The 57,671-nt window shown below is 45.6% G+C and carries 51 protein-coding genes and 1 other annotated feature (2 of these 52 running past the window's edge); of the genes, 6 read left to right on the top strand and 45 right to left on the bottom strand.

The window, feature by feature from the left end:
* A protein-coding gene (dapA, locus tag QFZ81_RS12060) for a 4-hydroxy-tetrahydrodipicolinate synthase (protein WP_307444200.1) crosses the window boundary here: on the bottom strand, positions 1-177 show its 5' portion. Its footprint begins 705 nt before the window's first position; only the first 177 of its 882 coding nucleotides appear in the window; the start codon lies at positions 175-177; the stop codon falls past the left edge of the window.
* A gap of 123 nt (positions 178-300) precedes the next feature.
* On the opposite strand from dapA, the gene QFZ81_RS12055 reads away from it, so the two are divergent.
* Positions 301-1,173 (top strand): LysR family transcriptional regulator, encoded by an 873-nt coding sequence (locus QFZ81_RS12055; RefSeq protein ID WP_307602878.1) that lies wholly within the window; start codon positions 301-303, stop codon positions 1,171-1,173.
* A gap of 123 nt (positions 1,174-1,296) precedes the next feature.
* Here the strand turns inward: QFZ81_RS12055 and pyrE are convergent, their stop codons facing one another.
* The 8 genes from pyrE to QFZ81_RS12015 form a co-directional block, all read right to left on the bottom strand.
* Positions 1,297-1,938 carry an orotate phosphoribosyltransferase gene (pyrE, locus tag QFZ81_RS12050; RefSeq protein ID WP_307444202.1) on the bottom strand — a complete coding sequence of 214 codons (642 nt, stop codon included), beginning with the start codon at positions 1,936-1,938 and terminating at the stop codon, positions 1,297-1,299.
* Positions 1,939-1,977: 39 nt separating this feature from the next.
* Positions 1,978-2,667 carry an orotidine-5'-phosphate decarboxylase gene (gene pyrF, locus QFZ81_RS12045; RefSeq protein ID WP_307449879.1) on the bottom strand — a complete coding sequence of 230 codons (690 nt, stop codon included), beginning with the start codon at positions 2,665-2,667 and terminating at the stop codon, positions 1,978-1,980.
* 54 nt (positions 2,668-2,721) lie between these two features.
* On the bottom strand, positions 2,722-5,931 hold the full coding sequence (gene carB, locus QFZ81_RS12040; protein WP_307444204.1) for a carbamoyl-phosphate synthase large subunit: 3,210 nt from the start codon (positions 5,929-5,931) through the stop codon (positions 2,722-2,724).
* Complete coding sequence (gene carA, locus QFZ81_RS12035) at positions 5,918-7,090, bottom strand: glutamine-hydrolyzing carbamoyl-phosphate synthase small subunit (RefSeq protein WP_307444205.1); 1,173 nt, start codon at positions 7,088-7,090, stop codon at positions 5,918-5,920. Before carA ends, carB begins: the two co-directional genes overlap by 14 nt.
* 190 nt (positions 7,091-7,280) lie before the next feature.
* Entirely contained in the window at positions 7,281-8,564 is a 1,284-nt protein-coding gene (locus tag QFZ81_RS12030; RefSeq protein WP_307444206.1) for a dihydroorotase, read from the bottom strand.
* A 20-nt stretch (positions 8,565-8,584) separates the two neighbouring features.
* Positions 8,585-9,490: an aspartate carbamoyltransferase catalytic subunit gene (locus QFZ81_RS12025; RefSeq protein ID WP_307444208.1), complete on the bottom strand. Its 906-nt coding sequence runs from the start codon at positions 9,488-9,490 to the stop codon at positions 8,585-8,587.
* Complete coding sequence (pyrR, locus tag QFZ81_RS12020; RefSeq protein WP_307444209.1) at positions 9,487-10,041, bottom strand: bifunctional pyr operon transcriptional regulator/uracil phosphoribosyltransferase PyrR; 555 nt, start codon at positions 10,039-10,041, stop codon at positions 9,487-9,489. Before pyrR ends, QFZ81_RS12025 begins: the two co-directional genes overlap by 4 nt.
* Positions 10,034-10,231, bottom strand: coding sequence for a hypothetical protein (locus QFZ81_RS12015; protein WP_307602876.1), 198 nt, complete (start codon positions 10,229-10,231; stop codon positions 10,034-10,036). Before QFZ81_RS12015 ends, pyrR begins: the two co-directional genes overlap by 8 nt.
* Positions 10,232-10,602: 371 nt before the next feature.
* On the opposite strand from QFZ81_RS12015, the gene QFZ81_RS12010 reads away from it, so the two are divergent.
* The 4 genes from QFZ81_RS12010 to QFZ81_RS11995 all read left to right on the top strand — a co-directional run bounded on the left by QFZ81_RS12010 (position 10,603) and on the right by QFZ81_RS11995 (position 16,130).
* Complete coding sequence (locus QFZ81_RS12010) at positions 10,603-12,327, top strand: ABC transporter ATP-binding protein (RefSeq protein WP_307602874.1); 1,725 nt, start codon at positions 10,603-10,605, stop codon at positions 12,325-12,327.
* Complete coding sequence (locus QFZ81_RS12005) at positions 12,324-14,204, top strand: ABC transporter ATP-binding protein (RefSeq protein ID WP_307602872.1); 1,881 nt, start codon at positions 12,324-12,326, stop codon at positions 14,202-14,204. Before QFZ81_RS12010 ends, QFZ81_RS12005 begins: the two co-directional genes overlap by 4 nt.
* Positions 14,205-14,276: 72 nt before the next feature.
* Complete coding sequence (gene dapD / locus QFZ81_RS12000; RefSeq protein ID WP_307602871.1) at positions 14,277-14,987, top strand: 2,3,4,5-tetrahydropyridine-2,6-dicarboxylate N-acetyltransferase; 711 nt, start codon at positions 14,277-14,279, stop codon at positions 14,985-14,987.
* A gap of 21 nt (positions 14,988-15,008) precedes the next feature.
* Entirely contained in the window at positions 15,009-16,130 is a 1,122-nt protein-coding gene (locus QFZ81_RS11995) for an N-acetyldiaminopimelate deacetylase (RefSeq protein WP_307444216.1), read from the top strand.
* A 104-nt stretch (positions 16,131-16,234) separates the two neighbouring features.
* On the opposite strand, the gene QFZ81_RS11990 is transcribed toward QFZ81_RS11995, so the two are convergent.
* From QFZ81_RS11990 to lspA, 3 genes are read right to left on the bottom strand one after another with little or no spacing between them, the layout of a single operon-like run.
* Positions 16,235-17,392 (bottom strand): aminotransferase A, encoded by a 1,158-nt coding sequence (locus QFZ81_RS11990; protein ID WP_307602869.1) that lies wholly within the window; start codon positions 17,390-17,392, stop codon positions 16,235-16,237.
* 31 nt (positions 17,393-17,423) lie between these two features.
* A complete protein-coding gene (locus QFZ81_RS11985; RefSeq protein WP_307444220.1) occupies positions 17,424-18,374 on the bottom strand; it encodes an RluA family pseudouridine synthase in 951 nt (316 codons plus the stop codon).
* Positions 18,349-18,867 carry a signal peptidase II gene (lspA, locus tag QFZ81_RS11980; RefSeq protein WP_307444222.1) on the bottom strand — a complete coding sequence of 173 codons (519 nt, stop codon included), beginning with the start codon at positions 18,865-18,867 and terminating at the stop codon, positions 18,349-18,351. Before lspA ends, QFZ81_RS11985 begins: the two co-directional genes overlap by 26 nt.
* A gap of 162 nt (positions 18,868-19,029) precedes the next feature.
* Between lspA and QFZ81_RS11975 the strand changes: the two genes are divergently transcribed.
* The gene (locus tag QFZ81_RS11975; protein ID WP_307444224.1) at positions 19,030-19,773 is read left to right on the top strand and encodes a TraR/DksA C4-type zinc finger protein; all 744 of its coding nucleotides are present in this window, start codon (positions 19,030-19,032) and stop codon (positions 19,771-19,773) included.
* A gap of 51 nt (positions 19,774-19,824) precedes the next feature.
* On the opposite strand, the gene ileS is transcribed toward QFZ81_RS11975, so the two are convergent.
* From ileS to QFZ81_RS11810, 33 genes are all read right to left on the bottom strand, one after another.
* The gene (ileS, locus tag QFZ81_RS11970) at positions 19,825-22,593 is read right to left on the bottom strand and encodes an isoleucine--tRNA ligase (RefSeq protein WP_307444226.1); all 2,769 of its coding nucleotides are present in this window, start codon (positions 22,591-22,593) and stop codon (positions 19,825-19,827) included.
* A 66-nt stretch (positions 22,594-22,659) separates the two neighbouring features.
* Positions 22,660-22,908: a binding site (T-box leader), on the bottom strand.
* A 72-nt stretch (positions 22,909-22,980) separates the two neighbouring features.
* Positions 22,981-23,457 carry a DivIVA domain-containing protein gene (locus tag QFZ81_RS11965; RefSeq protein ID WP_029196502.1) on the bottom strand — a complete coding sequence of 159 codons (477 nt, stop codon included), beginning with the start codon at positions 23,455-23,457 and terminating at the stop codon, positions 22,981-22,983.
* A gap of 156 nt (positions 23,458-23,613) precedes the next feature.
* Positions 23,614-24,396, bottom strand: coding sequence for a YlmH family RNA-binding protein (locus QFZ81_RS11960; RefSeq protein WP_307444227.1), 783 nt, complete (start codon positions 24,394-24,396; stop codon positions 23,614-23,616).
* Between the two features lie 2 nt (positions 24,397-24,398).
* Positions 24,399-24,638, bottom strand: coding sequence for a YggT family protein (locus QFZ81_RS11955; protein WP_373462771.1), 240 nt, complete (start codon positions 24,636-24,638; stop codon positions 24,399-24,401).
* A 65-nt stretch (positions 24,639-24,703) separates the two neighbouring features.
* On the bottom strand, positions 24,704-25,126 hold the full coding sequence (locus QFZ81_RS11950) for a cell division protein SepF (RefSeq protein WP_171648417.1): 423 nt from the start codon (positions 25,124-25,126) through the stop codon (positions 24,704-24,706).
* A gap of 38 nt (positions 25,127-25,164) precedes the next feature.
* Entirely contained in the window at positions 25,165-25,851 is a 687-nt protein-coding gene (locus QFZ81_RS11945) for a YggS family pyridoxal phosphate-dependent enzyme (protein WP_307444231.1), read from the bottom strand.
* A 44-nt stretch (positions 25,852-25,895) separates the two neighbouring features.
* Complete coding sequence (gene pgeF / locus QFZ81_RS11940) at positions 25,896-26,741, bottom strand: peptidoglycan editing factor PgeF (protein WP_307602867.1); 846 nt, start codon at positions 26,739-26,741, stop codon at positions 25,896-25,898.
* A 119-nt stretch (positions 26,742-26,860) separates the two neighbouring features.
* The gene (locus tag QFZ81_RS11935; RefSeq protein WP_047672367.1) at positions 26,861-27,160 is read right to left on the bottom strand and encodes a YlmC/YmxH family sporulation protein; all 300 of its coding nucleotides are present in this window, start codon (positions 27,158-27,160) and stop codon (positions 26,861-26,863) included.
* A gap of 135 nt (positions 27,161-27,295) precedes the next feature.
* A complete protein-coding gene (gene sigG / locus QFZ81_RS11930) occupies positions 27,296-28,078 on the bottom strand; it encodes an RNA polymerase sporulation sigma factor SigG (RefSeq protein ID WP_057303043.1) in 783 nt (260 codons plus the stop codon).
* A gap of 161 nt (positions 28,079-28,239) precedes the next feature.
* The gene (gene sigE / locus QFZ81_RS11925; protein ID WP_047672364.1) at positions 28,240-28,962 is read right to left on the bottom strand and encodes an RNA polymerase sporulation sigma factor SigE; all 723 of its coding nucleotides are present in this window, start codon (positions 28,960-28,962) and stop codon (positions 28,240-28,242) included.
* A 212-nt stretch (positions 28,963-29,174) separates the two neighbouring features.
* Positions 29,175-30,098, bottom strand: coding sequence for a sigma-E processing peptidase SpoIIGA (gene spoIIGA, locus QFZ81_RS11920; RefSeq protein ID WP_307602865.1), 924 nt, complete (start codon positions 30,096-30,098; stop codon positions 29,175-29,177).
* 234 nt (positions 30,099-30,332) lie between these two features.
* Positions 30,333-31,454 (bottom strand): cell division protein FtsZ, encoded by a 1,122-nt coding sequence (gene ftsZ / locus QFZ81_RS11915; protein WP_029196512.1) that lies wholly within the window; start codon positions 31,452-31,454, stop codon positions 30,333-30,335.
* Positions 31,455-31,484: 30 nt separating this feature from the next.
* Positions 31,485-32,732 (bottom strand): cell division protein FtsA, encoded by a 1,248-nt coding sequence (gene ftsA / locus QFZ81_RS11910; RefSeq protein ID WP_307602863.1) that lies wholly within the window; start codon positions 32,730-32,732, stop codon positions 31,485-31,487.
* 277 nt (positions 32,733-33,009) lie between these two features.
* Positions 33,010-33,918 carry a cell division protein FtsQ/DivIB gene (locus tag QFZ81_RS11905; protein ID WP_307602861.1) on the bottom strand — a complete coding sequence of 303 codons (909 nt, stop codon included), beginning with the start codon at positions 33,916-33,918 and terminating at the stop codon, positions 33,010-33,012.
* Positions 33,919-34,015: 97 nt separating this feature from the next.
* On the bottom strand, positions 34,016-35,284 hold the full coding sequence (gene murA, locus QFZ81_RS11900) for a UDP-N-acetylglucosamine 1-carboxyvinyltransferase (RefSeq protein WP_307444242.1): 1,269 nt from the start codon (positions 35,282-35,284) through the stop codon (positions 34,016-34,018).
* 15 nt (positions 35,285-35,299) lie between these two features.
* On the bottom strand, positions 35,300-36,205 hold the full coding sequence (murB, locus tag QFZ81_RS11895; RefSeq protein ID WP_307444244.1) for a UDP-N-acetylmuramate dehydrogenase: 906 nt from the start codon (positions 36,203-36,205) through the stop codon (positions 35,300-35,302).
* 204 nt (positions 36,206-36,409) lie between these two features.
* Positions 36,410-37,480, bottom strand: coding sequence for an undecaprenyldiphospho-muramoylpentapeptide beta-N-acetylglucosaminyltransferase (locus QFZ81_RS11890; RefSeq protein ID WP_307444245.1), 1,071 nt, complete (start codon positions 37,478-37,480; stop codon positions 36,410-36,412).
* Between the two features lie 7 nt (positions 37,481-37,487).
* Positions 37,488-38,585: a stage V sporulation protein E gene (spoVE, locus tag QFZ81_RS11885; RefSeq protein WP_307444247.1), complete on the bottom strand. Its 1,098-nt coding sequence runs from the start codon at positions 38,583-38,585 to the stop codon at positions 37,488-37,490.
* Positions 38,586-38,684: 99 nt separating this feature from the next.
* Positions 38,685-40,079: a UDP-N-acetylmuramoyl-L-alanine--D-glutamate ligase gene (gene murD / locus QFZ81_RS11880; RefSeq protein WP_307444248.1), complete on the bottom strand. Its 1,395-nt coding sequence runs from the start codon at positions 40,077-40,079 to the stop codon at positions 38,685-38,687.
* 3 nt (positions 40,080-40,082) lie between these two features.
* Positions 40,083-41,018, bottom strand: coding sequence for a phospho-N-acetylmuramoyl-pentapeptide-transferase (mraY, locus tag QFZ81_RS11875; protein WP_307449882.1), 936 nt, complete (start codon positions 41,016-41,018; stop codon positions 40,083-40,085).
* Between the two features lie 100 nt (positions 41,019-41,118).
* Positions 41,119-42,516 carry a UDP-N-acetylmuramoyl-tripeptide--D-alanyl-D-alanine ligase gene (locus QFZ81_RS11870; protein WP_307602859.1) on the bottom strand — a complete coding sequence of 466 codons (1,398 nt, stop codon included), beginning with the start codon at positions 42,514-42,516 and terminating at the stop codon, positions 41,119-41,121.
* Positions 42,513-44,000: a UDP-N-acetylmuramoyl-L-alanyl-D-glutamate--2,6-diaminopimelate ligase gene (locus tag QFZ81_RS11865; RefSeq protein WP_307602857.1), complete on the bottom strand. Its 1,488-nt coding sequence runs from the start codon at positions 43,998-44,000 to the stop codon at positions 42,513-42,515. Before QFZ81_RS11865 ends, QFZ81_RS11870 begins: the two co-directional genes overlap by 4 nt.
* Positions 44,001-44,111: 111 nt before the next feature.
* Positions 44,112-46,040: a stage V sporulation protein D gene (locus QFZ81_RS11860; RefSeq protein WP_307444253.1), complete on the bottom strand. Its 1,929-nt coding sequence runs from the start codon at positions 46,038-46,040 to the stop codon at positions 44,112-44,114.
* A gap of 85 nt (positions 46,041-46,125) precedes the next feature.
* A complete protein-coding gene (locus QFZ81_RS11855; protein WP_307444254.1) occupies positions 46,126-48,408 on the bottom strand; it encodes a penicillin-binding transpeptidase domain-containing protein in 2,283 nt (760 codons plus the stop codon).
* 16 nt (positions 48,409-48,424) lie between these two features.
* Positions 48,425-48,859: a septum formation initiator family protein gene (locus QFZ81_RS11850; protein WP_307444256.1), complete on the bottom strand. Its 435-nt coding sequence runs from the start codon at positions 48,857-48,859 to the stop codon at positions 48,425-48,427.
* 20 nt (positions 48,860-48,879) lie between these two features.
* A complete protein-coding gene (gene rsmH / locus QFZ81_RS11845; RefSeq protein ID WP_307602855.1) occupies positions 48,880-49,830 on the bottom strand; it encodes a 16S rRNA (cytosine(1402)-N(4))-methyltransferase RsmH in 951 nt (316 codons plus the stop codon).
* Between the two features lie 89 nt (positions 49,831-49,919).
* The gene (gene mraZ, locus QFZ81_RS11840; protein ID WP_029196525.1) at positions 49,920-50,357 is read right to left on the bottom strand and encodes a division/cell wall cluster transcriptional repressor MraZ; all 438 of its coding nucleotides are present in this window, start codon (positions 50,355-50,357) and stop codon (positions 49,920-49,922) included.
* Positions 50,358-50,481: 124 nt separating this feature from the next.
* Positions 50,482-51,651 carry a DUF4349 domain-containing protein gene (locus tag QFZ81_RS11835; protein ID WP_307444258.1) on the bottom strand — a complete coding sequence of 390 codons (1,170 nt, stop codon included), beginning with the start codon at positions 51,649-51,651 and terminating at the stop codon, positions 50,482-50,484.
* Positions 51,652-52,217: 566 nt separating this feature from the next.
* Positions 52,218-53,480: an adenosylhomocysteinase gene (locus QFZ81_RS11830; RefSeq protein ID WP_047672343.1), complete on the bottom strand. Its 1,263-nt coding sequence runs from the start codon at positions 53,478-53,480 to the stop codon at positions 52,218-52,220.
* Positions 53,481-53,492: 12 nt separating this feature from the next.
* The gene (bshC, locus tag QFZ81_RS11825; protein ID WP_307444261.1) at positions 53,493-55,127 is read right to left on the bottom strand and encodes a bacillithiol biosynthesis cysteine-adding enzyme BshC; all 1,635 of its coding nucleotides are present in this window, start codon (positions 55,125-55,127) and stop codon (positions 53,493-53,495) included.
* A gap of 143 nt (positions 55,128-55,270) precedes the next feature.
* Positions 55,271-56,233: an ABC transporter ATP-binding protein gene (locus QFZ81_RS11820; protein WP_307444263.1), complete on the bottom strand. Its 963-nt coding sequence runs from the start codon at positions 56,231-56,233 to the stop codon at positions 55,271-55,273.
* A complete protein-coding gene (locus QFZ81_RS11815) occupies positions 56,226-57,263 on the bottom strand; it encodes an ABC transporter ATP-binding protein (protein ID WP_047672340.1) in 1,038 nt (345 codons plus the stop codon). The genes QFZ81_RS11820 and QFZ81_RS11815 overlap by 8 nt, the downstream gene beginning before the upstream one ends.
* Positions 57,264-57,276: 13 nt before the next feature.
* Positions 57,277-57,671, bottom strand: partial view of an ABC transporter permease gene (locus QFZ81_RS11810; protein ID WP_307444264.1) — the final stretch only. Its footprint extends 538 nt past the window's final position; 395 of the gene's 933 nt are visible here — the last part of the coding sequence; its start codon lies beyond the right edge, outside the window; its stop codon occupies positions 57,277-57,279.

Here is a 57,671-nt window from a genome sequence, read left to right as displayed (position 1 = left end):
TTCATTTGTAATCGTCGGCGATTCCCCTGTCGTTCCATTGACGACTAGTCCGTCTACCTCATCTTGAAATAAATTGTAAGCTAGATTATAAAAAGAGGCAGCATCCACCTCATATTCCTCATCAAATGGTGTAATTATGGGTACATAGATCCCCTGTAAGTCTTTCTCTCTTAACATCCCAATCATCTCCCAGTCCTATTTCATTTGTACATTCACTTTAGCATGGATCATTGGATCACAGTTAGCTATAATAAATGATAAGACTCATCAAAATTTTTGATATTAAAGCGAGGGGTTCCCATGGATTTAACCTATTTCCGAACCTTTCGGGAGGTTGCACGGAGAAAGAGCTTTACACGAGCTGCTGAAGAATTGGGCTATGCGCAATCGAGTATTACGATGCAAATTCAGAAGTTGGAACGAGAGTATGGCGTACCCCTTTTCGAAAGATACGGACGTCAGCTTCGATTAACAGCACCCGGAGAAAGTTTGCTAAAGCTAGTCTTGCAGATGCTTGACCTCTACGATCAATCCAAAGAAATGATAACAAGCGAAGTCAGCGGAACACTGACGATCGGTACGATTAACTCACTTGCTGCTTACTATTTACCACCCTATTTACATGTGCTGAAACAACAATTTCCTGGACTGAATATCCAGCTCTTTCCTGACAGTGAAGCTTCCCTCATTACTAAAGTAAGAGATGGGGACTATGACATTGGACTCCTACTAGATCGTTATCCAGCAGATACCACACTTACTTGTACAAAGGTCAGAGAAGAACCTTTAGTTTTGGTGGCACCGCTTGAGCATCCTTTAACGAAACAAACACAAATACAACTAACCGATTTTCAGCAAGCCGAATTTATCGTAACTGAAGAGGGCTGCATCTATCGAGGTATGTTTGAAAAGTTACTAAAAGATCATGCTGTCCCGCTTCAAATTGGATTTGAGCTCGGTAATTTAGAAACAATTAAACACTGTGTCATGAATGGGCTTGGTATCGCCCTGCTGCCCCAAATTGCTGTACAGAACGAACTGGAACTAGGGAAACTAGCACATCTTCCTTTTTCACATTCGGACTTAAAATTAGACCTTCAACTGCTGCTTCACCCCAAAAAATGGATGTCTCAGCCCTTACAAACATTCATTCAACTACTGACTCAAGGATAACCTCAGCAAATAAAAAAAGAAGCTCTCCTTTTCGTAAAGGTAGAGCTTCTTCCGTTATGAACTTATATGCGGATGTTGGCTTGCTTCAAAGCGTCTCCGCCGCAAATCGCAGTCAGAACTGACCTACATACCAAACGCAGCAGGATTCGATCTCCAAGAACGAAGGAGCTCCATGTCCTCTTGTTTGATTTTCCCCTTCTCTAGAGCCACTTCAAGCAGTGTAGAGTAGTTGGAAAGTGTATATAGTGGCATATCAGCAGCTTGGAATGCTTCTGTAGCTTTATCTAACTGATAGGAGAAAATCGCCAGCACGCCCAGTGCTACAGCACCAGCTTCTTTGACAGCAATAGCTGCTTTCAAAGAACTGCCACCCGTAGAGATAAGATCCTCAATCACGATCACCTTTTGTCCCGGTTTCACAGTGCCTTCAATCAAGTTCTCTTTGCCATGTCCTTTGGCTTTATCACGAATGTAGATCATCGGGAGACCTAGCTTCTGAGCAACCCAAGCGGCATGAGGAATGCCCGCTGTTGCCGTACCAGCTACAACCTCAGCATCCGGGAATTTCTCTTGGATCAAAGCTGCGAAGCCGTCAGCGATCGATTCGCGAATAGCTGGGTGTGACATCGTCAGACGATTGTCACAATAGATTGGCGATTTGAGGCCAGAAGTCCATGTAAAAGGCTGTTGCGGTCGAAGTGCTACCGCTTCGATATCTAATAATGACGCTGCAATATGCTGCGCGATTGTTTCGAGTTGACTCATGTTACTTCCACCGTTCCTTCCGTTGTTAGACAAAGCATGCTACACGATTGAATCGATAATCGCTTCAATTGCTGCTCTTGGATCCGCTGCTCCTGTGATCGGTCGACCGATCACGACGTAATCCGTTCCCTGCGCGAATGCCTCAGCCGGCGTCATAATGCGCGACTGGTCGCCCACGTCGGCTCCCGCAGGGCGAATGCCTGGTGTCACGGTGACGAAACCGTCACCGCACACCGCCTTAATCGCGGTCACCTCAAGCGGTGACGCGACGACCCCCTGCAGCCCCGCAGCATGCGCCAAGCGGGCATAGCGAATGACGGCCTGCTCAACCGTACCGGTCAGGCCGATCTCGTCATTCAGCACCTGTACACTGGTGCTGGTTAATTGCGTCACGCCGATGACAATCGGACGCGAAGCACCTACAGCTAGCCCCTTGTCGACACCCTCCAAGGCGGCTTCCATCATTTGCTTGCCTCCGGCAGCATGGACATTGAACACGTCAACCCCAAGGCGCGTCACGCTTTCCGCGCCACCTTTGACCGTGTTCGGAATGTCATGCATCTTCACATCGAGGAACACCTTGTAGCCGCGATCCTTCAGACTCGCGACGAAGCCGGGACCCGCAGCATAGAACAGCTGCATGCCCACCTTCACGTAGCAAGGGATGCCTTCGAGCTGCTTAAGCAGCCCTTCAGCACCTTCTGCGTTCGCATAATCCAAAGCGACCATAATGCGTCCAGTAACATCTGTGCGAGTTAGCGTACTCAAGTTCGTCACTCTCCTTTAGACATGAATTGGCATTGCACGTGAGGAGAAGTTGATCGCTTCAAGCATATTAACAAGCGCTCTTACTGTATCAAGTGATGTCATACAAACCACACCGTTCTCAACCGCTTCACGACGAATGCGGAAGCCGTCACGCTCTGGCTCTTTACCTTTCGTCAGTGTGTTCACAACGAACTGTGCATCACCGCTGCGGATGAGATCCAGAATGTTAGGCGAACCTTCGCTCAGCTTGTTCACAGTCGTCACTGGAAGACCAGCTTGTTCAATCGCCGCTGCTGTTCCGCCTGTTGCAATGATTTTATATCCTAGGCGATAGAAGCCCTTTAAGATTTCAATCGCTTCCTCTTTATCTTTGTCAGCTACCGTTACTACGACAGATCCTGCTGCAGGAATTTTCATCCCCGCTCCAATTAAGCCTTTGTAGAGTGCTTTGGCAAAATTGATATCGCGCCCCATAACCTCGCCCGTCGATTTCATCTCAGGTCCGAGCGTCGTATCTACACGGCGCAGCTTAGCGAAGGAGAATACTGGCACTTTAACCGATACGTACTTGTCTTCCGGCCATAAACCGCCTTGGTAGCCCATATCAGCCAGCTTTTGTCCCATAATGACGCGTGTAGCCACGTTGGCCATCGGGATGTTCGTTACTTTGCTCAAGAAAGGCACGGTTCTGGAAGAGCGCGGGTTTACCTCGATCACATACACTTGATCGTTATGAATAACGAACTGGATGTTAACCAGACCAACTACGTTCAGCTCAAGGCCGATTTTCGTCGTAATGTCGATAATTTGTTGTTTAATCTCATCCGAAACGGATTGCGGTGGATAAACCGCGATGGAGTCACCGGAGTGAACCCCTGCGCGTTCAACGTGTTCCATAATCCCTGGGATTAGAACCGTTTCTCTATCGCAGATGGCATCAACCTCTACCTCTTTACCAAGCATGTAGCGGTCGATCAGAACAGGATGCTCAGGGTTGATTTTCACGGCATATTCCATGTAGCTTAGCAATTCTTCATCGGAGTAGACGATTTCCATTGCGCGTCCACCTAGGACGTAGGATGGGCGAACAATAACCGGATATCCGAATTTCGCAGCTGTACCCACAGCTTGGTCAACCGATGTAACGGTGCCGCCTGGTGGTTGAGCAATCGAAAGCTTGCTAAGCAAGGCTTCGAATTTCTTACGATCTTCCGCTGTGTCGATACTTTCCAGATCCGAACCTAGAATGCGTACGCCAGCTTTGTGTAAAGGTGCAGCCAAGTTAATCGCTGTTTGACCACCGAATTGAACGATAACCCCGATTGGGTTCTCACGTTCGATTACATTCATCACATCTTCAAAGAACAAAGGCTCGAAGTACAAGCGATCAGATGTATTGAAATCCGTTGACACCGTTTCTGGGTTATTGTTGATAATAACCGCTTCGTAACCTGCTGCTTGGATCGCCCAAACCGCATGAACCGTGGAGTAATCGAACTCAATCCCTTGACCGATACGAATCGGGCCGGAACCCAGAACAACCACTTTTTCTTTCGTTGTTTCCGTAACTTCATCTTCTTGCTCATAAGTCGAATAGTAGTATGGCGTTGAAGCTTCGAATTCCGCTGCGCAAGTATCTACCATTTTGTAAACTGGCTTGATATTTTGTTGTAGACGGTGAGTTCGGATGTCAGCTTCTTTGGTAAATGTCGAGCAGCCCGCAAGTGCGCGAATTTCGGCAATGGCACGATCTGTGAAGCCTTTGCGTTTCGTTTCGAAAAGCAGCTCGTTTGTAAGCTCGCTAGCTGCAATCTCTTTTTCGTATTTAATCAGACCATCCAGTTTGTTCAAGAACCACCAGTCAATATTCGTCAATTTTTGCAATTGTTCCACGGTATAACCTCTACGATAAGCTTCTGCTAGTAAGAACAAGCGCTCATCATCGGGCTTTTGCAGGCGGAACTCGAGTGTTTCTTGATCTATGAGATCTGTCTCTTTCAAGAACAAACGGTGTACGCCGATCTCTAAGGAACGAACCGCTTTATGAATGGACTCTTCGAATGTACGGCCAATCGCCATAACTTCGCCAGTCGCTTTCATTTGCGTACCCAGCTTACGGTTTGCTGCCGTGAATTTATCGAACGGCCAACGTGGAATTTTGGAAACGATGTAATCCAGAGCTGGCTCGAAGCATGCATAGGTTTGGCCTGTAACTGGATTGACTAGCTCATCGAGCGTGTAGCCAATCGCAATTTTAGCAGCCATCTTCGCAATCGGATAACCCGTTGCTTTGGATGCAAGCGCTGATGAACGGCTTACACGCGGGTTCACTTCGATTACGTAATATTGGAAGCTGTGCGGATCAAGCGCGTACTGAACGTTACAGCCACCCTCGATGTTCAAGGCGCGAATGATTTTAAGCGAAGCCGAACGCAGCATTTGATACTCACGGTCCGACAATGTTTGGCTTGGTGCTACAACGATACTATCTCCGGTATGAACACCTACTGGATCAAAGTTCTCCATGTTACATACCACGATGCAATTATCGTTCGCGTCACGCATAACTTCGTATTCGACTTCTTTCATGCCTGCAATACTGCGCTCTACCAGACATTGGCCGATTGGGCTGTAGCGAATTCCGGAAGCCACAATTTCGGTCAACTCTTCCATCGTGTTACAGATACCGCCGCCCGTTCCACCTAATGTGTAGGCAGGACGAATGATGATTGGAAACCCGATCTCGTTAGCAAAATCTACCGCTTGAGCGACCGTCGTTACGATTACGCTATCTGGTACAGGCTGCTCTAATTCTCTCATCAAGTCTCTGAAAAGGTCGCGGTCCTCTGCTTTCTCAATCGCCGTAAGCTGTGTTCCCAGAAGCTTCACGTTCTCGCTTTCCAGAACACCCGCACGAGCTAGCTCAACAGCCATGTTCAGACCTGTTTGACCACCGAGTGTTGGAAGCAAACCATCCGGACGTTCTTGACGAATGATTTGCGTAACAAACTCAAGCGTGATCGGTTCGATATATACTTTATCCGCCATGTTCGTATCCGTCATGATCGTAGCAGGGTTGCTGTTGATCAGGATAACTTCCATGCCTTCTTCTTTTAGCGCTTGGCAAGCTTGCGTACCTGCATAGTCAAATTCCGCTGCCTGACCGATGACGATAGGACCGGAACCGATAACGAGAATCTTTTTGAGTGTATTATTTTTTGGCATATTGCAGTTCCTCCTTCACAGATGTCGATGCCGTGGAAGCTTTCCACTGTGCAAGCATTTGCGCTTGGCGCGGCTGCTGTGGGTTATCGATTTTGTGCTGACGAATCAGCGAGATGAAATCATCGAACAAGTAGCTGGAGTCAAATGGCCCTGGTGCTGCCTCTGGGTGATACTGAACCGAGAAGGCAGGGTATTTCTTATGTTTCAAGCCTTCAATGGTGCGGTCATTATTATTGATGTGCGTCACTTCAAGGTCAGTTCCTTGGACGGATTCTTCCTTAACCGTGTAGCCATGGTTTTGCGATGTAATGTAGCAGCGTCCAGAAATTAAATCTTTTACCGGATGGTTGCCGCCGCGGTGACCGAACTTCAGTTTATCTGTATCTGCACCGCAAGCCAGTGCGAACAGCTGATGACCCAAGCAAATACCGAAGAGCGGGATATCGCCGAGCAAGCCTTTAATCATTTCGACAGCGTGAGGTACGTCTTTCGGATCCCCAGGGCCGTTAGACAGCAGCACGCCGTCTGGCGCAAGGCGACGAATTTGTTCAGCTGTAGCTTCTTGAGGTACAACAACAACGTCACAGTCACGTTTGCTAAGATCACGGATAATTCCGCTTTTTGCACCATAATCAACAAGTACGATACGTTCCTTATGTCCAGGTGCGCCGTATACACTTTTCGTGGATACACGAGCGACTTGATCTGTCATTAGAGGCGTTCCTCTTAAGATTTCAGTCAGCTCAGCAATGGATTTATTGGATGTTGTCAAAAGGCTTTTCATAACGCCGTGATGACGGATTTTACGAGTTAACATGCGCGTATCGATGCCGCTGATCCCAACGATGCCGTATTCTTTCAGCAGGCTACCCAGCGTATATTGCGCTCTCCAGTTACTAGGAATCTCTTCATGCTCACGAACGACGAAGCCATGAATGAAAGGACGTACGGATTCAAAATCATCCCGAATCACACCGTAGTTCCCCACCAATGGATACGTCATCGTCACGATTTGACCGCAGTAGGAAGGATCAGAAAGCACCTCCTGATAACCTGTAATTCCTGTATTGAATACTACCTCGCCGACGGATTCACCTTCACTACCGAACGATTTTCCTGTAAAAAGAGTGCCGTCTTCCAGCAACAATCTTGCCTGCATGTTCTTTCAACTCCTTCGCTATTGTCAAACGATTCTCACGAACCGCAGATGTCATGCCTACAACTTCTTTGTGTAATGCATAAGATTTGCATAAAAAGCAATCATTCTGTATAAATATACACGATTTTTCGGCCTGCGTATAGATCTTAATGCGGATTTATGCTTGATTTCAATGCCATTTAAGAACGGTTTATGACCAAACCACTTTACCGGAAGCGATTGTAACAACCGGCCAGCCTTGCAGCTTCCAGCCGATGAATGGCGTGTTTTTGCTGCGTGAAACGATCTCTTCTTTGAGAACTTCGCGCTCTGTTTCCAAATCCACGATGGTGATATCAGCAGCACTGCCTACTTCAAGTGTTCCGTATGGAAGACCGAATACGTCGGCAGGTTTTTTCGTCATACGATCCACGAGGAAACCTAATGACCATTTGCCTGTCAGTACAAATTTCGTGTACAGCAGGGAGAACGCTGTTTCGAAGCCGAGTATGCCGAAAGGAGCCAGCATCATACCCTTCTCTTTCTCTTCTTCCGTGTGCGGCGCGTGATCCGTTACGATAATGTCTATCGTGCCGTCTTCCAAACCTTCAATGACAGCCTGCACATCGCGCGGCGTGCGCAGCGGCGGGTTCATCTTCCAGTTGGCATCGAGCCCTGGAATATCTTCATCTGAGAGCACGAGGTGATGTGGACATACCTCGGCAGTCACTTTAATGCCGAACTGCTTCGCATGGCGGATCAGACGAACGGACTGCTCGGTGCTTACGTGGCACACGTGATAGTGAACACCCGTCGCTTCGGCTAGCAGCACGTCGCGGCCCACATGAATCGCCTCGGACTCGTTCGGGATTCCCTTCAGTCCGTGCTTCTTCGCGAACGCGCCTTCGCTTACCGGCGCGCCAACTACAAGCGTGTCATCCTCGCAATGTGCGATGATTGGCATACCGATCGATGCAGCCAAAGCCATCGCATCTTTCATCATTTGCGCGCTTTGCACGCCGACACCATCGTCTGTGTAGCCGATGACGCCCGCTTCTTTCAGCGCAGCGAAATCAGTCAACTCGCGGCCGAGCTCGTTCTTCGTAATCGTACCGTATGGAAGAACACGGACGACACCTTCCGTTGCAGCTTTATCCAATATGTAGTTCACTGTATCAACGGTATCGATCACAGGTCTTGTATTCGGCATGCAAGCTATAGTTGTGAAGCCGCCTCTTGCTGCGGAACGTGTTCCGGTCGCGATATTTTCTTTATGTTCAAATCCAGGCTCTCTCAGGTGGACATGCATATCGATGAATCCTGGAGTCACTAGCTTACCTGCTGCATCAATGACTTCATGGCCTTCAGTTTGTGGAGCCGAACCTTCTACTACATCAATAACCTTTGCAATTTTATCATTCTCTACCAAAATGTGTTTCTTCGCTTGTACATTATTTACATCGACGGTAAGTCCGTTTAATATCCAAATGCCCATTGTGTTGAAGTCCCCCTGTTTTATGATAAAGCTCGTTCGATGACCGCCATACGAATCGGAACACCGTGAGCAATTTGTGTGAAAATTTTGGATTTCTCGTGTTCAACCAACTCATCATCAAGCTCTACATTTCGATTCACCGGAGCCGGATGCATGATGATTGCGTGAGGAGCCATGCGGCTTGCACGCTCTGCCGTTAGCCCGTATTGCTCGCGATATTCCTCTGCCGAGCGAATAATTCCTTTGTCGTGCCGTTCAAGCTGTACACGCAGCATCATGACCACATCAGCTTTCAGTGCTTCCTCGAAGGACACATATGGAGCAAATTCAGCCAACTCCGGAGCTTGCATGCTTTCGGGCGCGCAGAACTGCACCTTTGCTCCTAAGGCAATGAGTCCCCATAGGTTGGAGCGAGCGACACGACTGTGCAGGATGTCTCCGATGATGGAGACCGTCAAACCTTTGATGGCGCCGAACTGTTTGCGCATCGTGTAGAAATCGAGCAGCGCCTGCGTTGGATGCTCGTTATTGCCGTCCCCCGCGTTAATGAGCGGGATTTTGATTTTCTCAGCCAGCTCTTGCAGGACACCGTTCGGCTTCAAACGGATGATACCGGCATCGATGCCCATGGACTCGAGTGTACGGACTGTATCGTAGATGGACTCCCCTTTTTGTACACTGGATTCCGCAGCGGAGAAATTGAGCACGTCGGCTCCGAGCCGCTTTTGCGCCAGTTCAAAGGAGAACCGAGTTCTTGTACTATTTTCAAAAAACAAGTTGGAAACGAATTTGCCTTGAAATTGATTCGTCACCTTCGAAGGATATTGTTCCCAGTAGGCAGCACGATCAAGAATGCTCGTTATCTCCCCTGCGCTTACGCCTTTCAATCCTAGAAAATGCTTGGTTTGTATACTCACGATACTCACTCCTGTTTCCCCCTCTGTTGAAGTATAATGACGCCATCTTTATCATCGATTTCCGTAAGCAGCACTTCAATACTTTCACTTTTGGAGGTAGGTACGTTCTTTCCTACATAATCAGGGCGAATGGGCAATTCACGATGCCCCCTGTCAACTAGTACGGCTAGCTGGATCATCTGCGGTCTGCCCAGATCGATCAATGCATCCATAGCTGCTCTCACTGTTCTTCCGGTGTAAAGCACATCATCGAACAGGATGATTTTGCGGTCTTGAATTTGGATCTTACCGCCTTCCTGAACATTTTCCACTGATTTCACCTTCACGCGATCATCACGATAAGAAGTGATATCAATCTCACCGACAGGAATCGGCACACCTTCAATCTCAAGAATTCGCTCTGCTACTCGCTTGGCCAAGTAAATACCACGGGTCCGAATCCCAATCAAGGTACAATCCTCTACCCCTTTATTCTTTTCCAGTATCTCATGTGCAATCCGCGTTAGTGCTCTGCGAATTCCCATTTCATCAATAATCGTATGTTCGGCCGTTTCATTCATCTTTATCGCCTCCTAAGAGTTTTGCTTTAGCAAAACTGACATCGTAAGCATTGGCTGAGTTTTCCGTAGGAAAACTTGCATCGTAAGCATTGGCTGAGTTTTCCGTAGGAAAACTTGCATCGTAAGCATTGGCTGAGTTTTCCGTAGGAAAACTTGCATCGTAAGCATTGGCTGAGTTTTGCTTTAGCAAAACCAAAAAACTCCTTGCCATTTGTTGGCAAGGAGTTACGAGAGCATAAAGATACAGAGCGGGGCATAAGGATGCGCACATCCCCAAGCTTAGTCATACACTGAATCCGCGACTCAGTATATCCCGTCTTTTCTCATCGACTACCTTGCCAGCCTCTCTGGACTGTTTTTAAAGGTACATATTTAATTAAAAGAATTATCCCACTTTCGACACGATAAGTCAATATCTATTTCATGAACTTGCTTTGAGCTAGCGCTCAGCCATGTGTTATAATTTACATATAAAAACACGAGCTTTGTCCGTTTTCTCGCGAAAACTCAGCAACGCTTATAATGCCAGTTTTGTTAAGGCAAAACGCTAAGGAGGAACCCATGTTCAAACTGTTTCGGCTTCTGAAACCGTACAAAACTTCTGTGGTTGCGATTATTACTTTGATGCTTTTGCAATCACTGGCGCAGTTGTACCTGCCAACACTGCTCGCTGACATTGTCGATGTCGGGGTTATGAAAGGAGATATTCCTTATATTCTCCGGTTTGGCGCTTACATGCTTTTAGTAGCCATGGGCGCGATGGTTTGTGTCATCATCGCAAGCTACTTGTTGGCACGAACGGCGACAGGATTCGGCAAGGATTTACGACGAACGCTTTTTACCCATGTTGAAAGCTTCTCCTTGCACGAATTTGATAAACTCGGTACTTCCTCCCTCATTACCAGAACCACGAATGACATCGCACAAGTTCAGCAAGTGATTGTCATGATGCGGATGTTCATCGGCGCACCTACGATGCTAGTCGGCGGAGTCATCATGGCCACTTATAAGGACGCTCATCTCGCCATTGTATTAATTTCTATCATCCCGATTCTTGCACTTGCTATTGTAGGGATCATGCGTAAAGGACTTCCCTTATTCAAAACATTGCAGATCAAAATCGATGGCATCAATCTCGTGCTGCGTGAAAATTTAACCGGTATCCGCGTCATTCGCGCCTTTAACCGTTCCGAACATGAAAAGCGTAAATTCGAAAAAGCGAACCTGGATTACACGCAAACAGCCGTAAAAGTAAATGTAATCATGTCCACGATGATGCCCATCATGATGCTTGTTTTTAATCTTGGGGTTGTCGTCATTCTTTGGTACGGCGGAGTTCGCATTGATGCCAATCAAATGCAGATTGGTGACTTAATGGCCTTTATCCAATATGCCATGCAAATTATGTTTTCAATGTTCATGATGACGATGATTTTCATGATGATTCCACGTGCATCTGCTTCTTCTGTCCGTATTAATGAAGTTTTAGAACTACAATCTAACATACATAGCACCGAAATGGCGAAATCTCTAAATTCCAATCAAGCTGCTGTTGAGTTTAAGCATGTATCCTTTAGTTATCCGGGGGCTGAACAACCAGCAATTCGTGATCTATCCTTCCGCGCTGAGCCTGGTGAGGTAACAGCGATTATTGGAGGAACCGGATCGGGCAAGACGACCCTCATTCATTTACTGTTGCGCTTCTATGATGTGGAGTCCGGCACTATCATCTTAGATGGTCATCCCCTGCCTACTTTGAAGTTAGAAAGCCTAAGACAGCAAATCGGTTATGTCCCACAAAAGGCGGCGCTTTTCTCAGGAACAGTTGCGGATAACATTCGTTTTGGACGTGAGATGGCAACGGAAGATGAAATCCAGCATGCTGCGACCACTGCGCAAGCTGCAGATTTCATCGCCGAGATGAAAGAAGGCTATCAAGCTGTTCTCGCCCAAGGTGGCACGAACCTGTCCGGTGGCCAGAAGCAGCGGCTTGCCATTGCCCGTGCACTTGTTCGTAAACCGAACATTTATGTATTCGATGATAGCTTCTCTGCACTTGATTTCAAAACAGATGCTAAGCTTCGGGCAGCCCTCAAAACCGAAACCGAGCAAGCAACGATGATTATTGTCGCCCAACGCGTCAGTACAATTATGGACGCTAACCGAATTATCGTACTGGAAGAAGGACAAATTGCAGGGATAGGCACCCATTCAGAACTGATGAAAACATGTGCTGTGTATCAAGAAATTGTTGCTTCTCAGCTGTCAGAGGAGGAAATTGCATGAGTGACAAACCAAAAGAGAAAGCTCCTTCTCAAGCGGGGGTAAACCCCGGTCACTTTGGCCGAGGCGGCATGGGCGGCATGGGAATGCCAGTCCAGAAGGCTAAGGATTTCAAGGGAACAATACGACGGTTGTCGAGTTATATGAGTCCTTTCCGTATATCTATCCTGCTTGTTTTTATCTCGGCTGTGCTCAGCACACTCTTCAGTATTATTAGTCCCAAACTCATGGGTAACGCAACAACCATATTGTATGAAGGCTCTATCGCGAAGCTCAAAGGTGTTGCCGGCGCCAAAATTGACTTTGATGCCATTTTCCAAATCGTTATTATTCTTTCAGCTCTCTACATACTCAGCGCCATACTCACCTTCATCCAACAGTGGATTATGGTCGGTGTCACACAGAAAATCGTATTTAATCTTCGTAGAGATATTAGCGAGAAGCTCACCCGAGTACCTCTCTCCTTATTCGACTCACGCAGTCATGGGGACACGATGAGCCGAGCTACTAACGACGTAGATACGATCAGTTCTACCATGCAGCAAAGCTTGACACAGTTGATTACTTCAATCGTGACCTTAGTCGGGATCATTATTATGATGCTAACCATTAGTCCTTTGTTGACCTTGGCCACCATCGTAACCTTGCCGCTCAGCATTTTGGGAACGAAAATGATTGCATCACGGTCTCAGAAGTATTTTAAAGGACAACAAAAAACACTCGGTGAACTGAATGGTCACGTGGAAGAAATGTACACAGGCCATACCATTGTCAAAGCTTTCGGCCGTGAGCATAAATCGGTTGAGCAATTCAATGAAATTAATGAACGTTTGTATCATTCAGGCTGGCGTGCACAGTTTATCTCGGGGATGATTTTCCCCCTTATGTCCTTTATCGGGAATATCGGCTACGTATTGGTCAGTGTGATTGGTGGCATCATGGTAACAAATGGGGCTATTAAAATCGGAGATATTCTTGCGTTTATTCAATACTCAGGGCAATTTGGGATGCCGATTGCACAGGTAGCTAATATAGCCAACGTGATTCAATCAACAATCGCCGCCGCGGAACGTATTTTCGAGTTGTTAGATGAGCCTGAGGAAGTACAGGAAATCACCCATGTAAAAACGACCCAGAATGTCCAAGGTCATGTTCAATTTAAACAGGTTACCTTTACTTACAAAGAGGATACCCCGTTAATTCAAGATATGAATATCCAAGTAGAGCCAGGACAAACGGTTGCCATTGTTGGCCCCACAGGTGCGGGTAAAACAACGATTGTCAATCTACTGATGCGTTTCTACGAATTAAAGGGTGGTACGATTTCCATTGATGCGGTAGACACACGTGAAATGTCACGCAGTCATCTGCGCGGACTGTTCGGTATGGTACTGCAAGACACATGGCTGTTCAACGGAACGATTCGCGAGAATATCGCTTACGGACGTCATGGTGCCACTCAAGACGAGATCGTTAGTGCTGCTCGCGCGGCCTATGCTGATCATTTCATTCGAACCTTGCCGGAAGGTTACGATACCAAGCTGAATGAAGAAGCATCCAACCTTTCACATGGGCAAAAGCAGCTTCTCACCATTGCTCGCGCCATACTTGCGGATCCAACCATTTTGATTCTTGATGAAGCGACGAGCAGCGTAGATACACGCACGGAAGTGTCCATCCAAAAGGCGATGAGTAACCTGATGGAAGGGCGCACAAGCTTCGTCATTGCACATCGACTTTCCACCATACGAGATGCCGATCTCATTCTTGTTATGAATCATGGTACTGTTATTGAACAAGGAACACATGAACAGCTATTGGAACAGCACGGCTTTTATGCAGATCTGTACAATAGTCAGTTCGCTCAAAAAGCTATATGAATACACATTGGCCGAAATGCCCCCTTTCTGATAATATAGGAGAGTCAATCTAAATTTTAAGGAGATGTCACCATGACCGAGATGAATACGTTAGAAATTATTCAGTTTATTAAAGAAAGCAAGAAAAAGACCCCTGTTAAAGTATACGTAAAAGGAAACCTTGAAGGTATTAACTTTGGCGAAGGCAGCCAAACCTTCTTATCCGGTGGAAGCGGAGTTGTTTTTGGCGAATGGAGCGAAATCCAGCCCATTCTTGAAGCAAACAAAGCGCAAATCGCTGATTTCGTAGTTGAAGCGGATCGTCGCAATTCTGCGATTCCAATGCTTGATCTGAAGCCAATCAATGCGCGCATTGAACCAGGTGCGATCATTCGTGATAAAGTACATATCGGAGATAACGCCGTCATCATGATGGGTGCTCTCATTAATATTGGCGCTTCTGTTGGCGATGGTACAATGATCGACATGAATGCTGTTCTTGGCGGTAGAGCACAAGTCGGCAAAATGTGTCACATCGGTGCTGGTGCAGTAGTAGCAGGCGTTATCGAGCCCCCTTCCGCACAGCCTTGTGTGATTGAGGATGATGTGCTTGTTGGAGCGAATGCCGTTATCTTGGAAGGTGTTCGCATCGGAAAAGGATCTGTTGTTGCTGCCGGCGCTATCGTTACACAAGACGTAGAAGAATATACGGTTGTAGCAGGAGCACCTGCACGAGTGATTAAGAAAGTGGACGATAAAACGAAGTCCAAAACAGAAATTTTACAAGATCTGCGCACCCTGTAAGGTGTTCTGGAGGAATTCACCATGCTTAGCCCATTCATAGAGCTGCGCCGTCAGCTTCACCAAATTCCGGAGCCGGGCTTTCAAGAGTTCAAAACGCAACAGCTTCTCCTTGACCATCTATCAAAGCTTCCTCAGGATAGACTGACGATTCGCACTTGGCGCACTGGCATTCTAGTTTACATCAAAGGTACGAATCCTACCAAACGCTTCGGATATCGTGCAGATATGGACGGGCTGCCCATTACGGAAGAGACCTCTCTTCCGTTTCCATCCCAGCATCCAGGTTACATGCATGCGTGCGGACATGATTTTCACATGTCAATTGGGATGGGCGTTGTTACCCATTTCGCTCAGCAGCCTATGCAGGATGACCTAATTGTGTTATTTCAGCCGGCAGAAGAAGGCCCAGGCGGCGCTTTACCCATGCTTGCTGCTGAAGAATTGAAGGATTGGAAGCCCGACCAGATGGTTGCTCTCCATATAGCACCTGAGTATCCAGTAGGCACGATTGCCACGAGGCCGGAGATCTTGTTTGCCAATACGTCTGAGCTGTTCATTGACCTGCTAGGCAAAGGTGGACATGCCGCTTACCCGCACCAAGCAAACGATATGATCATAGCGGCGACACAAATGGTCGGTCAACTGCAAACCATTGTTTCCCGTAATGTGAATCCGCTTGATTCGGCCGTCATTACCATTGGTAAAATGGAAGCCGGTACAAAGCAAAACATCATTGCGGAAAAAGCCCGCTTGGAAGGCACGATTCGCACCCTTTCCGCTGATTCTATGAACAAGATCAAGAAACGCATCGAAGCTGTAGCTGCAGGGATCGAAAGTTCCTTCGAGTGTCAAATCTCCATTGATTATGGCTCGAATTACCGCCAAGTGTTCAATGATCCTGCTTTGACCGTGGAATTCATGGACTGGCTGCGCGGTAACGATAATATACAGCTTGTGGAGTGTACAGAAGCGATGACAGGCGAAGACTTTGGCTACTTTTTGGAGCAAATACCTGGCTTCATGTTCTGGTTAGGGGTAGACACCCCTCATGGGTTGCATAACGCCAAGCTTGATCCTAACGAGAGCGCTATTGATGTAGCCATAGATACCATTACAGCCTATTTACGATTTAAATCTAATTAAAAACAAAGAAAAACCTCCAACCCACTTTCATTGTGGATTTGGAGGTTTTTTCGTATTGTCATTAATGTAATGTCGACTAATAAAATGCTTTACAATTAGCTAGCTCACGCTAGTTTATTGACAAAGCGCTCAAGACGATCAAGTGACTGTTCCAATACTTCTTGTGAATAAGCATAAGAAATTCGGATATAACCTTCTCCGTAAGAAGTGAAAGCATCTCCAGGAACAACAGCAACATGTTCCTCATGAAGCAACCTCATGGTAAATTCCTGAGAGGATAATCCAAACTTCGCTATGGAAGGGAACAAATAAAAAGCCCCATTCGGCTTCTCCAACTCGAAGCCCATAGCAAGTAAACGGTCATAGACATAATCCCTACGAACTTCATAGGCATTGCGCATAGGCAGAGCATCATCTATACCTACTGTCAGAGCCTCTAATGCCGCATACTGGCTTACAGAGCTTGCGCAAGTTACATTATACTGATGTACCTTGACCATATGCTCCGTAATGTAATCCGGCGCTAATGTAAATCCAACTCGCCAGCCTGTCATAGCATGGGATTTGGAGAGGCCATTAATGACAATCGTTTTCTCACGCAGCTTGCCCATCGTTGCAATAGACTGATGACGAACACCGTAAACAAGCTCACTATAAATTTCATCGGATAAAATAAACAATTCCCGATCTTCTAATAATTGAGCCAAATCGGCCAATTCCTGCTCCGTGAGTACTTGGCCTGTAGGATTAGACGGGTAACATAAGATAACGCAGCGTGTGTTGGCTGAAAGATAAGGCTCAAGTAACTCTGCCGTTAATTTCAAGCCATTCGGTCTAGTATCGACGTAGACAGGGATTCCCCCTGCTAATCTGATTAAAGGCTCGTACCCAGGGTATATAGGTGCGGGAATAATAACTTCAGCACCAGGTGTAAGAATGGTACGTAACGTAATGTCTACTGCTTGACTCGCTCCAGCTGTCACGATAATTTCATCAGCCGCGCGGTATTGTTGGCCATACTTAGTTTGAACAAAACTGGATACTGCTTCTCGCAGTTCCAATAGTCCGGGATTTTGCGTATAAACCGTTTTATTTTGATCCAAAGCCCTCTGCCCAGCCTCAATAATATGCCGCGGCGTCGGGAAATCAGGCTGTCCAATCGTTAACGTCAAAGCGCCTGGAATGGTGCTCACAAGATTAGAAATTTTACGTATGCCTGAAATTTGAATGTCTTTCACTTGCGGATTAATCAGATGCTCCATGTGATTCACTCCTCTCCCATTGGGAAGAACCCTAGGATGTTCGAATTGTTTGTAGAAGCTGTTCCATATCTGCTGGAATCGGTGCTTCAAATTGCAACCATTCCCCTGTACGCGGATGCTTAAAGCCAAGAATGGCAGCGTGCAGCGCCTGGCCATCCATGAGCATCCCTTTGCTCTTGCCATACATCGGATCACCTACAAGAGGGTGACCTATGAATTTCATATGCACACGAATTTGATGGGTTCTTCCTGTTTCCAGCTTTAATTCCACCAAGGTGAAATCGCCAAAGCGTTCAATAACTACGAAATGAGTTACCGCTTGCTTACTGTTTTTCTCCGTTACCGTATACATCTTGCGGTCATTTGAATCGCGACCTATCGGAGCGTCAATGGTACCTTGATCATGCTGTAGATTCCCATGTACCAAGGCGATATATTTGCGATTGACTGTATGAGCCTTTAACTGCTCAGCTAAGCTAGCGTGTGCTTTGTCATTCTTTGCTGACATGATAAGCCCGGATGTGTCCTTATCAATTCGATGTACGATTCCAGGACGCAGTTCTCCGTTGATACCAGATAGATCCTTGCAATGGTACATTAATGCGTTAACCAATGTACCAGAGTAATGGCCAGGTGCTGGATGAACGACAAGTCCCCGCTGTTTATTGATCACGATGACATCAGCGTCTTCGTATACCACATTAAGAGGAATGTTTTCCGCGGCAAGCTCAACACCCTGTGGTTCAGGAATGCGCAAAGAAATAACATCTTGTTCAGACAGCTTATAGTTTGGTTTTATTGCTTTCCCATTCACTTTAACATGCCCGTCTTTGACCCATTGCTGAACGAGTGTTCTCGACACATCTTCCTCCAATGCTTCCGTAATGAATTTATCAATACGTTCACTGGCATACTGTACTTCAACTGTCCATTCGACGACATCATTAGTCGCGGCCTCAGATGAGGTCTGATTTGTGTTCATTCGTTGCTCCTTTTTTCTCTTTTCTCCAAGTAAGTAACGATTCTAAGAAAATCAGGATTACCCCGATCACGATGGCCGAATCAGCTAGATTGAAAATCGGATAAATATAATAAATGGCTTTGCCGAACAAGCTAAAATCAAAGGTAAACTGCAGGAAATCCACAACTTCACCGAATAAAGCTCGATCAATGAAATTACCGATTGCTCCTCCTAGCAGAAGACTAAGCGCAAAAGATAACAAAACTTTTCTTTCACTAATCGTCCGACGCATGTACCAGAGAATACCAATCACAACAATGAGCGTAATCACAATGAAAAACCATCTTTGGTTTTGCAAAATACCAAATGCCGCTCCCCTATTGCGATGCGACGTCAGGATGAAGAAATCACCCAGCACTGGACGTTCCTCGCCAAGTGGAATCCGTTTTACAATAAACCATTTGGATACTTGATCCAAAATAAATACGATGAGCGCATAAAAATAATATTTCATTATCTTTTCCTCCTGAGAGTTTTGCTTTAGCAAAACTTACTTCGTAAGCTTAAACAAGTTCCTTATTTCCTTAGTTTCAAGGAATTACCTCACTAAAAAAAGCTGTCACTCGGCATTATAACGGTATGCATCAGCTGTTAGAAAGGAGCTGTACGACGACCTATGAGCCATTTATCCGAGGAGCAATTAAGAGAATTATATCTGCAATTATTGGAGGAAAAGCTTTATCTCGAGAAACATTTTGCCACGAATGATAATTACGGCCTGTCCAATTCTTTCAAAGATAGTACCGGTGAGCTCTCCATGTACGATAATCATCCAGGAGACATCGCCACAGAAATTTACGAACGAGAAAAAGATATTTCACTCAACGAACATGCTGAATTTCATTTAAATCAAGTCAATGAAGCCTTAGCTCGCATGGAGAGTGGAGAATATGGCATATGTGTGTTCAGCAAACAACCGATTCCCTTTGAGCGCCTTCAAGCTATCCCTACCACAATTTACAGCTTAGAACACGTTCCAGATCCTGATCGATCATTCAGAAGACCTGTTGAAGAACAAGTGCTCTACCCACCTTTTGGCCGAACCAGCTTTGACGAACGTGACGATGAGACCGAATTCGATGGTGAGGATGCCTGGCAAATCGTTGAAAGTTGGGGCACCTCCAATTCACCTGCATTTGCTGAAGATCCCAACGTTGAAAGCTATGATGAAATGTATGTGGAAGCTGATGAACACGTTGGTTATGTTGAGTCTTTCGAGAGCTTTGTTGCGACAGACCTATATGGTGAACATGTTACCATTGTTAGAGGCAAGGCCTACCGTGATTATATGCATAACGGTGAGGGCGATCCTCTACTCGAACCAGAAAACCTTTCCGGCTCAGAGGATGAGCAGCTCTAGAAAAAATAGGACAAACGAGCTTCGCATATAGCGAAAGCTCGTTTGCTTCCTTTACTCGTGGTAATGAGCCGAAACAACGTCATTACATCTGGCACAAAGTGTCGGATGTTCTTTACTTTGCCCCACCTCAGGAGTCACTATCCAGCAGCGCTCGCACTTCTCGCCTTCAGCTACAGTGATAGCAATAGCAGCATCCTTCGATTGATACACCCCAACAGGAGCATCCGTACCAGGTTTATGCACGGTCACAGCAGACACGATGAACAGCTGATCCAACTGCTCCAATTGCATAAGTAAGCCGTAAGTGGCTTCATTCGGATATAAGTGTACAGCAGCACCTAACGAGTTACCGATTACTTTCTCTTTACGTGCTTCTTCGAGAGCTTTCAGCACTTCATCTCTAACATCCAGGAAGCTATTCCATTTATTTTCCAATTCTTCCTTGTATAAACTTGAATCAACTTCCGGCAGCTCTGCTAATTGCACACTGCTGAGTTCAACTCCAGGAATGTACTTCCATACTTCATCTGCTGTATGTGGAAGAATAGGTGAGATCAACTTCGTAATCGCAGTTAAGGTAGCATATAATACGGTTTGCGAAGCTTTCCGAGAAGAATCATGAGGCGCGTTTGCATATAAACGATCCTTGATAATATCTAAGTAGAAAGAGCTCATTTCAACCGCGCAGAAATGATGAATCGTTTGGTAAACGACATGGAATTCATACGCTTCATAAGCCTTCACTACCTTCTCAATCATGCGATTCAAGCGGATCAAGGCATAACGATCGAGCTCAGATAAACTTTCCGTTGCAACACGATCTGTTTCTGGGTTGAAATGACTCATGTTACCCAGCAAGAAGCGCATCGTGTTGCGAATTTTACGGTATACTTCCGTTGTTTGGTTCAAGATATTATCCGAGATCCGGTGATCCGATTGATAGTCGACTGAGGATACCCACAGACGCAAGATATCGGCGCCTAGCTTACCACACACAACATTCGGATCAATCGTGTTACCGATCGACTTGGACATTTTCCGTCCTTCTCCATCCAGCGTAAAGCCATGGCTGAGAACGCCTTTATATGGCGATTTCTCTCTTGTGGCAACACCTGTAATGAGGGAGGAGTTAAACCATCCACGGTACTGGTCAGACCCCTCTAAATACAGATCCGCAGGCCACTGCAGCTCAGGACGGGATTCTAAAACAGCCACATGGCTAGAACCAGAATCAAACCATACGTCCATGATATCCGTTTCCTTACGGAACTCACCATGACCACATTTGGAGCAGCTAGTTCTCTGAGGAAGGAGATCTTTTTCATCCTTGATAAACCAAGCATTTGAGCCTTCTTGCTCAAATAACTGTGCCACATGTTCAATGGTTTGCTCATTGACTAGCGGTTCGTTACAGCTGCGGCAGTAGAAGATTGGAATAGGAACCCCCCATGCACGCTGCCTCGAAATACACCAGTCTCCGCGATCTGCAATCATGTTATGCAGGCGGATTTCGCCCCACTCTGGCGTCCACTTGACTTGTTTGATTTCATCCAGCATCTCTTGTCTGAATTTATCGATAGACGCGAACCACTGCTCTGTTGCTCTATAAATAACAGGCTTCTTCGTGCGCCAATCATGGGCATATTGATGCTGAATTTCGCCAGCTTTAAGTAATAGACCTGATTCTTGCAGCTTCTCGATAATCAGCTTGCCGCCTTTTTCGTAGAACATGCCTTCAAACCCTGGTGCTTCAGCTGTGAAATGCCCTTGATCATCTACAGGACATAGCACTCCGATGTTATAACGTTGTCCAATTGCGAAGTCGTCTTCCCCATGTCCAGGAGCCGTGTGTACACAGCCTGTACCCGCTTCTAGTGTCACATGTTCGCCAACCATCACAAGCGATTCACGGTCATAGAACGGATGCTGGCACGTAACGAACTCGAGCTCGCTGCCTTTTACCGTCGATAACACTTCGTAATCGGTCCAGCCAATTTCCTTAGCTGCAGCTGCAAGTAAACCTTGTGCGAGTACATATTTCTTCCCACCGGCTTGAACAACAGCATAGTCGAACTCAGGATGAAGTGAAATGCCCAGGTTGGCTGGCAGTGTCCATGCCGTTGTCGTCCAGATCACAATAGCGGCATCCTGCGGCAGCTTGCCTTTGCCGTCTTTAACAGGGAACGCCACATAAATGGAAGTGGAGGTTTTTTCTTTGTACTCAATTTCAGCTTCTGCAAGTGCACTTTCGGAAGATGGGGACCAATAAACAGGCTTCAAACCTTTGTATACAAAGCCTTTTTGTACCATCTTGCCGAAAACCCGAATTTGCTGAGCTTCATAATTCGGCTGCAGTGTGATATATGGATTCTTCCAGTCACCGCGAATACCCAGACGTTGGAATTGGCTCTTCTGTTTCTCAACAGACTGAAGGGCGTACTCTTTGCAATATTCACGGAACTCAGGGACGGTCATTTTTTTACGATCGACTTTCCCACTGTTCGTAATCACCTGCTCAATTGGCAATCCGTGTGTATCCCAGCCTGGAACATATGGCGCATCGAAGCCTTGTAATGTTTTGAATCGCACGATGATATCTTTCAATACCTTGTTTAACGCATGTCCGATATGAATATCACCGTTCGCGTACGGAGGTCCATCATGCAGAATGAATTTTGTTCTGCCTTTGCGACTCTCCTGCACTTTGGCATAAATGTCTTCAGCTTCCCAGTGTTCTTGAATTTTCGGTTCCGCCTGCGGCAAATTGCCTCTCATCGGAAACTCCGTTTGTAGTAAATTTAATGTTTTGCCATAATCCATGCCAACCACTCCATTCCTGCCTTAAACTTTATGTTGTTAGAAAAACAAAAAAAGCCTCTCATCCCCAAAAGGGACGAGAAACTTTAACTCGCGGTACCACCCTCGTTAAAAAGCAAATGAACATACACCTTACGGCGTATCGAACTTAAGCTTAATCATTCGATCATGTGTAACGGCATGACCCGTTTCTCTCTACTCGCTTCAAGAGACGCTCCTGGGGGATATTCGGTACGCTGCAGAGATTAGGCTCACACCAATACCCTAATTCGCTGACACTGCTAAATTCGACCTACTCGTTCCAGTCATAGCTTTACTGAGATACATTTAACAGGAGTATAACCAATTCGTTAGGCATAGTCAATAAGACAGCAACCTAATCATCGATTCCTACTCTTCTTTATTTTCAAACTGCATACTTTGCCAGCCTTCCGTGTTGAGCAGCTCTAATTGTGCTTCAAGCAGCGTACGGAAGCGTGTGCGATAAATGGAGGCTTGTTTCTTCAACTCTTCAATCTCCAAAGCAACCTTGCGTGAACGCGTCAAGGATTCGTTAATAATCCGATCTGCATTCTTCTCAGCTTCCTTCAAGATCAGCTGTGCTTCTTTCTTAGCATTGCTTCTCACTTCATCCGCAGCTTCTTGAGCAACGATAATCGTTTTACTAAGTGATTCCTCAATATTCGTGAAATGATCCAAACGTTCCTGCAGAGTCACCGTTTGATTGTGTAAGTCTTTATTCTCACGAATCAATGCCTCGTAATCCTTAATGACTTGATCCAGGAATTCATTCACTTGATCTTCATCATAACCGCGGAACGAGCGGGAAAACTCCTTATTATGTATATCTAGCGGTGTTAATGGCATCAGTGCCCCTCCTTAGCGTTTTGCGCAGCAAAACTGACTTCGTAAGCATAAGCTGAGCTTTCTTCTAAGAAAGCTAGTTTGAACCCACATCTATACTGAATCAGTTCGACAGAAAATAAGCAATTCCTGCAAAGTTCGTGGATAAATGTTCCACTTTCATGCAAATTTGCCGATCTTCACACGAATTCGCCCTTTTTTCGTTACGCCTTCCACTTCAAGCACCTTGAATCTACCAAATCCTTGCAAAGACACCATATCTCCCTCTTTAAGGGGCTTACTAGGATCTTCCTCCAGCTTCCAATTGACGCGGCAGCGGCCAGCTTGAATGGGAACCAATATTTTAGCACGGCTAAGCCTGAATACATCGCTCACAATCCCGTCCATACGCATTGATGCAACAGACAGGTTCAGCTCGTCCAATTGTATTTGAGCGAGTTCCAGCTTATCTAAAGACAGCAGTTCTGTTTGTACATGAACCCTATGTACCTGGGACAAATTCAAATGCAGGTAATCCGCAGCATCCTGGGTAACCAAACAATGGCAGCCGCCCTCTATAACATGAATATCGCCAACCTTGTCTCGCTTCATGCCGAGTCCAAGAATGGCGCCCATGTAATCTCCATGTTCTAATGTTAGAAATTTGCCGTCTCCGGAAGAAACGGACAAGACCGCCATCGCCATATCTTCCCCATCCAAAGATCGGTAATCTGGGGCAATCAGAGCTCTTTTTCGTTCGGCGGCCGAATATCCGCCATCTAGACGGCAGTGGACATCTGGGTGTCGATTAACGAGTGATGTCAGTATAAAAGCTTGTCTGGGATCTAGAAAATCCGTTAGCTTCACAGCATGCTGCTCAGCTGCCCGTTCCACCCAATCCCAGGCTTTATCGACAAAATGGTGTTCATCCGAATGAAAATGACCATAGAGTTCTTTTGGCAATGTTAGAACAACCCCACAATGAAATCGAGAACAGCCATAATCCCCATAACCACAAATCGCAGTGCGATTAAGGCCACAATTGGTGAGAGATCAATCATTCCGATGCTAGGAATAATTTTCCGGAAAGGGCTTAAATACGGTTCAACCAATTTCCCAAGGAGTCCTCCAACGAAGCTATCACGTGCATTAGGAAACCATGACAGGATCAAATAGCCGATAATCATGAAATAATAAATTTCCATCAAAATACTAAGATAATAGTGAACGTAATTCACGTATGCATCCACCTCTGTGTTAGGATATGTGCCTATTCTTCACCCATCATCTCGGAGATGTGACCATGAATATCAACTGAATCTGGTGTACAGAGGAAGATATTTGGTCCTAGTTTGGATATAGACCCATTCAAAGCATATACCGTCCCGCTTAAGAAATCTACGATACGTATGGCTTGATCACCACGAACTCGCTGCAAATTGACAATCACAGCTCTTCTGGAGCGAAGATGATCTGCAATATCCTGCGTCTCTTCATAGGTTCGAGGTTCACTTAGCACAACACGTGCATTTTTCTGTGAATGAATGCTGACGACATTCGCCTTATTTTTATTACGTAATTCATAAGGATTGGTTTCAGGTTCTTCTGTTGCTTCCACAATGCGCTCCCGCTCCACAACCTCTTCCTCTTCTTGCAGCCCAAGAAAATTCATAAATCGGTTATAAACACCCACTATAGTTCCCTCCTTATCATGTTCTTAAATCAGGTTATCTAAAGTTCTTTCCCCACCAAAATAGTGCCCAAACGAACCCAAGTTGCACCTTCTTCAATTGCTACTTCAAAGTCTCCAGACATGCCCATGGATAACTCCGTAATTTCGTATGGGAAAATTCTCCGCTCATTCAGACGGTCTCGCAATTCTCGCAATCCACGGAAGACAGGTCTTGTTGCATCGGCCTCCATCTCATAGGGAGCCATGGTCATCAAACCTGTGATATGTATATGTTTTAGCCCACTAACTTCTGTAGCAAAATCGAAGAAATGCTCAGGTGCAATACCATACTTTGATTCTTCGCCGGAAACGTTCACTTGCAATAAACAGTTCACTTCAATTCCCAAAGCTGCAGCCTGCTTGTCCAGTTCTTTGGCCAGAGATATCCGATCCAACGAGTGAATGTAGGCGAATTTGCCAATGACGTCCTTTACTTTATTCGTTTGCAAATGCCCAATGAAATGCCATGTTCCCCGTTCGTGGAGCGCTTCCCACTTCGGCTTTACATCCTGCCAGCGATTTTCCCCGATGTGCAGAAGTCCTGCATCCAAAACGCTTTTGGTCGTCTCTAAGGAAACATATTTCGTTACAGCAATCATCTTAACTTCGTTCTCACTCCGTCCAGACCGCTTACAAGCTGCGGCGACACGGGCTTCAACCTCATCTTTACGGGCTAGTATACTCACTTATGAAGACACCTCAATTCAACGCTTCGCTTGCATCCATCTCCTCAAAGAAGACCTATCCAAGCAATCATTCTTCCTGTAGAACCGCCTTCTTTTCGATGTGAAAAAAAGAGATCAGTGCTACAACTCGTACATAACTGTGATACTTCGATATGGGACGACAAAATTCCTGCTTGCAGTAACAATTTTCGGTTCAATTCTTGCAAATTCAGCATATACTTGCCATTTCCTTTGTCGACCATAACAACTTGACGCTCTTCTGATGATGCTTTGACATCCGCAAGTACATGGTTTACACGATTAGCTACAGTCTCATCAACCTCATAGCAGCAGGCTCTTATGGATGGACCAATTGCCGCGCGAATGTCTGTGGCTTGACTACCAAAAGTATGTGTCATTAAGGATATAGTAGCCATGGAAATGTTTAACACCGTGCCTTTCCAACCTGCATGAGCAAGCCCGGCAACACGCTTAACAGGATCGTAGAAAAATAACGGTACACAATCTGCAAATTGCGCACAAAGAACGATTCCTTTCTCATTTGTAATGAATCCGTCCCTCGCTTGAATGGCCGTTTCCCTGGAAGCTCTGCCCATTCCCTTTTCCTGTAGGCTTACTACAGTGACTTCGTTACCATGTACCTGTTCTGCATACGTGAATGCTTCAAACGGCAGTCCTACGGCCTCAGCGATCAACTCACGATTCCTCACCACATGTTCAGGCGCATCGTTCACATGCAGTCCGCAATTGAGCGTTGAATAGGATCCCTGACTCACTCCTCCATGGCGGGACGTAAAACCAACAGTCAATTCATTGTATTGCTCCATCCAGCTTGCTATCGTAAATAGGACTGGCCCATCTTCTTTCGCTTGTTTCACAAATGGTTCCACGGTTGCTCTCTCCCCACATTTGGATCTTTACTCCTTTTACTTTAGCACAAAATAAAAAGACACACGATGTTTGCTTTGGCCTGCCCATGAAGCAGCGGCCTTCGCTCGTGTGCCTTCCGTCAATTTCGGAATTGCTGATTGAACTCATAAACACCTTCGTTATCATCCGTTTGACGATAAGGCCGGACGTCTTCCAATTTCACAAGAACGACATCTGCACCGATTTTCACAATATGTTTCCAAGGTATGATGACATCTGTCCCTGAACCAAACAACCCGAAAAATCGGCTTTGATTGGGTACAACAATCGATTCGATACGACCCTGACGCAGATCAAGCTCCAAATCACTGATTTGCCCGAGCTTTTTACCATCGACAATATTGATTACATCCTTCGTCTGGAAATCAGATATTTTCATGAGGCTATTCACCACGAATCTCATTAGGATTTTTAACTGATTTTGTACTAGTATATGTGCGGTGTGGGCAAAATGTCCTGAAAACCAAAAAAAGACCTTCACGGCTTGTCACAGCCGATCCAGTCTTTATGTTAATTACGATTTCACATGTTTCTGCATCTGACAGATCGCAGATTTCTCAAGTCTGGAAACCTGAGCTTGGGAAATGCCAATCTCATCGGCAACCTCCATCTGCGTTTTCCCTTCAAAAAAGCGCATGGAGAGAATCATCTTCTCCCTAGCATTTAGTTTACGCATTGCTTCACGAAGAGCAATTCCTTCAATCCACGACATGTCCTTATTGCGCTCATCACTGATCTGGTCCATGACATAGATGGGATCTCCGCCATCATGGTAAATCGGTTCGAATAAGGATACGGGGTCTTGGATGGCATCAAGCGCGAATACCACGTCCTCCTTAGGCACATTAAGGGCTTCGGAGATTTCATAGATCGTAGGTTCGCGTGAATTCTGATTCGTTAAGCTGTCTCTGACTTGCAAAGCTTTGTAAGCAATATCTCTTAAGGAACGAGAAACGCGAATCGGGTTATTATCTCGTAAGTAGCGGCGAATCTCACCTATAATCATCGGTACAGCATAGGTCGAGAACTTAACATTTTGACTTAAATCAAAGTTATCAATGGCTTTCATCAAACCAATACAGCCAACTTGGAAGAGATCGTCCACATACTCTCCGCGATTGTTGAACCGCTGGATCACACTTAGAACTAACCTTAGGTTCCCATTGACCAATTTCTCTCTTGCAGCTCGCTCCTGTTTCGTCTGCAAATCAGAGAACAGTTCGCGCATTTCAGCATTGGTCAGAACAGGCAGTTTGGCGGTATCAACACCACATATCTCAACTTTATTTCGGGTCACCGTGATTACCTCCCAAGGAGAAACATTACTGTTAATTATCCCCGTGAGCGGTTGATTTATTCCTGTCCTATCCCTTATGGAGCTACTTGACAAAAGGGTTTCGACTTGCTCCCTCCCGTGACTGCTGAACAATTTCAACATGAGCCGTCAAAAAATATTTTTCAGACCATCTTATTAAATTCTTTACGAAGCCTTTTAATAATACGCTTTTCCAATCTGGAGATATACGATTGTGAAATGCCCAATAAATCAGCGACGTCCTTTTGCGTTTTTTCCTCCCCGTCTTGCAGGCCAAAACGGAGCTCCATAATGATGCGTTCTCGTTCTGTTAACTTATCAAGTGCTTTATGCAGCAGCTTTCGATCTACCTGTTCTTCAATATTTCTGTAAATTGTATCATTTTCGGTCCCTAAAACATCAGATAACAGAAGCTCATTTCCGTCCCAATCAATGTTTAGTGGTTCATCGAAAGAAACTTCCGTACGTATTTTACTGTTTCGTCTTAAGTACATAAGAATTTCATTTTCAATACAGCGGGAAGCATATGTAGCTAGCTTGATCTTTTTCTCCGGGTCAAAAGTGTTCACTGCTTTAATTAGGCCGATAGCACCGATAGAAACCAAATCCTCGATATTGATGCCAGTGTTTTCGAATTTTCTAGCTATATAGACAACCAATCTCAGGTTGCGCTCAATCAGCATAGCTCGCACAGCAGCATCCCCGGACGGTAACTTTTCCAATAAGTACTCTTCTTCTTCTCTCGTAAGTGGGGGCGGTAAAGCTTCACTACCACCAATGTAATAGATTTCTTCGCCTTTAAGACCTAATAGCATTAAAATACGATAATACGCTAGTTGAAAGAGCATTTTCCACTTCAAGAACATGTTAGTTTCCTCCTAAGAGTTTTGCGTATGCAAAACTGACTTCGTAAGCATTCGCTGAGTTTTGCGTTAGCAAAACTTTCATCGTAAGCATAGGCTGAGTTTTCCGCAGGAAAACTGGCATCGTAAGCATATGTAGAGTTTTGCTTCTCGCAAAACAAATTTCCTAAACCGAAGAAGTGGTTTACGTTACTTATTACTCCAATTTGAAAGCGCTATCCTACTGAAATCAAAGCTGGATGGATAATCGCTTGATAAGTGCCGTCACTGCAAAGCTTTCCTCCGTCGAGTCCGATAAGCACCTTAGACGCCTCAATTTGCAAATGATTATGGGTGATCACCACCTTATCCGGTTTAATGGCCAGCATGAATTGGGTATTCCGATTAACACCACGGTATGGCACGAGTCGCAAGCGATCCTGCCATATAAATTCCTCCACACCCAAACCACTTATGATCTGATCAACATCTGCCGATCTAATCCTTTGGAGCCATTCTACAGGCAATACATCCCCCCACTCAGACACTTCCATTACCATTACAGGGGTTCGTGTTAACGGGTCATACAATTGATTTCCCGTATCTATTAAACCTTTGCAAGAGGCTGTATAATCACCCACATGAATCGTTACTTCCGCCAAATAAGATGTTAACACCTCACGCTGCTTCGAGCTCTGAAACACCGTTCTGAACCACCATAGCAAAGGCAGCAGCAGCATGAGCACAAACAGGATGCCTCCAACCTTCATCTGAAACATGGCCACACCTGTTTGCGTAAACACAATCCCCTCCATCACATCGGATGAGGATGCCAGTACATAATGAATGCCGAACATACCACCGGCTACAGCAAAATTCACTAAAAGGAACGTTCCGATGTTTCTCAATAAATTTTGTAAGGAGCCAAAACCAAAAGCAGTCATAATCATACCGATACAGAACATACATTTCACAGAAAATGTAAAAAGAAACAACGGCACTGGCAAGAACATAACGACCACATAGGAAGCTCCCAAAACCGACGAACCTACGATTCTCCACCACTTGAACGATATTTTCCGCGTTTTAGCCGTTACGATAAGCATGGCCGCATCCATCAGAAAGTTCAGCAGGAAAATGAGATCCGCATAGACGACCACAATTTCCTCACCTCCAAGACGGATGCTTTTATAGTAATTTTTCTGACGAAACTTTAAGGTTCTAAATCAGTATATGGGAATCTAAATTCAAAGTCTGTCTAAACTTGCTAGTAGGATGATACTTTTTTTGTCAGTTGACGCGGCCTATCCCAAGCTAGAAAAGCCCTAAGAACAACAAAAAACCGAAGCCTCTACATCATGTAGGGCTTCGGTCTCTTTACAACTATTATGTAACTATTTGTCGGTATTCCGTCCGCGATTACGCAGAAACGTCGGAATATCTAATTGGTCGTTGGATGGTTGTGAACCAAAAGGTTTCAAGTTGTTTAACCGATTGTCTGGAGCAGGAGTTTCTGGTTGACCCGTGCCAGGACGTTTGATCGGTTGATGAACAGGTGCTGCCTTATGCTCAAAACCAGTTGCAATAACAGTAACAAGAATTTCATCCTTGAGTTTGTCATCAATGACAGCTCCGAAAATCATATTCACTTCGATATCAGATGCAGATGCAACGATATCAGCTGCTTCATTGACTTCGTACAAGCTGAGATTCACGCCACCCGTAATGTTCATCAGAACCCCGCGAGCTCCTTCAATGGAAGTTTCCAACAAAGGACTGGAGATCGCTTTTTTGGCTGCTTCAGCTGCACGATTCTCACCTGTTGCCACACCGATACCCATGAGTGCTGAGCCGCGTTCAGTCATAATCGTTTTGACATCTGCAAAATCCAGATTGATAAGTCCAGGCACAGCAATTAAGTCTGAGATCCCTTGTACACCTTGACGAAGTACGTTATCCGCTTCGCGGAAAGCTTCGAGCATAGGTGTCTTCTTATCAACAATCTCTAAAAGACGGTCATTCGGGATAATAATAAGCGTGTCTACCTTCTCTTTCAATGCTGCAATACCTTGCTCAGCTTGCAAAGAGCGTTTGCGTCCTTCGAACGTGAAAGGACGAGTAACTACACCTACTGTTAAAGCGCCTACTTCTTTGGCGATCTCAGCAATAACAGGTGCAGCTCCAGTACCCGTACCGCCACCCATGCCTGCTGTAACGAATACCATGTCTGCGCCGCGAAGTGTATTCAGAATTGTCTCCCTTGACTCTTCTGCCGCTTTCTTACCTACTTCAGGGTTCGCACCTGCACCAAGACCGCGTGTCAGTTTATCCCCGATTTGTAATTTATGCACAGACTTAGCTAAGTGTAAAGCTTGAGCATCTGTATTCACGGTGATAAACTCAACGCCTTTAACACCGTTCTCGATCATTCGGTTTACTGCATTGCTTCCGCCGCCACCAACACCGATGACTTTTATTTGAGCCAATTGGTCTAAATCCATATCAAATTCAAACATGTGAGTCATATCCCCCTAACTTTGCGTTCACTATATAAATTCACTGAAAAAATTTTTTACCCGTTCAAGAAAACCTGGTTTATTACTATCGGAGGATTTTTTTGCTGTTGACTTCGTTACTACTTTCTTTGAGAAACCTGAATTCCGATTTTTCATGTATTTGGATACGAATTGAATGATACCAACGCCACTAGTGTAGGAAGGATCACGTACTCCAATGAAATCCGGAACAGCGATGCGTACAGATGTTGCGAGTTCAGCTTGTGCGACCGCAAGTATGCCCGGCATACAAACGGTTCCGCCTGTAAGCACATAACCACCAGCTAAATCACCATAACCCAAACGATGAACTTCCGCACGGATCATTTGGAAAATTTCTTCAACGCGGGGTTCAATGATATTCGCGAGGTCTACTTGCGAAAACTCTTTTTCCACATTGCTTCCCATTCTCGTAACCTTAAATACTTGATCAGGTGCTGAATCATCTACAGAAGCACAACCGTATTTCAGCTTTATTTTCTCTGCGATTTCGAGCTGAGTCCGGAGTCCAATTGCGATATCATTACTGATGTACTCGCCACCGATTTGAATCGTCGACGTAGCCACAAGATTACCTTGTTCAAATACTGCAATTGTTGCTGCCCCTGCTCCTACATCAACCAGAACCGTTCCAACAGCTTTCTCATCCTTGGATAAAGCTAACTGCCCAGATGCGAGAGACATCAAGATGAGGCCTGCAACCTTCAGTTCGGATTTTTCCACAACACGGATTAAATTATGTATCCCTGTCTTCGCTCCAGTGATAATTGTCGCTTCCACTTCTAAACGAACACCAATCATGCCACGAGGATCATTAATGCCTTCTTGCCCATCTACTAAATATTGCTTAGGTACAACTCCAATAATTTCACGTTCGGGAGGTAATGCGATGACTCTGGCCGCCTGAATAACACGATCGATATCCTCTTCTCCGATTTCTCGGTCTTCATTAGAAACAGCGACAACACCATGACTAGATTGAAGAGCAATATGATTACCTGAAATTCCTACGTAAACCTCGGAAATTTGTACGCCGACCATTCGTTCAGCATGATCGACAGCGCTGCGAATTGAATTCACAGTTTGATCAATATCAACAATTGCGCCTTTACGAATACCCTCTGACTCGGCAGATCCCACACCTATTATATTAATGGTTCCGTTTACGACTTCCCCAATAATAGCTCGAACCTTGGATGTACCGATGTCTAAACTAACAATGATGTCATTGTTGCTCAAGCCCCTGGCACCTCCTGTAACTTGGGTAATAAAGTGAATTCATCACAAATACTTCTATACGTATTCCACACAACCGCCATATTCCCTCTTTTTTCTACATTTTTTTTGCCAGTAAAAAAAGTCGTTTACATATCTAGTCTTAATGATGAGAAAATGATATAGATCCTGTCTAGTAACTACTTAAAACAATCTAACGAACTGATAGATACCTAATTAACCATAAATCTAATTTTAACATTATTTTAAGTGATTGAGTAGCCCATTAAACGTTTTTTTGTCAGGAAGGACGCACTGTTTCCTTTGGCGGCGTTTTGGGCGTCGCTTTTGGAGTTGGCTTCGGGCTTGTCTTACCCCCATCTTTGTTCGAATCGGGTGTAGGACTTGGTGAATTGCCCCCCGCCTTCTGACCGGATGCGTTGTTAGCTTCATTTTTGGACTCTTCATTCGGTTCGAAAGGAGCGTGATACTCTACTTCTAGCATTTTGATAACACCACTCGTAATATGATCATCTTGTAAGCTTGCTATATAGGCAGGCAGATTGTCAATTTTCTCTGGTAAATAGGCAATCGTTGTATACACTTCGAATTGAGATCTTGTATACAGTTTGATCTTGTCAGGGTATGGTTCCGACGGGTCCGGTTTAATTTCGGATATGTCAGAAAGCGCACTCTCCGGGATTTCACCAAGCACTTTACAAAGTGCGGCCTTGTTCGGATCTCCGTCTGTCCACCCTGTCAAAATAGGCATGTCCAAAGGAATGCTTCCTGCAGAAAGCTGCACGACAGCGCCATCAGCTAGCACAGCCTGCTTCTTACCATCTGCTCCAATTTGGAACGCCACTTTAGGGAATTCTTCCACAATAATACGGATAATGCCTGGAAAATGCTTCTTCACGACTGCCGTTTTGATCATGGGCATCTTGGCAATGCGCTGCTGGGTAGCCTGTGAGCTAACGGCAAAGAAACGATCACCAACCGCAATTTGACTAGCTTGTCCAATTACTTCGGATGCCATAAGTTCATTTCCTTCAACTTCAATGGCACTAATTCGGCTAAGGGATGATTGAAAAAACAAAATAATAAGAACTGTGATGAAAAAAACGAATAAGAAAATGAGCAGCTTCCGATTTGTACGCGCACGCGGCTTAGGGACAGGCAGAGTGGGTACTTTGCGGTCTTCAGACAAAATGGGCACCACCTATTATTTGTGTATGACAAACAAATGAAAACCGTGTATCCCCACCTGAAAGCAGGAAGGGATCCGCGGAAGTCATTCAAACATTCTACTCGCTTGGAACGGGTGATTGGCGATGCACGGAGGCTCCCAGCATGGAAAGCATATGTTCAATTCTATCATAGCCTCTATCAATATGATGAATTTGCTCAACGATCGTTGTGCCATGCGCAGCCAGACCGGCAATGACAAGCGCTGCACCGGCTCGCAAATCAGTCGCTTCAACCGTAGCTCCATATAACCTCGGAACCCCTCGGATAAAGGCTGAGCTCATATCTACACGGATATCCGCTCCCATACGGGAAAGTTCATCAACGTGCTTAAATCTACCTTCGAATATCGTTTCTTTCATTACGCTTAGTCCATCTGCTAGAGATAACAGCACCATAACTTGGGATTGAAGATCCGTTGGAAAGGACGGATGCGGTGAAGTAACAATACGTTCGACCGCCTTCGGTCTTGTTGGACAGCTTACATGTATTATATCACCGTCCGTGATGATTTGAACACCTGCGCGCTTAAGGACATGAATGACCGAGGTTAGATGAGCAGGGTTCACCTTTTCCAACGTAATGTTCCCTTTAGTCGCAGCTGCTGCAACAAGGAATGTTCCTGCTACAATGCGATCGGGTATGATGCGATATGCACAAGGAGATAATGACTCCACTCCGCGAATCGTTATGGTGTCCGTACCTGCGCCAATAACATCGGCGCCCATCGCGTTCAGGAAGTTTTGCAAATCCTGAATCTCAGGTTCACGGGCAGCGTTGTAAATCGTTGTGATGCCTTCTGCTTTGACAGCAGCCATCATAATATTTTCCGTAGCTCCAACACTTGGGAAGTCTAGCACAATCTCGCTGCCGTACAGAGAATCTGCCGTGCAAACAATTTTATTGGCGCATTCTTCAATGTTGGCCCCGAGAGCCTGCAAACCTTTAAGGTGCAAATCGATTTTACGTTCACCGATCGCGCAGCCACCCGGTTGATATACCGTAACACTGCCGAATCTAGCGAGTAGCGGACCCATTAGAAAGATGGAGGAACGCATCTGCCCCATTAATTCTTCTGGGATATGAGAGGAATGAGCTGTGGATGTTGTGATAGATACCGTATCCCCTTGCTGCTCAGCACGACAGCCCAGCGCGCGAAGAATGCGCAGCATGGTGTCGATATCGAGCAAATTAGGAACATTATGCAGAGTATGAGTGCCGCTAGCCAGGATGCAGGCTGCTAAAATTGGTAATGCGGCGTTTTTCGCGCCGTGTATCTGGATGGCTCCCGTAAGAGGTCTTCCACCTTCGATAACGAGCTTCTCCAAAGTTCCACCTCCGATTTACCTCTCACCCAACATCAGAACTTCCGGTACTAGCGATATGCCGTACTGTTTCTGTACGATTAGCTGTACCTCGCCTATGAGAGTAAGAACGTCCTCGGCTGTAGCATCTCCGGTATTAACAATGAAATTGGCGTGAAGCGTAGAGATTTCCGCTCCACCGACACGTTTGCCTTTCAGGCCGGCATCTTCGATAAGCTTAGCTGCGAATCCCCCTTCGGGGTTGCGGAATACACTTCCTGCGCAAGCTAATTGGCCGGGTTGAGTACGCCGACGCCGATCGCGGTAAGCCGCCATAGCACCGGCAATTTCTTTGCGCTCTCCAACCTGTAATTCAAAGACAGCTTCCGTTACAATGCCGGGCAATGTTTGCAGAATGGAATGTCGATAGGCATACCGCAAATCCTCCGCCTGCATAGTGACCAATTCCCCTGTGTCCAGGATGACTTCAGCCTGCTTGAGTATGCGTGACACATCGGACCCATGAGCCCCTGCATTCATGTAGACGGCGCCTCCCACAGAACCGGGAATGCCAGAAGCAAACTCCAGTCCGGTTAAACCCTCTTTGGCCGCTAGTACGGACAATTTAATGAACGAATAGGAACCACCTGCGTAGACCATCGCACCATCAAAGCGAAGCGTTTCTAACGCATTGCCAAGTTTAATAACGACCCCTCTAATGCCTTTATCACTTACAAGCAGATTGGATCCTCTTCCGATGACCGTCCATGGAACACCGCGTTCATATAGAAATAGGATGGCAGCAGCTACCTGCTCTTTCGTTTGGGGGATAACGAGGCAATCAGCCGGACCGCCGATTTTCCATGTCGTATAAGGGGCTAGTCGTTCATTCGTTCGAATCTCGCCAATATTTGCTGCCTGTAAGTCGGATATTAACTGTTGCATGGGAAAACCTCCTTCACAGAACGTAGGGCGAAATTATCTTGAAAAGCAGCTTCAAGCTTCATAATTTCATAATACGGACCGAGTCGAAGATGGCCGGTCTTCGTTGTTTGGCGCCATATTAAGCCTTAGGTGTCTGTCACGGTTATAGTGTAGTTTATGTAAGATCGGATAGAGTGTGACAATCGCCAATTCGGTTTAGCAAAATCAAGTCGATAAGCTATAGGTTTCAATCAGTTTTACGATCGATGCAACTGCATCGCTTTCTTTGCGTGATTGCATCGCTGCCTTGTGGGCCTCTCGATTTGCATGAAGAGCCTCCACACGCTCTGCGAGCGTATCGGCTGTTAAAGCATCTTCTTGTAGAACGTCCGCGTAGCCAGCTTTCTGAAATGACTCCGCATTTAGAATCTGGTCTCCTCGACTTGCCTGCAGCGATAAAGGAATAAGCAGCATCGGCTTTTCCATGACTAAAAATTCATAAATAGATGTGGCACCAGCCCGGGAAATAACAAGCTCTGTCATGGCCAAAATATCTGGGAGCTCCTCATTTAAATATTCAAATTGTTTATACCCCCGGGTATTGGCAAGCTCTGACGCAATATTGCCTTTCCCGCATAGGTGTACGATCTGAAACTGAGCTAGTAATCGCCTTAGGTTGCCTCTGACGGCTTGGTTTATCACTTGCGAGCCTAGGCTGCCGCCCATCACCAAAATGACTGGTTTCTGCGTATGAAAATCACAAAGCTGGTAAGCGCGAGACGCTTTACCACTGAGAATGTGTTCACGAATCGGTAAACCTGTCAGCTCTGCCTTGTCTCTTTGAACATGCTGTAAGGACTCCGGAAAGGTAACGCAAACCTTGGTTGCAAAAGGAATTGAAATTTTGTTCGCAAGGCCTGGCGTTATATCCGACTCATGAATAATCACCGGAATCTTGTTCATTCGACTGCCAAGAACGACCGGGACGGAAACGAACCCGCCCTTCGAAAAGACGATGGCGGGCTTCAAACGACGGAGCAATCTATAAGACTCATAGACGCCTTTCATCACTTTGAAAGGGTCTTTGAAATTTTTCAGATCAAAATATCGACGTAATTTTCCAGACGAAATCGAATAAAAAGGTACCCCTTCGCGTTCAATGATGTCTTTCTCGATGCCCGTAGCTGAACCTATGTATTTAATTTCCCAACCTAACTGCGCAAGCTTATGCATCAGTGCTATGTTAGGTGTAACATGTCCTGCGGAGCCTCCTCCGGTAAAGACAATCGTTTTCATTCCCCTGTCACCTCGAATAGCGGGATATATTGAGCAGGATGCCGACCGATGTCAGCATAAGCGTCAATGAAGACCCTCCTGCACTTATGAATGGTAAAGTAATGCCGGTTACCGGGAACATCCCAATAACAACACCTATATTAATAATGACTTGAACGGCAATCATACCGATAATGCCTACAGCGATCAAACTGGCAAACGTATCCGGTGCTGTAATAGCTGCCCGCATTCCGCGCCATACAAGAATCGTAAAGAGCAGCAGTACAAGCGTACCGCCGATAAATCCAAGTTCCTCAGCAATAATGGAGAAAATGAAGTCAGTTTGCGGCTCTGGCAAATAGCTGTACTTCTGGCGGCTCATACCTAGACCAAGCCCTACAAGACCTCCAGGTCCAATAGCATAGAGCGATTGAATCGACTGATAACCTGCACCTAAGGGGTCCTGCCATGGATCCAAGAATGCTGTAATTCGCTTCAAACGGTATGGGGCGGCAATGACGAGCCCGATAAAACCCGCAACTCCTATCATACCCAGATACGAGAGATGAAGCAATCTCGCCCCTGATGTGTAGATAATGAGCAGCGAGGCTCCGACGAGAACGGCACCTGTTCCAAGGTCAGGCTGCAGCATAATGAGACCGAACGCTAAGCCCATGATACCAAGCGGTGGCAATAAGCCTTTTCTGAATAATGTTATTTTCGCTTGGTTTTCGGATAACATGTTGGATAGATAGAGAATCATCCCAATTTTCATAAATTCGGACGGCTGAATACCAAAGGCACCTATACCTAACCAGCTTCTAGCCCCACCACGAACAACCCCGATGCCGGGAATCAGAACGATAATCAACATGGCAAAGCAAATAAAAAGCGCTACTCGGGCAAACCTTTTCCAAACTAAATAATCAACATTCATCGTAAAAAACATGGCGATAACACCCAAAACAGCAAATATAAATTGACGTTTCAAGTAGTACAGGGAGTCGCCAAATTCGCGAAACGCAAGAACACTGCTCGCGCTGTAAACCATAATAACGCCAATTGTCAAAAGCAACAAGGTTGGAACAATAATCCAAATGTCAGGAGCGGACCGTGCTTTACCCATAACAGACACCTCTTCGTGTGTTGTGGGCGTCATCCATGATACATACCAGCAAGCAGCGACAGTATCGCCAACCAGACAGCATATGTGGATAAGCCCTATTTAAAGGTTATGCACGGACTCCTTAAACATGCGTCCCCTGTCCTCATAGGAGGGGAACATATCCCAGCTTGCACAAGCAGGTGAAAGTAAAACAATATCTCCAGGTTCACTCATTTGCCAGGCTAGCTGAACGGCTTGCGACACCGCGTCCGCTGCATCCTTAGCAGTATCGACGGTTTGAATGCGGCTAATCCCTGCCAACTCGGCAATATGCGTAATTTTCTCTTTCGTTTGACCTAAGGTAACGATACCTTTAATCCGCTCCCGGAAAGTAGGCAGAAGTTCCATATAATCCGACCCTCGATCCAAACCTCCTGCAATCAGAACAACACGTTGGTTGAACGCCTCAATCGACTTTATGGAAGCCGCTGCATTCGTTGCTTTGGAATTGTTATAGAAGGTCACTTCCTTCAGCTCTCTAACGAGCTCCAGACGGTGTTCTACGCCTTGGAAGCTCCTTAGCACATCTGATATGGCATCTAGCTGAACACCCGCAGTAATGGCTGCTGCCGCCGCTGCTAGCGCGTTCTCGACGTTAAAGCTGCCCGGGATCCTCATTTCACTTGCCGGCATAATTGGCTGCACTTGGCCTAGCCCGTTTGCGTAAACAATAACCTCAGTCTCTACATCGAAGTAGACGCCAAGAGCGAGCTTCTCTTTCATAGAAAAAGGGAACAGTTTAGCCTTCAGACTAGGAATTATAGACTGACACACCTCATCATCCCAATTCAGGATGGCCGTATCTTCTTCGGTTTGATTCGCAAATAATTTAGCTTTCGAAGCGATATAGTCATCCATTGAACCATGATAATCCAGATGAGTTTCGTACACATTTAACAAAAGTGCAATCGTTGGTCGGAACGAAGTCGTTCCTTTCAGTTGAAAGCTGCTGAGCTCAACAACCATCCAGTTATCAGCTGTAACTTCAGGCACAGCCTCGGTTAACGCTCGCCCAATATTACCCGCTACAACGGGAGATAAACCAGCTGCGTCCAGCATTAAACCAATTAATGTTGTCGTTGTGGTCTTGCCATTCGAACCTGTTATGCCAATTATTGGTGCTTCACAGAATTGATAAGCAACCTCAACCTCAGTCACGACTTCGATTCCCAGCTCTTCTGCTTTGCGAATCGGCTCTACCGTATACGGAATTCCCGGGTTTTTCACAACGAGAGAAACGCCCGCATGCACCAAGGACTCCGGGTGAAAGCCGCATACAACAGAAATACCCAGAGCCTCTAATTCGTCGGCTTCAGGGCATGCGCTTCGCTCTTTTTTGTCGTTGACCGTGACCAAGGCTCCTTTTTGATGAAAAAGCTTAGCCGCAGCGACACCGCTGCGAGCCAAGCCCAAAATAATCACTTCAAGTCCACGATAATCCCGCGGATGCTTCATGCTCTACAACACCTCATTCATATATAATCCGAGTACAGCAAGTACGAGACCTACGACCCAGAATGTGATAACAACACGCCATTCCGACCAACCAACCAATTCGAAGTGGTGGTGGATCGGACTCATTTTGAAAACACGCTTACCTCTTGTCTTGAAAGAAACAACTTGAATCACAACAGAAAGAATTTCAACCAAGAACACTCCGCCAACAATGGCAAGCAGCAGCTCCGCTTTCGTTAAAATGGCAACAGCCACAAGGCCGCCACCAATCCCGAGCGATCCTGTGTCACCCATAAATACTTTGGCTGGATGCGCATTAAAAACGAGAAAACCGAGTACGGCACCAACCATGGCTGCCGAAAAAATAGCCGCTTCCGGCTGTGTATTATTCATAGCAATAACGGTATAAGCACCAAATGCAATGGCACTTGTCCCTGCAAGCAGTCCATCAAGACCATCTGTAAAATTCACCGCATTCGATGCACCCAACATCAGAATTGCCATTAACGGGAAGTACAACCAGCCTGGGTTGAAGTGGAACGCCACAAATGGAATATATAAGTCCGTGCTATGTCCTTGCATGACAAGCAGGTAACAAACGATGGCGGAGATCAAGAGCTGACCGAACAGCTTTTGTTTCGCTGTTAGACCGAGTGAGCGCTTGAAAATAATTTTGATATAATCGTCGAGAAAGCCAACTAATCCATAGCCTAAAGAGGCTATTAACAGGATTAGAAGATCCGTATTTTTATCGGCAAAACGAAGCGTAGCAAGGGCCAGCGCGAGTAAAATGATGATTCCGCCCATGGTCGGTGTCCCTTGTTTTTTCAGATGCCCTTGCGGGCCATCCTCACGTATTTGCTGCCCGAATTTCATACGCCGCAAAATGGGTATAAAAAGCGGTCCCATAATAAGCGCAAGCACAAAAGCTACGCCCATCGTTAATAAAATTGCGTTTTCCACGTTGGTTCCCCCTGCTCGTTTTCGTCTTTCGAAAACGATCTACTGTTTCATCCTATAATTAATAACAAAACGCCATCTAGGCGAGTAAGGCATTAACCACATGCTCGAGACGCATGCCTCGCGATCCTTTTACGAGCACAAGGTCATCGGATCGGACCTCAGCCCCGAGCTCTGCCGCGAGCCGCTCTTTGTCATCGAAGGCGCGCACGCACGCCTTCGGGAACCGATCAGCCGCTTCATCCGCGATGAAGCGGCCAAGACGGCCGAACGTGAAGACGTAGTCTACACGTTCTGGAGACAGCATCGCACCAATGCCGCGATGGAACTGCTCTTCGTGCTCGCCAAGCTCCAGCATGTCGCCGAGCACGAGGAACTTGCGACCGAAGCCGCGCAGTTGCTCGGTCAAATCGATCGCAGCCCGCATGGATGCCGGGCTGGCGTTATACGCATCGTTAAGCACAGTCAGCCCTGAGGCTGCTGTCAGCTTCTCGATGCGCATGCTTGTCATCTGCAGCGAGCGAAGCCCCGCTGCAATTCCCTCAGGCGAGACGCCGAAGGCATCGCCGATGGCAATGGCTGCTAACGCATTAATCACATTATGCGTGCCGAGCAAGGGAATGAACAATTCCGGGTAACCCGGTGAATTGATCTGGAAGTACGCCCCGTCCGCATCCATTCGGATGTCGGTCGGGAACAGATCATTGCCCGTGCCGCTGCCAAAGCGGATACGGCGCAGCCCTTCTGGCAGGCCTCGCTCCGCGAGGGCCTGTTCAATCAGTGGCTCGTCGCCGTTGTAGATGAATAGCCCACCGCTCGGCATTCCGCTAACGATCTCGGCCTTAGCCCGAGCAATTTCTTCCCGCGAGCCAAGCTGAAGCATGTGCGATTCGCCAATCATCGTAATGATCGACGCTTCCGGCTCGGCCAGATTGGATAGCAGCTCGATTTCGCCACGTCCACTCATCCCCATCTCGACAACGGCGAATTCCGTAGTCTCTTCAAGCTCAAGCAGCGTGAGCGGTAAACCAATATGATTATTCAGGTTTCCCTTTGTTTTATGCACTTGAAACGTACTGCCCAATACGGCCGCAACTAAATCTTTGGTCGTCGTTTTGCCATTACTCCCCGTGATACCAATAATGCGAACCGGCAGCTGCTTGCGGTAAGACTTAGCTAACTGCTGCAGGGCTATTAGCGTATCCTTGACGCGAATGATCGGCATGCCTTCTGGGGGGTGAGGATGGTCATCTTGCCATAATGCAGCCGCAGCACCCTTGCTGTAAGCCTCTGAGGCATAAGCGTGACCATCGAAATGATCCCCGATCAGCGGCACAAACAAACTTCCCGGTCGTATTGTACGCGTGTCGGTAGATATGCCTATTATTGGAATGTGCCTTTCAGCTGACGTCGAGGTCACCAGCACACTTTCAACGCCTAGCATGTCTGTCATTTGTTCCAACGTGCGCTCTATCATCGTCCTCTCCCCCTTATCGCAGCCTTAGCCACCAATCGATCATCGAAATCATGCTTGACCCCCATGACATCCTGATACGTTTCGTGGCCTTTTCCCGCTATCAATATTACATCCTTAGGGCCTGCCCCTTCAATAGCCTTTTGTATCGCTTTTTTGCGATCCACGATTAATTCATACTGTTCCTTTGGGTAATTAACCTCTTTTAGACCAGGAACGATATCATCCAGAATGGCATCTGGATTTTCCATACGCGGATTATCTGAAGTCACATATAAATAATCACTATACTTAGCCGTAACCTTACCCATAAGAGGACGTTTCGTTCGATCACGGTCACCACCGCAGCCAAACACAGTGATTACCTTACCTTCTGCAAAGTCACGTACAGTAGACAAGGCATTCTCTAGTCCATCTGGGGTATGAGCATAGTCAACCAAGACTAAGTAATCCTGTCCCTCATTCACAACCTCCATACGGCCATCTACTACCGAAATATCTTCTAAACTATTCCGGACCGCTTCAAGTGGAATCCCTTCCGCCAGTGCCGCAGCAATGGACCCGAGCGCATTGTACACGTTGAATTTACCAACCAGCTTCATTCTGAAAAAAGCCTCTCCCGCAAAGGAAATAAGTTGAAACTCCGTGCCTTGGGCTGTCATTCGAATATTTGTCGCCCTTACATCACATTCGTTCTCTATACCATATGTAATAATTTGTGCGGCTGTCAGCTTACTGAACGTATGGGAAGCATCGTCATCCGCATTTAGAATAGCATACTGGCGCTCCTTGAGATCAGCTGAGAAACCATTCCCCAATCTTGAGAAGAGCAGGCCCTTTGCCGCTGCGTAAGCATCCATTGTTTTGTGATAATCTAAATGATCTTGTGTTAAATTCGTGAAAATACCCGAACGGAAATGAATACCCTTCACGCGACCTAATTCCAAGGCATGGCTGGACACTTCCATAATACAATAATCCGTCTTTTGTTCACACATCTGGCGGAAGCTGCGCTGTAAATCGACGGCTTCTTGGGTTGTGCGCTCCATTTCCGTATAGGTATCCCCGATTTTCATTTGAATCGTTCCCATAAGTCCCGTCGTAAAACCTTGATCCCGCAATATTTTCTCGATCAAATAGGTCGATGTCGTTTTGCCATTCGTACCCGTAATACCAATTAATTTCAGTTCTTTGCTGGGATAGCCAAAGAAATGGGCTGATAAAGCCGCCATTGCATATCTCGCATCTTTCACAACAAGCTGAGGAATTGGCAAGTCAAGCAATCTTTCCGTTACAAGCGCAGAAGCCCCAAGCGCAATCGCTTTTGGGGCATAATCGTGACCATCTGCTGTCAGTCCAGGGATACATAGAAACAAATCCCCTGTTTGTATTTTACGAGAGTCTGCTTCAATCCCAGTAATCTCTGTTTCAGCATCTCCATGTATGTGGGTAATGAGCAGTGCGGAAGCAAGCTCCTGAAGTTTCATGAGCAACCCTCTCCTTAATGTTATTGCTACCTATTATTGACAATTTTATGCCTATGGAAAAGCTAAACATGTCTTACTTGCAAAATCTTTTTTCCAGCCAACTAAACCACATTACTGCGGTGGCGCATTATTCGAGAGAAAAATGCGTATTGTAGAGCCTTGGTCTACTCGTGAACCCGGCTTCGGCGCTTGACTGATCACATATTTGCCACTGCCAGACTTAGCCAGCCTAAAATTCATGTTCAGATCTTCTAATATATCATCAACTGAGGCTCCAACCAAGTCCGGCACCTCAACAACCGGAGTTTCACCATAGCGATAATCTTTATCAAGCTGGTTTTTATCAGGTTCGACTTTCATATATCGCAAAGCATCAGCCATCATATTCTTCACAAGTGGTGCTGCAATCAGACCTCCAAATTGAATTCCTTGAGGATCATCCACAGCTGCATAGATGACAATCTTTGGATTATCGGCCGGCGCGAAGCCAATGAAGGAGACAATATGCTCATCCGGCGAATAACGTCCGTTAATAACCTTCTGTGCTGTTCCCGTCTTCCCACCTACGCGATAGCCGTCGATAAACGCATTGCGTCCTGTGCCTTTGGCAACTACGCTTTCAAGCGCTTCGCGTACTTGCTTCGATGTCTCCTCCGATACGACATTGCGTACAAGCTCGGGCTTTACAACATCAACAATCTCACCTGTATCCGGATTCGTGAATGACTTCGCCACATACGGCTTAAAAAGTTTACCTCCGTTAATTGCCGCAGAGACAGCCGTAATTTGCTGAATCGGAGTGACCGATACACCTTGGCCGAATGCCGTCGTTGCAAGCTCAACCGGCCCCACCTGAGACGGCTTAAACATAATACCATTTTCTTCGCCGCCGAGGTCAATTCCCGTCTTCTTCCCAAAGCCAAACTTTGAAATGTAATCAAACAACTTTTCCTTGCCTAAACGCTGTCCCATAACGACAAATCCGGGGTTACAGGAGTTTTGGACGACTTGCAGCATCGTTTCACTGCCATGACCGCCGCGTTTCCAACAGCGGAGTCTAGCCCCTCCGACCTCAATAAATCCGGGATCGTAAAATTGTTCATTTTTTAAATCAACCTTTTTTTCTTCTAACGCTGCAGCTAGTGTAATAATTTTGAAGGTAGAACCCGGCTCATATGTTTTCCAAATCGGTAAGTTTCGGTTATAAGTTTCAGCCGGATAATCCTTATAATTGCCTGGTTCATACGTAGGCCTGCTCCCCATGGCAAGAATTTCTCCGTTATTGGGATCCATCATGATGGCGATGACATTCTGAGCCTGGTACTGTACCATGGCCTGATCCAATTCTCTCTCCAACACAGACTGCAGATGACTATCAATCGTCAACTTCATATTGAGGCCGTCTTTAGGCTTCGTATAGGTATCGGTTGTCCCTTCCAGCGTTCTTCCTGCTGCATCAGTCATATAGGATATGCTTCCTGCTATTCCAGTCAATTGGCTGTTATATTTTGCTTCAATGCCTGTCAGCCCTTTATCTAATCCAGCAAAACCAAGAATATGGGCAGCTAACGAGCCGAATGGGTAGTATCTTTTGTTGTCTTCTGCTACCACAATACCAGGAAGATGAAGATTTCGTACTTCTTGCGCTTTTTCAACCGTTATTTTGCGTCCAGAAGGCTTGATATCGTTTTGAGATGTTTTCTTTGTAATTTGTTTATAAATGTCATCTTCGTTCCCTTGCAGCACTTCGGCAAGTTTGGCTGCAGTGCTTCGGGCGTCTTGAATTTGAACAGGTATAGCCACTATCGTAGGTGTACTCATACTGTAGGTCATCGTTATCCCATTGCGATCTTGAATCTCGCCTCGCTTAGGTGCAAATTCTATTTTTCTCCGCCAACTATCCTCTGCTTTATTCGCCAAGTCTTGTCCAATCCATAGCTGGACATAAGCTAGACGGAGAATAAGTGCTGTAAAGATGACAGTGCCCATAATGAGCGCAGTAAACAATCTGCGACGAACGGTAACGTTAGAAACACGCATGAACGTTCAGTCTCCCTTCCCAATAAGTCAACATCATTCCTAACATGACTATTCGGGACAAACAGGGGTTAGAACAAGCTCTCCGTTAAGGTGTCTTTTTGGCCGTAGATCGCTGCGCTTCTGTTTTCGTATTCGACGCCGGCGTTGGCGATGGTGTAAGTGTTGATGAACTTGCAGTTGATGATTTATCGCTTAATGGTTTGAGCTGCAACGTCACACTTCTCCCCTCGCCTTCCCCCGTAGTAGCCTGATCCGAAACATATCCTTCACCGGCGGTTTGACAGTCTACTTTAAAGAAGGAACAGGTTTCAACTGCATCTCGAAGTGATCTACCGACCAAGTTAGGCAGCGGCATTTCGTCAACAGTTTGCATCGCAACATATATTCGTTGTGTAGATAAGATTTCTGTACCTGCTTTCGGAAATTGATCCACAACCTTGGCTCCTTTACCGAAAACCTCAAGTGACAAACCGCTCTCCTTTGCTGTAGCCTTGGCGCTTTCTGCTGTCACATCTACAAAATTAGGCACAGTTAGCTTATTCGCTTGCTTCGTTACCATTTTCGTTTGCTTATTCGATGCAACGCCCATATATTGCAGCGATTCACCAACAATTTCTTTGAAAGCAGGAGCCAATACCTGCCCTCCTAAGTGATAGTTGCCGCCTAGATCAGGTTGATCAGCGATCAGTGTAACTAAGATACGAGGATTTTCAGCAGGAGCGTACCCAATAAAGGAAATAACCCACGAATCCGTGGAATAGGTCTTTTCACCGGGAAGGACTAAGTTAGCTGTCCCTGTCTTTCCTGCGACACGGTAGTCCTCCATAAATGCAAGCTTACCTGTACCAATATCTTGGTCAGATACAACTTGTTCTAAATATCCGCTCACCAGACTAGCTGTCTTTTCACTCACGACCTGCCTAACGACTTGTGGCGCAAAAGACTGAATGCTTTTCCCTGTTTTCGGATCGACAATATCCTTAACAATGTGAGGCCACATCAATTTACCACCGTTGGCCATTGCAGCATAAGCAGCTGTTTGTTGGATGGCTGTAACAACGACCTTTCCTTGTCCATACGTTGCTGTTGCAAACTCAGATGGATATTTCATATCGATTAAACCGGAGACTTCATTTGGCATATCAATATTCGTTTTTTGATCGAACCCAAATTTGTTAATGTAATCTTTGAGCTTTGGAGAAGTTAATTTCTCGTAACCCAATTTAACGAAGGCCACGTTACTAGAGCGCTTAAGGCCATCTAAGAAAGATATTTTCCCCCACCCAACGCGGTTATGGTCATGAAGCTCTCTATCTTCAACCTTAATACTTCCGGACTGGTACATTTCATTCGGATTAAATAGACCCTCTTCTACTGTAGCAGCTAACGTCACTAGTTTAAAAGTAGAGCCAGGCTCGTAACGAGAGGCTACCGCATTATTTTTGAAATCACTTTGATCTTTAATCGTCCAATAGGTATTGGGGTTAAAGGTAGGCGTATTTGCCATTCCCAGAATTTCCATCGTTTGCGGATCAACAGCAATCGCCGTTAGGCTCTTCGGGTGCCATTTGTCATTTACTTTTGCAAGCGCGCTCTCCAAATAAAACTGAATATTTTTATCAATTGTGAGTCGCACATTGTTCCCGTCTTGCGCTGGCTTGAAATTGATCTTGGAATCAGGAAGTTCAACACCCATCCCGTCCTTCTCATAGCTTAACATCCCAGGAACACCCTTAAGGGTTTGATCTAGTTTAAGCTCTAATCCTAGTGCAGCTTCGCCTTCTTTATTCGTATACCCTAGAATATGAGAGGCAAGAGATTCTCCTGGATAATAGCGTTTCTTGTCTTCTAAAATACTAATTCCTACGTTAGCTTTTGCTTTTAACTTGAGTTTTGCTTGAAGAACTGAAATTAACGCACGAACTTGATCTGCCTTCTCTTTCTCAATCTTCCAACCTTCATTTCTAATCTCTGTATAGACCGCAAAATCCGTACCGTCCGGCTTCATTTTCGTTGCGCGCTCACGGATTTTATTGACAAGCGTAGGCTTCGTTACATCCGATTCTTTCAAAATTTCCGCTAATCCTTGCGTAACATCCTCAGCAATATGGAAGCTATCAATCATTTTGGGATTAAGTGCAATGGTATATGATGTTGCTTCCACGGCAAGCACTTTATTGTTTCGGTCCAGGATCGAGCCCCTTACCGGATTTATCACCTTATCCGTTTCCCATTTCTTCTCGGCTTTCTCTAGTAACCATGAAGCTTCTACCACTTGAATCCAATAGACTTTAGAAATAAGGACAACAAAAAGAAGGGTGAAGAACCCTCCAATTAGCAAAGATCGCAACTTAATTTTTTTTGTCATATCGAATACCTGCCCATTACGGTTTAGAAGCTACTTTATTATTTTTGCTACTGCTTGTATTTGATTTTGTTTTCTCTGGAGTGACTAAACTTACTTTCTTTTCATCTCCTAAATTAAACCCAAGCCGTACAGCCTCACCCTTCATACGTTCAGGACTTTGCAGTTTCTCTACTTCTTGCTTCAAAGCACTGTTCTGAGCTTGCATCTCACGAATTTCACTTTGCATTTTTAAAATATTGGCATTCATCTGATAAATGGCCGCGTAACGCCAGATAATAACTCCCGCCACAATGACACAAAGAATTACAGTGAATAAATAGAGCATTTTCTCTTGTGTCGGTAACGTTTTATTGCGATAAACAACCTTTGTTGTTTCTCTTATCTTCACTTTAGGTGCTGGGGCCGAACGTTTTGGATTGAGAGCCAAATTGCCTTGAATGTAAGATGGCATATTTTATTTCCTCCCTTGTGTCAAAGCTTTTCAGCGATTCGCAGTTTCGCGGATCTTGCCCTTTGATTGACTTCAAGCTCATGTTCGCTTGGTGAAATAGGTTTTCTTGTTACTAATTTTACAACTCCGGTCTTCTTGCAAACGCAATATGGAAGATCCGAAGGACAGGTACATTTTTCAATGTTTTTCACAAAAAATTGTTTACATATGCGATCTTCCAGTGAGTGGAAAGTAATTACAGCAACTCTGCCTTGTGGGGCAAGGCAACGGAGTGATTGCTCCAGTGCTTCTTCAAAAGCTCCTAACTCATCGTTCACCGCGATACGCAGCGCTTGGAAACTTCGCTTCGCTGGGTGACCGCCGGTCCTTCTCGCTGCAGCGGGAATACCTTCCTTAATCAGCTCCACCAGCTCACCTGTGGTTTCAATGGGTTGTTTGGCCCGAGCTTCCACAATGACGCCCGCAATTCGCCTGGAAAACTTTTCTTCCCCATATTCAAACAAAATTCTCGCAATTTGGTCAGCAGGCCACTCATTGACGATCGTTTTGGCGGTTAATTCCGTAGAACGATCCATCCTCATGTCGAGCTCTGCATCATGGTTGTAGCTGAAACCACGATCCGCATCATCCAGTTGTGGAGATGACACGCCAAGATCGAAAAGAATCCCATCCACCTGCGGCTTGCCCTCACGAAGTGCTCTCGGCTCATTCTGGAGCACCTGCTCCAGCTCTCTGAAATTGCTTTTTACGATTTTTACGCGATCCAGGTAAGGCGCTAGCACAGTTTGAGCATTAGCTAATGCGACATCATCCTGGTCTAAAGCAATCAGCAAGCCATTTGGACCTAACTTGGATGCAATCAGGGAACTATGCCCTGCTCCTCCCATCGTACAATCCACGTAAACGCCATCCGGCTTTATATGTAAACCTTCAACAGATTCTTCTTTTAGTACCGTCACATGATGAAACACTTGGTGTCCTCCTAAGAGCTTTGCTTTAGCAAAGCTTTCTACGTAAGCATAATCTGAGCTTGCTTTAGCAATGCTTTCTACGTAAGCCTCTATAAATCAAAATTAAAATCGACGAGTTTCTCAGCTATTTCATTGAATGACTGTTCCGATTCATTGGCATAGCTTTCCCAAATTTGCTTGCTCCAAATCTCAACTCGGTTGGAAACACCGATAACCACACAATCCTTTTCAAGTTTGGCATGATCTACAAGGTTACCTGGAATGTTCGCTCTACCTTGTTTATCGAGGTCACACTCCGTTGCACCGGAGAAGAAGAACCGGGTGAAGGCACGCGCATCTGATTTCATTAGCGGCAGTGCTTTGAGCTTCTGCTCGAGTATCGCCCACTCCGATTGCGGATAAACGAATAAGCACTGATCCAGACCGCGGGTGATGACAAATGAGTCGCCGAGGGCTTCGCGAAACTTGGCCGGGATGATCATTCGGCCTTTCTCGTCAATGCTATGTTGATATTCACCCATGAACATAGCATGTCGCCCCCTTTTCCTCCACTTTGTACCACTTTCCACCACATTTGAATCAATATTCGCTAAAAATAAAAGAAATCCTGCTTTGAGAGCAGGATTTTCAAAATTATTTTCAATTTTAGGTCTATTCTGCGTCTTTTGTTCCTTGTTTCTCATCTTCAAGTGCGTTTAAAGAAGCATTTTGATCTTTGAGTTGTAATCGCATCTCTTGCAGTTGTTTATTTCTTTTGCGTCTGAATACCCAGATCGGTACGCCAATCAATAGGCCAATGACGAGAATCGGAAATGCAGCTGCAAGGAAAACGAGAATACCTTGCATTACAGCAACTAGTACATTTAGGCTAGAATTCCATGCTTTTTGAATGCGTTCCTCTAGTGTTAACTTATGAGGATCAGATAACAGCGGCTTATTACCTGTTTGCTGGTACATACGAAGCTCAATCGTCGAGAAAGAGACATTTTGATCCAAGTACCTTATCCGCCCCTTTATCTGTTCAATCGCTTCTTGTACCTTGGATAGCTCGTTTGAAAAAGCAAGCAGCTCATCCGTTTTTGATGCTTTCTCCATAAAGCCCAATAATCTCGTTTCAACCATTTGTTTTGCTTTGAGGCGTGAACTAAGATCCACATACTCCTCTGTCACGTCCTGTCCCTGTACATTCCTTTGGAGCGATGGACTCATCTTCTCTAAGCCATCTAGCAAGGAGACAAATCCATTTGCTGCGACTTTAATTGTATATGTCCCGCCCCGTTCCCCCGTATTCGCATTTTCCGAGAATTGCAGAATGTAAGCCCCACTAAGCGCTACCAGGTCACGGAGGGCTGTCTGAGCTTTGCTGTAGTCCTCTACAGGCATAACCAAGTTAGCACGGTAGATTAACTTACGATTAAATCCTGCTGCTTCATCACTTCCCGTTGCTGGCATGACCGTGATCGGTGCATTTTTCACTTCCGTAGGCGCTATTTCTGCCGCTCCCTCTTTCCCTTTGGATGACGAATCTGCGCTGCTTGCTTTCCCTCCAGCTGCGGCAGCAGGAGCCGCGGACTTAGCGTCAGCCGACTGTGCAGATTCTGCCTTCAAAGCGTCACTAGTCGCAGCCATTTTCATTTCTTTTGATGATGGCGCTGACGACTCATCCTTTGCAGAGCTGCAGCCTGATAGTAAACTAATTACTAACATGCACGTGGCAAGCAGGAAAGAAATTTTCCGACCAAACGTATTCCTCTTAGTTTTGTAATTCTCAATACTGCTTTGCATGAACCTACCGTTCATTTTGCTTTTTAAGACCCCCATCTTGCCATCTCCTCGCTACCAAATATAGGTTATACACCCTATAAACGGGGGTTATGATTGAAAGGTTGCAAGTCGCCAAGTCACTTCAACAAATAATTACCGATAAAAATAAACCTTAATTGAAAGACCAAGAAGATTCCGGCGAGGAAATTTTCAATTTGATGTTTGAGTTTTCAACTATAAATACTAAAAAGAAGCAGCACAAGCTACTCGTTAAAACTTAGCTAAAACTCCGAAATCGACTTCTCAACAACTAAATTACTTACCTTGCAGCGCTTCTCACTCATTTAAGCTCCATTTTCGAGCTTATCTCAGCAGCCACCTAGCGAAAGCTCGGTTTCCGAGCTTATTCGCCCATTCCGTAGCCATTTGCTAATCCCTTGTTCCGTAATCATTGCGAAAAAGAAAAAGCCTTCCAGCCCACTCCAAAAGTGGTCTGAAAGGCACTCAAAAGTTCTTGAAGGCTCTTAAAGGCTCTTAAAAGCACTTCAAGGCACTGAAAGCTCTCCTAAGCTATCCAATGCTTATAATAGCTCTTAAAAGCTCTCTCGAAGGCTCCCCAAATCTTAATGCTCCGCCCAGCTATCCAGGTACATCTTCTGCTCTTCTGTCAATGAGTCAATGCTAGTTCCAAGAGATTCCAACTTGAATCGAGCAACTTGTTCATCCAGCACGTAAGGTACATTAACAACAGTTTTGCCTAATTTCTTGTACTCATCATTTACATATTTAAGTGACATAGCTTGAAGCGCAAACGTCATATCCATAATTTCTGCTGGATGACCATCGCCTGCTGCTAGGTTAACCAAACGTCCCTCAGCAAGTATATATACTTTACGACCGTCCGTCAGTTGGTACTCTTCAATATTGCGTCTAACTGTACGCTTGGAAGAAGACATTGCTTCAAGTTCCGGTTTGTTTACTTCAACGTCAAAGTGGCCTGCATTTGACAGAATCGCGCCATCTTTCATGACTTTGTAGTGTTCTCCACGAATCACATCACGGTTACCCGTAACTGTTACGAAGAAATCTCCCAATTTCGCTGCTTCCAGCATTGGCATAACAGCAAAGCCATCCATATAGGCCTCGACACCTTTAATTGCATCAATTTCTGTTACAATTACATTCGCGCCCAAACCTTTAGCACGCATTGCCACTCCTTTACCACACCAGCCATAACCGACAACAACAACTGTTTTACCAGCTACAACCAAGTTAGTTGTACGGTTGATGCCATCCCAAACGGATTGACCCGTTCCATAACGATTATCGAACAAGTATTTACAGAAGGCATCGTTAACAGCGACCATCGGGAATTCAAGCTTGCCTTCTTTCTCCATCGCTTTTAGACGAAGAATACCTGTTGTTGTTTCTTCAGCTCCGCCGCGAACTTGTACAGCCAAATCTTTACGTTCGGAATGAAGAATAGAAACCAAATCGCCACCATCATCAATGATGAGGTCAGGCTTCGTTTCGAGCGCTTTAATCAGCAGCTCTTTGTATTCTTCCGGACTCGGATTGTATTTCGCAAAAACGGTAATACCGTCCTCAACAAGCGCTGCACAAACGTCATCTTGTGTAGATAGCGGATTGCTGCCCGTAATCGTTACTTCAGCTCCACCGGCTTTTACTACTTTGGCTAAATAGGCCGTTTTCGCTTCCAAATGCAAGGAAATAGCTACTTTCAATCCTTTAAAAGGCTGTTCCTTCTCAAATTGCTCGCGAATACGGTTCAAAACAGGCATATGCGCCTGGACCCAATCAATTTTCAAATGACCTTCAGGTGCCAGCGTTATATCAGCAACAATACTCTTTTCTACAGTTGTCATGTTAGTTTCCTCCTATAAATAATAAATACGATGCAAACCGTCCACAGGAATCGGTGTCTCAAGTAAATCTCGGAGCCATTCATTCCCATACCGATTCATATAAGCACACCCATTATACACTCTTTCTTGTGGCTTGGCGAACGGTAATATCGTTAGTCTTATGCGTTCTAATTGTCGCAACGCTGCATCGAATTGCGCGTTATATGCTTCTCCTGCTTTATTACGCAAATATTCGATTTGCTCCAGGATTTTCGCCAAATTCGTTTCTCCCAGCTTTTTAACCCCGGGATTAATCGCGGCAAGAGATTCCACAAGTGGTGCGTAGTTCACACTGAAATCCGATTTTACGGCTTCGAAGCGCTCATTCAATTGCAATGTATCTTGAGCATCCAGCCACTCTTGCTTCTTGTGCTCAAAGCGCTCAAGTACGTCCTCAAATGTAAAGCCATATTTGTTCATTTGCTTCTGAACCGTACCCTCGATCAGAGTAAACTCCATTCGCGGTGCTATGATCGGCATTTTCATTCCAAATTGTTCAAAAGCATGCTTCGTTAGCGACCAGTAAGCAATCTCCCCTGGTCCTAGCACAGTAGCGAGAACAGGGAATAGAAATTCTTGCATTAGAGGCCGCGACATCACGTTGTTGCTCAAATTCTCAGGCGTTGTTAAAGCTAAATCTTGGAGCTGCTGCCTAGTATAACTATAGTGCTTCTTCTTATCTGTAAATATTTCACCTTCACGATGCAAGAGCAGCCGCTGTCCATCTGCAAATACAAACAAATTAGCTCCGTCTTTGCTTACTTCAGCTTGACTCTCATATCCTGCTTGCCGGGCTGCATCCTGACTCTTCTGTAGCGATCCCGAGAATGCTTCATTCTGTAGGATTAGCTTCTCAAACATGGACGCTTCCAAAGCTCGTAGGGAAGGTTCATCGGAATCTATAAGGACAAGCCCGTATTCCCCAAACAGGATGGCCATCCAACGAGCAAAAGCATCGGATAACGTCGCCCCATCTTCTGTTGTTCCCTCCAGCTTAGCGATTAACGAAGCTTTAAACTCTGTATCCATCAAAGATTGATCTAACGCCGTCAAGGCCTCTTTCCATGCATCAGGTTCAATAGGCAGCTTACTGACGGATGTGCGACGCCCTGTCGGATGATCCACCTTGATTTTCTCAATTTGCTGGGCATTCGATAGCGTATACGTATGGTTAACTTCATCAAAATCATGATCCTCACCAGCGATCCAAAAAATCGGCACAACTGGGCGTTGTAATTTCCCACTCCATTCACGTGCCAATTGAACAATGCTAATGGCTTTGTACAAAACAAGCAGTGAACCGCCGAACAACCCGGCTTGCTGGCCACCAACAATGGCAAGTGTATTCTTATCAGCCAACGCTGATATTTGGTCAAATGCAGCCTGTGCATTCCCTATTCTCTCATTGTATTCGCGCAAAACTTGCACCATGCGCCCTCGATCAACTTGAGGTGAAGTCTTTGTTTCGTCTAACCATAGCACTCGGGACTGCCAGTCTTCCAAGTTTCCGAAGTGGTAAGGAAATAAAGCTTTAGCTTTATCCGTTTGAGCTATGTAATCTTCCGCTAACTTCTGATTTTTCTTCCAATGAAAAGTTTCCATTTGCATACGCGACTAGTGTCTCCTCTTCATACCAAATAAACCGACTATCCTTTGATTGTACACGTAAGGTCAGCAATCGTCAAAACTGTATTTTTAATAATTACAATTGAACATTAAAAAGCCGCCCCCTGCGGGACGGCTCGACAATCTTAATACAAATGACAAGCTACGAAGTGATTTGGTTCCACTTCTTTGGATGGCGGCATCGATACCGCACACTGCGGCATTGCTTGCGGACAGCGCGTACGGAACGGACATCCACTAGGCGGATTAAGCGGGCTTGGTACATCACCTTGTAAGATGATGCGCTCACGCGTACGCTCAATTTCCGGATCTGGGATCGGAATTGCAGAAAGCAGTGATTGTGTGTAAGGATGAAGCGGCTTCGCGTAAAGAGCATCTGACGTTGTCACCTCAACGAGGTTACCAAGGTACATAACACCGATACGATCGGAAATATGCTTAACCATCGCCAAATCATGCGCAATAAATAGGTAAGTCAAGCCCATTTCCTTCTGTAATCTCTTGAACAGGTTAACAACCTGAGCCTGTACGGAAACGTCCAGTGCTGAGATCGGCTCATCCGCAATAATGAATTTCGGCTCAATCGCAAGCGCACGGGCAATCCCGATACGTTGACGCTGACCACCGGAAAACTCATGCGGGAAACGGTTAGCATGCTCATCGTTCAAACCAACGGCACGAAGCAATTCCATCACGCGTTCTTTACGTTTAGCGCCTTTGTACAAACCATGAATATCAATACCTTCAGCAATGATATTTCCAACCGTCATACGAGGGTTCAAAGAAGCGTAAGGATCTTGGAATACCATTTGCATATTCCGATTAAAGTCTTTCAGCTTCTTCCCCTTCAACTTATGAACATCTTCACCGTCGAAAATAACTTCGCCTTCCGTTGCATCATAAAGCTTAATAATCGTTCTACCCGCTGTCGATTTCCCACATCCGGATTCCCCTACGAGACCAAATGTTTCACCGCGGTTAATTTCTATGGAGAAATTGTCAACAGCTTTCAAAATTTTACCGTTGCCAAGATTAAAATGCTTCTTCATATTACGAATTTGCAAGATAGGTTGATTAGATTTAGACATGTTGATGACCTCCCACTCCTACAGGACGTTCAACCTTCGGTGCATCTGGGTGCAACAGCCAGCAAGCGGCACTGTGTGTCTCAGAAAGCGACGTATGCTCTGGATCTTCTTCCAAACAATGATTCATAGCATATGGACATCTGGCTGCAAAAGCACACCCTTTTGGAGGTGCGAACAGATCTGGTGGCGTACCTGGAATAGGTACAAGCTCTTCATTACTATTCGTATCCAAACGCGGCACCGAACGAAGCAAGCCCCATGTATATGGATGCTGCGGCTCGTAGAAAATTTCATCTACTGTACCTTGCTCAATAATTTTCCCAGCGTACATAACGACAACACGTTGAGCCATATCAGCTACGACACCAAGGTCATGCGTAATTAAGATAATAGATGAGTCCGTTTTAACAGAAATCGTCTTCATCAAATCAATAATTTGCGCTTGAATCGTTACGTCAAGAGCCGTTGTTGGCTCATCTGCGATAAGCAGTTTTGGCGAGCAAGCAAGTGCGATAGCAATCATAACACGCTGACGCATACCACCGGAGAGCTCATGCGGATATTGATGAATACGGCCCTCTGGAGAGTTAATGCCTACAAGCTTAAGAATTTCAATAGCCTTCTCTGTTGCAGCCTTTTTGTTTAAACCTTCATGTTTGATCAAACCTTCTGTGATTTGATCGCCGACTTTCATCGTCGGATTCAAAGAAGTCATTGGATCCTGGAAAATCATACCCATTTCGGATCCACGAATTTTCTCCATTTGTCTGTTGGAAAGCTTGGTAATATCCAATTTCCCGTCAAACATGATAGAACCGCTTTTTATATAGCTAGGCGGAGTAGGAATTAAACGCATGAGCGTTTGTGCCGTTACGGACTTACCGCAGCCGGATTCACCTACAATCGCCAACACTTCACCTTTTTTCAAAGAAAAAGATACGCCGCGAACAGCTTGAACTTCCCCCGCATATGTCCGGAAAGAAACTCTCAAATCTTTTACTTCTAGTAAATTGTTATTGGTGCTCATCATTATTCACCCCTTCTTACTTGCGCATTTTTGGATCAAGCGCATCACGAAGCCCGTCGCCGAGTAAATTGAAGCTTAATAGAATCAAGCTGAAAATAATCGTCGGGAAAATAAGGCGATGCGGATATAACCGGATATAATTGGCGCCGTCAGATAGCAAGTTACCCAGCGATGCGAGCGGCGGTTTAACACCAAGACCAATAAAGCTAAGGAACGCTTCCGTAAAGATAGCAGCTGGAACAACAAAGGTAATTTGCACAATGATGATACCTAACGCATTAGGAATCAAACTGCGCATAATAATTCTCATTGGAGATGCACCAAGTGTACGAGATGCAAGTACAAACTCTTGCTCTTTCAACGTTAACATTTGACCGCGTACCAAACGTGCCATTGGAACCCAACCCGTTA

Source organism: Paenibacillus sp. V4I9, assembly GCF_030817295.1.
Classification (GTDB): Bacteria; Bacillota; Bacilli; order Paenibacillales; family NBRC-103111; genus Paenibacillus_E.
Note: the sequence above shows the minus strand (reverse complement) of the source record. Positions and strands in the feature narration are given on the sequence as shown.

Bases quoted from the DNA above. Each gene is read 5' to 3' on its own strand.
- mraZ (WP_029196525.1), bottom strand. From the start codon at position 50,357: ATGTTCATGGGTGAATATCAACATAGCATTGACGAGAAAGGCCGAATG.
- QFZ81_RS11815 (WP_047672340.1), bottom strand. From the start codon at position 57,263: ATGATGAGCACCAATAACAATTTACTAGAAGTAAAAGATTTGAGAGTT.
- QFZ81_RS11850 (WP_307444256.1), bottom strand. From the start codon at position 48,859: ATGCCATCTTACATTCAAGGCAATTTGGCTCTCAATCCAAAACGTTCG.
- QFZ81_RS11965 (WP_029196502.1), bottom strand. From the start codon at position 23,457: ATGCCATTAACACCGCTAGATATACATAATAAGGAGTTTTCCCGCTCG.
- ftsZ (WP_029196512.1), bottom strand. From the start codon at position 31,454: ATGTTTGAATTTGATATGGATTTAGACCAATTGGCTCAAATAAAAGTC.
- lspA (WP_307444222.1), bottom strand. From the start codon at position 18,867: ATGAAATATTATTTTTATGCGCTCATCGTATTTATTTTGGATCAAGTA.
- QFZ81_RS11935 (WP_047672367.1), bottom strand. From the start codon at position 27,160: ATGAAAATATCTGATTTCCAGACGAAGGATGTAATCAATATTGTCGAT.
- QFZ81_RS12010 (WP_307602874.1), top strand. From the start codon at position 10,603: ATGTTCAAACTGTTTCGGCTTCTGAAACCGTACAAAACTTCTGTGGTT.
- murD (WP_307444248.1), bottom strand. From the start codon at position 40,079: ATGAAGCATCCGCGGGATTATCGTGGACTTGAAGTGATTATTTTGGGC.
- QFZ81_RS11830 (WP_047672343.1), bottom strand. From the start codon at position 53,480: ATGACAACTGTAGAAAAGAGTATTGTTGCTGATATAACGCTGGCACCT.
- QFZ81_RS11990 (WP_307602869.1), bottom strand. From the start codon at position 17,392: ATGGAGCATCTGATTAATCCGCAAGTGAAAGACATTCAAATTTCAGGC.
- QFZ81_RS11890 (WP_307444245.1), bottom strand. From the start codon at position 37,480: ATGAAAACGATTGTCTTTACCGGAGGAGGCTCCGCAGGACATGTTACA.
- QFZ81_RS12055 (WP_307602878.1), top strand. From the start codon at position 301: ATGGATTTAACCTATTTCCGAACCTTTCGGGAGGTTGCACGGAGAAAG.
- QFZ81_RS11955 (WP_373462771.1), bottom strand. From the start codon at position 24,638: ATGGAAATTTATTATTTCATGATTATCGGCTATTTGATCCTGTCATGG.
- dapD (WP_307602871.1), top strand. From the start codon at position 14,277: ATGACCGAGATGAATACGTTAGAAATTATTCAGTTTATTAAAGAAAGC.
- QFZ81_RS11855 (WP_307444254.1), bottom strand. From the start codon at position 48,408: ATGACAAAAAAAATTAAGTTGCGATCTTTGCTAATTGGAGGGTTCTTC.
- QFZ81_RS11975 (WP_307444224.1), top strand. From the start codon at position 19,030: ATGAGCCATTTATCCGAGGAGCAATTAAGAGAATTATATCTGCAATTA.
- carB (WP_307444204.1), bottom strand. From the start codon at position 5,931: ATGCCAAAAAATAATACACTCAAAAAGATTCTCGTTATCGGTTCCGGT.
- bshC (WP_307444261.1), bottom strand. From the start codon at position 55,127: ATGCAAATGGAAACTTTTCATTGGAAGAAAAATCAGAAGTTAGCGGAA.
- QFZ81_RS11865 (WP_307602857.1), bottom strand. From the start codon at position 44,000: ATGAAACTTCAGGAGCTTGCTTCCGCACTGCTCATTACCCACATACAT.
- pyrF (WP_307449879.1), bottom strand. From the start codon at position 2,667: ATGGTCGCTTTGGATTATGCGAACGCAGAAGGTGCTGAAGGGCTGCTT.
- ileS (WP_307444226.1), bottom strand. From the start codon at position 22,593: ATGGATTATGGCAAAACATTAAATTTACTACAAACGGAGTTTCCGATG.
- murB (WP_307444244.1), bottom strand. From the start codon at position 36,205: ATGCAACAGTTAATATCCGACTTACAGGCAGCAAATATTGGCGAGATT.
- mraY (WP_307449882.1), bottom strand. From the start codon at position 41,018: ATGGGCGTAGCTTTTGTGCTTGCGCTTATTATGGGACCGCTTTTTATA.
- QFZ81_RS11835 (WP_307444258.1), bottom strand. From the start codon at position 51,651: ATGGGGGTCTTAAAAAGCAAAATGAACGGTAGGTTCATGCAAAGCAGT.
- pyrE (WP_307444202.1), bottom strand. From the start codon at position 1,938: ATGAGTCAACTCGAAACAATCGCGCAGCATATTGCAGCGTCATTATTA.
- QFZ81_RS12005 (WP_307602872.1), top strand. From the start codon at position 12,324: ATGAGTGACAAACCAAAAGAGAAAGCTCCTTCTCAAGCGGGGGTAAAC.
- QFZ81_RS11860 (WP_307444253.1), bottom strand. From the start codon at position 46,040: ATGCGTGTTTCTAACGTTACCGTTCGTCGCAGATTGTTTACTGCGCTC.
- spoVE (WP_307444247.1), bottom strand. From the start codon at position 38,585: ATGGGTAAAGCACGGTCCGCTCCTGACATTTGGATTATTGTTCCAACC.
- QFZ81_RS11985 (WP_307444220.1), bottom strand. From the start codon at position 18,374: ATGAACACAAATCAGACCTCATCTGAGGCCGCGACTAATGATGTCGTC.
- carA (WP_307444205.1), bottom strand. From the start codon at position 7,090: ATGCAGGCAAGATTGTTGCTGGAAGACGGCACTCTTTTTACAGGAAAA.
- QFZ81_RS11995 (WP_307444216.1), top strand. From the start codon at position 15,009: ATGCTTAGCCCATTCATAGAGCTGCGCCGTCAGCTTCACCAAATTCCG.
- QFZ81_RS11870 (WP_307602859.1), bottom strand. From the start codon at position 42,516: ATGATAGAGCGCACGTTGGAACAAATGACAGACATGCTAGGCGTTGAA.
- sigE (WP_047672364.1), bottom strand. From the start codon at position 28,962: ATGTTCTTGAAGTGGAAAATGCTCTTTCAACTAGCGTATTATCGTATT.
- QFZ81_RS12030 (WP_307444206.1), bottom strand. From the start codon at position 8,564: ATGGGCATTTGGATATTAAACGGACTTACCGTCGATGTAAATAATGTA.
- pyrR (WP_307444209.1), bottom strand. From the start codon at position 10,041: ATGAATGAAACGGCCGAACATACGATTATTGATGAAATGGGAATTCGC.
- QFZ81_RS11820 (WP_307444263.1), bottom strand. From the start codon at position 56,233: ATGTCTAAATCTAATCAACCTATCTTGCAAATTCGTAATATGAAGAAG.